The following is a 43,635-nucleotide window of genomic DNA, read 5'->3' on the forward strand; positions in this document are numbered from 1 at the left end:
CAGAATGCCCCTCGCCCGCCTGGCCGCCGCCCTGCGCCCCGGCACCTTCGCCGCCGCGCTGGCCGTCACCCCGCTGCTCTGCCCGCCGGCCTGGGCGGCCGAGGCGCAGCAGCAGTACGCCATTCCCGCCGGCGGCCTGGACCAGGCCCTGAACCGCTTCGCCAGCCAGGCCGGGGTGTTGCTCTCGGTGGACGCCAACCTCACCGCCGGCAAGCGCAGCCCGGGGCTGCAGGGCAGCTACCCGGTGGAAACCGCCCTGGGCCGCCTGCTCGAAGGCACCGGCTTGCAGGCCGAGCGCCAGGCCGACGGCAGCTACACCCTGGCTCCACGGCCTGATGCGGCGCTGAAGATGGACGATACCGTGGTCTCGGAGTTCGCCCCCGACGCGCCCAGCGAGGCCACCCGCGCCTACACCACAGGCGCCAGCAGCACCGCCACTGGCCTCGGCCTGTCCCTGCGCGAGACGCCGCAGACGGTGAGCGTGATGACCCGCCAGCGCATCGCCGACCAGGGCCTGCACAGCCTCACCGACGTGCTGGAGCAGACCCCCGGCGTCTCGGTGCAGCACTACGACAGCGAGCGCTTCAACATCTGGTCGCGCGGCTACACGGTGGACAGCTTCCAGTACGACGGCGTGCCCACCACCCTGATCCCCAGCACCACCGCCACGCCGCAGAGCCTGTCGGACATGGCCATCTACGACCGGGTGGAAGTGCTGCGCGGCGCCAGCGGGCTGATGACCGGCGCCGGCGACCCTTCCGGCACGGTCAACCTGGTGCGCAAGAAACCCACCGCCGAGTTCCAGGGCTACGTCAGCGCCGGCCTCGGCTCCTGGGACCTGTACCGCACCGAGGCGGACGTCTCCGGGCCGCTGACCGACAACGGCCGGCTGCGCGGGCGCAGTGTCATCGCCTACCAGCAGAACAACAGCTACGTCGACCACTACCAGCAGGAAAAGCAGGTCTACTACGGCATCCTCGAGGCCGACCTGAGCGACAGCACCCTGCTCACCTTCGGCGTCGACTACCAGAAGTACGCGCCGCGCGGCGTTTCCTACGGCAGCTTCCCGATCTTCTACAGCGACGGCAGCCAGACCGACTTCTCCCGCTCCTTCAACCCGGCCTCGCGCTGGAGCCACCGCGACCAGGACACCCTGAGCACCTTCTACACCCTGGAGCAGCGCCTGGCCGGCGACTGGTCGCTGAAACTCGCGCTCAACCAGCTCTACAGCACCCGCGACCTGTCCCTGGCCTCGGCCAGTTGGGGCTACCCGGACAAAGTGACCGGCGACGGCCTGCGCCTGTACGGCGGCGACGGCAGCGGCTGGCAGAAGCAGACCGGCGTCGACCTGATGGCCAAGGGGCCGTTCCAGTTGCTGGGCCGCGAGCACGAACTGGTGCTCGGCTACAGCTGGTCGAAGTACGAGGACCACAACGACCCCGACCTCGACGACCTCGAAGGCCGCGAAGTGAACATCTACACCTGGGACAACCGCACGCCGCGCCCGGTGTCCGAGGGCCCGCTGATGGACAACGACACCCTGATCTACCAGCAGGGCGTCTACCTGGCCACCCGCCTGCGCCCCACCGACGCCCTGTCGGTGATCCTCGGCGCCCGCGCCAGCGACTACAAGTACAGCTACTCGCTGGACTACGTGGTGCCCGCCTTCGCCGACTTCAGCAGCACCACGCGCATGCGCGAGAGCGGCCAGGTGACGCCCTACGCCGGCGTGGTCTACGACCTCAGCGAGCAGCATTCGGTGTACGCCAGCTACACCAGCATCTTCCGCCCGCAGAGCGAGCGCGACCGCAGCGGCCGGCCGCTGGACCCGCGCGAAGGCGACAACTACGAAGTGGGCCTGAAGAGCGAGTTCTTCGACGGCCGCCTGAACACCAGCATCGCCTACTACGAGATCAAGCAGGACAACCTGGCCGAGGCCGACCCCGGGCAGATCGTCGTGGGCACCCTCGACGAACCCGCCTACCGCGCCGTGCAGGGCGCCAGGACCAAGGGCTTCGACCTGGAGGCCGGCGGCGAGCTGGCGCCGGGCTGGAACCTCACCGCCAGCTACAGCCACAGCGTCACCAAGGACGCCGAGGGCGAGCGCATCAACACGGTGGCGCCGGCGGAGATGTTCAAGCTGTGGACCACCTACCGCCTGCCCGGCGCCTGGAACCGCCTGACCGTCGGCGGCGGCGCCAACTGGCAGAGCGGCATCCACTTCACCGACACGCCCTGGGACCTGGGCAAGACGGTCAAGGCCAGGCAGGAGCAGTACACGGTGGTCGACCTGATGGCGCGCTACCAGCTCAGCGAGCAGCTGTCGACGACGCTCAACGTCAACAACCTGTTCGACAAGAAGTACCTGAGCGCGCTGGATACCACCTTCTACGGCGGCTACTACGGCGAGCCGCGCAATCTGTTGGTCAGTGCGGAGTATCGGTTCTGATACCGCGGGCCTGGCCCGCGAAATCGCGCGCAGGGCGCGCTCCTACAGGGGGGCTCGGCTTTTCGTAGGAGCGAGCTTGCTCGCGAAGGGTGTTCCGTCGGCAGGAATTGGCAGGGGGCCAAAGAACGCCCTCTCCCTAACCCTCTCCCTGAAGGGAGAGGGGACCGTTGGGCAGACGCTGATGTTCTGGAGTCAGCCGGCTAGCACAGGGACTGCCGGCTGAAACCATTCCTTTTCTCGGCACGGACAAGCCCCCTCTCCCTTCAGGGCGGGGCGCGCAGCCGAGGGCTGGGGAGAGGGAGCGGAGCTGAGCCAACACACTGACATCACAGTTGAGCCCTGTTCGCGAGCAAGAGCTAGGCGCCCCCTCGCTCCTACAAAAACCACCCCATCAACTCGCCTCGTTCACCGCACTGAGGAAACACCGCGTCCGCTCGTGCTGCGGGTGCCCGAACAGCTGTTCCGGGGTGCCCTGCTCCAGGATGTTGCCCTGGTGGAAGAAGCACACCCGGTCGGCGAACTCGCGGGCGAAGCCCATCTGGTGGGTGACCATCAGCATGGTCAGGTTGTGCTCGGTGCCGAGCCGGCGCACCACGTTGAGCACCTCGCCGCACAGCTCCGGGTCCAGCGCCGAGGTCACCTCGTCGAACAGCATCACCTTCGGCCGCATGGCCAGGGCGCGGGCGATGGCCACGCGCTGCTGCTGGCCGCCGGAGAGCTGCGAGGGGTAGTGCTCCAGCTTGTTGCCCAGGCCGACCAGCTCCAGCAGCTCCACCGCGCGCTCGCGGGCCTCGTCGCGGCGCATGCCCAGCACCTGCACCGGCGCTTCCATCACGTTCTTCAGGGCGCTCATGTGGGGGAACAGGTTGAAGCTCTGGAACACCATGCCGATCTTGCCGCGCACGCGGCGCACGTGGGCCTCCGAGGCGCGCACCGGCTCGCCGTTGCGCAACTGGTGGGTGAGCGGGTCGCCGTCCACCTCGATCACCCCGCTGTCGATGCCCTCCAGGGTCATCAGGGCGCGCAGCAGGGTCGACTTGCCGGAGCCGCTGGGGCCGATGATGGCGACCTTCTCGTTGGCGCCCACCTCCAGGTCCAGGTGGTTCAGCACGGTGAAGCTGCCGTAGCTCTTGCACACGTCGCGGAAGCGTACCATCGGCTGGGCGGTCTGTGCCCGCGGGGCCTCGTCGGCCAGCGGCCGGGTGGTCATGGACAGGACGGTCATGGGGTTTCCTCCGGTGGGCGCTTTCATGGCAGTGCCGTGCGTTTTTCCACCTGGCGGACCACGCCCGCCAGGCTGATGCTGATGAGCAGGAAGAACACCCCGACCAGGGTGATCGGCTCCAGGTAGCGGAAGCTGTCGGAACCGATGTTCTTGGCCTGCTGCATGATTTCCACCACGGTGATCGCCGAGAGCACCGGGGTGTCCTTGAACATGGCGATCAGGTAGTTGCCCAGGGCCGGCAGCACCGGGCGGATGGCCTGGGGCAGGATCACCTGGCGGTAGGCCCGCCACGGCGAGAAGTTCAGCGCCGTGACCGCCTCCCACTGCCCGCGCGGCACCGACTCCAGGCCGGCGCGGTAGACCTCGGCGGTGTAGCAGGCGTAGTGCAGGGCGATGCCCAGGGTGCCGGCCACCAGCGAGGTCATGTTCAGCCCGTAGCTGGGCAGCACGTAGAACAGGAAGTACACCTGGATCAGCAGCGGCGTGCTGCGGATGAACTCGATCAGCCAGGCCGCCGGCCACGACAGCCAGAAGTGCCGGCTGCGCCGGGCCAGGGCGAAGAGCAGGCCGAAGACCACCGCCAGGGCGAAGCCGACCAGGGTGATGCCGATGGTCTTGAGCGAGGCGTGCAGCAGCTGTGGCAGGATCTGCCAGGCGAATTGCCAGTCGAACAGCTTCATCACAGGCCTCCCCGGATGCGCCCATGCCCCAGCCGGCGTTCCAGGCGGCGCATGAGGAAGACGATGGCCTGGGCCATGGCGAAGTACAGCACCAGGGTCAGGGTGAAGATCTTCAGCGTCTCGAAGGTCGCCTGGTCCAGCTGGCGGGCGCGGAAGGTCAGGTCCGAGAGGGTGATCAGCGACACCAGCGAGGTGTTCTTCAGCAGTTCGATCAGCAGGTTGGTGCCCGGCGGTATGGCGCACAGCAGCGCCTGCGGCAGGATGATCCGGCGAAAGCGCGTGAACGGCGTCATGTTCAGCGCCAGCGCCGCCTCGTACTGCCCCTTGGGCACCGAGCCGATGGCCCCGCGCATCACCTCCGCGCCATAGGCGCCGATGTGCAGGCCCAGGCCGAGGATGGCCACCGTGTAGGCGCCCAGTTCCAGGTTGAACGGCGGCAGCGGCAGTACGAAGAACAGCCAGAACAGCTGCACCAGCAGCGAGGTGCCGCGGAACAGCTCGATGTAGCCGATGGCCAGCCAGCGTACCGCCGGCCAGGGCGCCAGGCGGCCGAGCGCGGCGACTATGGCCAGGGCCACGGCCAGCAGCGAGCCGAAGAAGGTGACCTGGACGGTGACCCAGGCGCCCTCCAGCAGCAGCGGAAGCAATTCACCCATGTTGCGCATCCCGTATCGACAGGTTCGACGGAACGGCCGAGGGGGCGGGGCCCCCTGCGGTCACTGTTTGCAGAGCTCGGCGGCGCTCTTGTCGGTCAGGTTGGACTTGTCGAAGCCGAACGGCTTGACCGTCTGCAGGTGCTCGTCGCTGCCCAGCCACTTCTTCAGTTGCTGGTTCACCGCGTCGCGCAGGTCCTTGTCCTCCGGGCGGAAGGCCAGGGCGCCGTAGCCGATGTGGGCCGGGTCGTCCTTGAAGTCGGCGATGGCCTCGACGCCGTCGCCGCCCTTGGCCGCCAGGCCCTTCATGGTCAGCGCGGTGCCGACGCTGGCGTCGGCGCGGCCGGCGCGCACCGCCTGCAGCTGCGCGGTGGTGTCCGGGACCTGGACGATCTGCTCGTCGCTCACCCCCTCGGCGCGGGCGTAGCCCAGCTCGGCGGTGCCGGACATGATCGCCAGGCGCACGTCCGGGTTCTTCGCCACGTCGGCGTAGCTGTGCAGGTTCTTCGGGTTGCCCTTCTTCACCAGCAGGGTATCGGGGATCTGGTAGTGCGGGTCGGTGAAGATCACCTGCTGGCAGCGCGGCGGGGTGATGTACATGCCGGCGGCGATCACGTCGAAGCGCCCGGCGCGCAGCCCGGGGATCAGCGCGCCCCACTCGGTGAGCACCGGCTCGACCTTCTTCACGCCCATGGCGGCGAACACCTTGGTGGCGATCTCCGGCGACTCGCCGGTGACCTTGCCGGAGGTCTCGGTGTAGGCGAAGGGGGCCTCGTTGGCGTAGCCGATGCGCACCGTGCCGGTGCTCTGGATGCGTTCCAGGGTGGTCTCGGCCTGGCTGGCGAAACTGGCCGCAAGGCCCGCCAGCAGGGCGCAGGCCAGGTTCAGGCGACGCAGGGAAAGGGGGGCGGTACTCATCTTCGGATCTCCTGATCTTCTCGTGCCGGCCTTGTTGTGGTGTTGGGGCGCGGCGGTGGATGGCAGGTAGCGATGTCGTGCGACTGTTGTTGTTATGTGGGACCCGCCGGGCGGGCCTTCCGAAGTACTGCCCCGACGCAGGGCATTCGTTGCGTTGCAGACTAAGCCGTCCGGCCTTGCGGCTGTTCCCGATCGGCGCCGTCGCGGCGGAAAAAACGCCCTGTCGCGAGCGCCCCATCCGCGGCTTTTTTCTGCGCCGGCCTTGCGCCGCGGCGGACGGCGGCATGACCGGCTGGTCGGCCCGAGCATACAAAAGGCTTCCCAGCACCGGAATTGCACTAGGACAATCCATGGAAATGCCCTGATCCATCACCCTGTGCCGGAGACCGAAGGGGAATGCCCATCATGCAAAGCTGGCGCCAGGCGCTGGCCGGCCTGCGGGTCGGCGAATCCAAGTACAAGACACTGGTCCAGGCCATCGCCGCGGAAATCGAGCAGGGCCGCCTGCACGACGGCCAGCGCCTGCCGCCGCAACGCCAGGTGGCCGACGGCCTGGGCATCAGCGTGCAGACGGTGACCAACGCCTACAAGGAACTGGAGCGCCAGGGCCTGGTGCGCTGCGAGGTGGGCCGCGGCAGCTTCGTCTCGCGGCGCATGACCGAGGGCGTGTCGCGCTACATGCTCGACCACCCGGAGCGCGCCCTGGTGGACTTCTCCATCGCCAGCATCGTACACACCGACGACCACGATCGCCTGTGGCAGGACACCTGCCGCCAGTTGGCCCAGGAAGCGGACCAGCCGTGGATGCGCGCCTGCCGGCCGATCGCCGGCTTCGACAGCCACCGCGAGGCGGCGGCGCAATGGCTGGCGCAGCAGGGCCTGCGCTGCGAGCGCGACGACCTGCTGATCACCAACGGCGCCGCCCACGCCATCTTCCTCGCCCTCGCCTCCCTGGCCGGGCCCGACGACGTGGTGCTCTGCGAGCAGCTCACCGACCACGGCGTGATCGGCAATTCCCAGGTGCTCGGCTTCACCCTGAAGGGCGTGGAGATCGACCGCGAGGGTATCGACCCGGAGCACTTCGAGGACCTCTGCGCCAACGAGCGGGTCACCGCGCTGGTGTGCACGCCCAACCTGAACAACCCCACCTCCAGCCTGATGAGCGACGCGCGGCGCCGGGAGATCGCCGCCATCGCCCAGCGCTTCGGCGTCTACGTCATCGAGGACGACGTCTACGGCCCGCTGCTGGGCGAGCGCCGCGCGCCGCCCCTGAGCCACTACCTGCCGGACCTGTCGTTCTACTGCACCAGCTTCACCAAGAGCGTGCTCACCGGCCTGCGCATCGGCTACCTGGTGGTGCCGCGGCGCCTGGCCCTGCGCACCGAGAGCATCCTGCGGGTGAACAGCTGGATGGCCGCGCCGCTGCTGGCCGAAGTGGCCACCCGCTGGATCCACAACGGCAACGCCCAGGCCCTGGTGGAACGCCAGCGCCGCCTGTTGGCGGCGCGCCAGGCGCTGGTGGCCGAGCGCTTCGCCGAGCACCTGCTGGGCCATGCGCCGCAGGCCCTGAGCTGCTGGATCGGCATTCCCGAGCACTGGGAGCTGGACAGCCTGGTGCGCGAACTGCGCCACCGGCACATCGCCGTGACCTCGCCGGACCCCTTCATGGTCCGCGGCACCCCGCGCCCGCGCGCGGTGCGCCTGTGCATGGGCGCCGAGTGCAGCGACGAACGCATGGCCCAGGCCCTGGACGACATGCGCGAGCTGTTCGGCCAATACCCGAAGATCCACGATTTCTGAACGACCCACCGACGCCCCTTCCCCTTGTAGGAGCGCGCCCTGCGCGCGAATCGCGGGCAGGGCCCGCTCCTACAGGTGTGGGACAAACGCCGGCGCAGCGATACCCATCGTCCATTACCACGCCGAATGACAATCTCCACGACATCGTCCTAGTACATTCAACGCGACAATTTCCCGCTCATACACTCGGCCCGACTGCATTGTCGGGAGGCCGCCATGGCCAACGAGATCCCCCTGATCGAGCTGTACCGCGCCCGCCAGCGCATCCGCGGCCTGGTGCGGCAGACCCCGCTGGAGCACTCGTCCAGCCTGTCGGCCCTGCTCGGCGCGCCGGTGTACCTGAAGCTGGAGTCGCAGCAGGCCACCGGCAGCTTCAAGCTGCGCGGCGCCAGCAACGCCATCGCCCAGCTGGACGACGCGCAGAAGGCCCGCGGGGTGGTCGCCGCCTCCACCGGCAACCATGGCCGCGCCCTTGCCCATGCCGCCCGCGTGCTCGGCGTGCCAGCCAGCATCTGCCTGTCGCGCCTGGTGCCGGCGAACAAGGTCGAGGCCATCCGCGCCCTGGGCGCCGAGGTGCGCATCGTCGGCGACAGCCAGGACGACGCCCAGGCCGAGGCCGAGCGCATTTCCCGCGAGCAGGGCGTCGCCCTGCTGCCACCCTTCGATCATCCGCAGATCATCGCCGGCCAGGGCACCCTGGGCCTGGAAATCCTCGAACAGCTGCCGCAGGTGCGCCAGGTGCTGGTGCCGCTGTCCGGCGGCGGGCTGTTCGGCGGCGTGGCCCTGGCCTTGAAAACCGCCGACCCGTCGATCCGCCTGCACGGCATCAGCATGGCCCGCGGCGCCGCCATGGCCGCCAGCCTGGAAGCCGGCCACCCGGTCGAGGTGGAAGAGCTGCCGACCCTCGCCGACTCCCTCGGCGGCGGCATCGGCCTGGACAACCGCTACACCTTCGAACTCGCCCGCGCCTACTGCGACGAGCTGCACCTGCTCGGCGAGGAAGCCATCGCCGCCGGCATCCGCCATGCCTACCGCGAGGAGCGCCAGGTGGTGGAAGGCGCCGCGGCGGTGGGCATCGCAGCGCTGCTGGAAGGCCGCATCGCCGCCGAAGGGCCGGTGGTGGTGGTCGTCAGCGGCCGCAACATCGCCATCGAACAACACCAACGCATCATCGAGGACACCCCGCATGGCTGACGTCACCCTGCTCAGCGAAGCCGACCTGCGCGCCTGCGTGGCGCTGGACCCCGAAAGCCTCGACGCCGTCGAGCAGGCCTTCCGCCTGCTGGCCACGGCGGCGGTGGCGATGCCGCCGATCCTGCGCCTGGACATCCCCGAGCACAACGGCGAGGTGGACGTGAAGACCGCCTACCTGCCCGGCCTGCCGCGCTTCGCCATCAAGGTCAGCCCGGGCTTCTTCGACAACCCGAAGCTCGGCCTGCCCAGCCTCAACGGCATGATGATGCTGCTGTCGGCCCACACCGGCCTGCTCGATGCCCTGCTGCTGGACAACGGCTACCTCACCGCCGTGCGCACCGCCTGCGCCGGCGCCGTGGCGGCCAGATGGCTGGCCCGCGAGGACGCCCGCCAGGTGGCCATCCTCGGCGCCGGCGAGCAGGCGCGCCTGCAGCTCAAGGCGCTGTGCCTGGTGCGGCCGATCGAGCGTGCCAGCCTCTGGGCCCGCGATGCGGCCAAGGCGCGCCAGTGCGCCGCGGAACTGAGCAGCGCACTGGGCATTCCGGTCACCGCCTGCGCCAGCGTCGACGAGGCCCTGGAAGGCGCCGACATCGCCATCACCACCACGCCCAGCCGCGAGCCGCTGATCGAGAAGCGCCACCTGCGCCCGGGCCTGCACATCACCGCCATGGGCTCGGACGCCGAGCACAAGAACGAGATCGCCGCCGAGGCGCTGGCGGCGCTGGACTGCTACGTCGCCGACCGCCTGAGCCAGACCCGCGTGCTGGGCGAGCTGCACCACGCCATCGAGGCCGGCGCGGTGGCGGCGGGCGCCGACTTCGCCGAGCTCGGCCAGGTCATCGCCGGGCAGCGCCCGGGCCGCCGCGGCGCCCGGGACGTGACCCTCTGCGACCTCACCGGCACCGGCGCCCAGGACACCGCCATCGCCGGCCTGGCCTTCCAGCGCGCGCAGCGCATGGGCAAGGGGTTCAAGTTCCACAGCTGACCGCTTCATACCGGACAAACACCTGTAGGAGCGAGCTTGCTCGCGAACAGATTCTTCGGCCGCGCCGGCGCTGGGCGGATTCGCGAGCAAGCTCGCTCCTACAAGAGCCCCCGTGACACCACTCATCCAGAGGATTTCCGCATGCCCGAAATCGTCGTCAACCTCCCCTTCGCGAGGGAGGAATACGCCCAGCGCCTGGCCAAGGTCCGCGCCAGCATGCAGCAGCGCGGCATCGAGCTGCTGCTGGTCAGCGACCCGTCGAACATGGCCTGGCTCACCGGCTACGACGGCTGGTCCTTCTACGTGCACCAGTGCGTGCTGCTGGCGCTGGACGGCGACCCCGTGTGGTTCGGCCGCGGCCAGGACGCCAACGGCGCGCGCCGCACGGTGTTCATGGGCGCCGACGACATCGTCGGCTACCCGGACCACTACGTGCAGTCCAGCGAGCGCCACCCCATGGACTACCTGGCCCGCGAGGTGATCGCCGCGCGCGGCTGGCAGGCCCTGGCCATCGGCGTGGAGATGGACAACTACTACTTCAGCGCCGCCGCCTTCCGTTCGCTGCAGGCCAACCTGCCGCAGGCGCGCTTCGTCGACGCCACCGCGCTGGTCAACTGGCAGCGCGCGGTGAAATCGCCGCGGGAGATCGAGTACATGCGCATCGCCGCGCGCATCGTCGAGAAGATGCACGCGCACATCCTCGAGCGCATCGAACCGGGCATGCGCAAGAACGAACTGGTGGCGCAGATCTACAGCACCGGCATCCTCGGCGCCGACGGCCATGGCGGCGACTACCCGGCCATCGTCCCGCTGCTGCCCACCGGCGCCGACGCCAGCGCGCCACACCTGACCTGGGACGACACGCCCTTCCAGCGCGGCGCCGGCACCTTCTTCGAAATCGCCGGCTGCTACAAGCGCTACCACTGCCCGCTGTCGCGCACCCTCTACCTGGGCAAGCCGCCGCAGCATTTCCTCGACGCGGAAAAGGCCGTGGTCGAAGGCATCGCCGCCGGCCTGGAGGCGGCCAAACCGGGCAACACCACCGGCGACATCGCCCGCGCCTTCTTCGCCGTGCTGCAGAAGTTCGGCATCCACAAGGACAGCCGCTGCGGCTACCCCATCGGCATCAGCTACCCGCCGGACTGGGGCGAACGCACCATGAGCCTGCGCCCCAGCGACGAAAGCGTGCTGCAACCGGGCATGACCTTCCACTTCATGCCCGGCCTGTGGATGGACGACTGGGGCCTGGAGATCACCGAAAGCATCCTGATCACCGACACTGGCGTGCAGACCTTCTGCGACTACCCGCGCCAGCTGTTCGTGAAGGAGTGAAGCGATGACACTGCCACTCGATAAAGGGCTGCGCGACAACCCCATCGCCACCAGCGTCGACTTCGCGCGCGACGGCGTGCAGCACGGCCACCTCAAGCTGCCCTACTCGCGGGACGACTCGGCCTGGGGCGCGGTGATGATCCCCATTTGCGTGGTGAAGAACGGCGCGGGGCCCACCGCGCTGCTCACCGGCGGCAACCATGGCGACGAATACGAAGGCCCGGTGGCGCTCAGCCGCCTGGCCCAGGAACTGCGCGCCGAGGACATCCGCGGCCGGGTGATCATCGTGCCCTTCATGAACACCCCGGCCTTCCTCGCCGGCAAGCGCACTTCGCCGATCGACGCCGGCAACCTCAACCGCAGCTTCCCCGGCCGCCCGGACGGCACGGTGACGCAGAAGATCGCCGACTATTTCCAGCGCACCCTGCTGCCGCTGGCCGACCTGGTGCTGGACATCCACTCCGGCGGCCGCACCCTCGACTTCCTGCCCTTCGCCGCCTGCCACGTGCTGCCGGACAAGGCCCAGCAGGAAGCCAGCGAGGCGCTGATGCGCGCCTTCGCCGCGCCCTACGCCATGCGCATGCTGGAACTGGACGCGGTGGGCATGTACGACAGCGCCGCCGAGGAACAGGGCAAGCTGTTCGTCACCACCGAGCTGGGCGGCGGCGGCAGCAGCACCGCGCGCAGCGTGGCCATCGCCCGCCGTGGCGTGCGCAACGTGCTGGTGCAGGCCGGCATCCTGCGTGGCGAGGTCGAGCACGCGGACTCGGTGATGCTCGACATGCCCGACGGCGACTGCTTCGTCGCCAGCGAGCACCAGGGCCTGCTGGAGATGTGCCGCGACCTGGGCGAGCGCGTGGAGCGCGGCGAGGTGCTGGCGCGGGTGCACGACGTGCTGCGCACCGGCGCCGCGCCGGTGGAGTACCGGGCCAAGCGCGGCGGCATCCTCGCCGCCCGGCACTTCCCCGGCCTGGTGCAGAGCGGCGACACCCTGGCGGTGGTCGCCGAGGTCCTGGGCTGATGCGCGCGCCGCGGCGCCGGAGGTGGCGATGATCAAGCTCGACCGCTACGACCTGAAAATCCTGCGCATCCTCGCCGGCGACGGGCGCATCACCAAGTCGAGCCTGGCCGAGGCCATCAACCTCTCGGTCAGCCCGGCCTGGGAGCGCGTGCGCAAGCTGGAGGAGGCCGGCCTGATCAAGGGCTACCGCGCGCAGATCGACTGGCCGGCGCTGTTCCGCCAGCAGCAGGTGCTGGTGGAAATCACCCTGGGCCGCCACACCGCCCAGGACATGCGCCGCATCGAACAGCGCCTGCAGCAGGCGCCGGAGGTGGGCTTCTGCTACGCCACCGGCGGCGGGGTGGACTACATCGCCATGGTCCAGGCCCGCGACGTCGACCACTACCAGCGCTTCATCGACCAGCTGCTGCTGGAGGACCTGGGGATCGAGCGCTACTTCACCTACATCGTCACCAAGGTGATCAAGACGCTGGATGCGGCCGTGCCGGCGGAGGCGCTGGAGGGCGTTTGATGCCGCGCTGCGCTGTCTTTCTTTTCGTAGGAGCGAGCTTGCTCGCGAATGGTGTTCCACCGGAGGAGATTGGCAGGGTTCCAAAGAACGCCCTCTCCCTAACCCTCTCCCTGAAGGGAGAGGGGACCGTTGGGCAGACGTTGGTGTTCTGGAGTCAGCCGGCGACGCCGAAGGTTTCCGGCTGAAACCATTCCTTCTCTCGGCACGGACTAGCCCCCTCTCCCTTCAGGGAGAGGGCTGGGGAGAGGGAGCGGAGTCAAGCCATTACACCGAAGCCGCCAGTGGGCACCCTTCGCGAGCAACCTTGCCCCCACAATAACCCCACCCCACTGCACAAAAAACACCCAAAAAACCTGACTCCAGGTTCAATCTCCTATAGAATGCGCCCCGCTCGGCACAGGGCCGGGCATGGGTTCCCTCACCCCATCGACGAAAAAGGATCCAGCATGTCGGCGCTTTCCCCGGCGGCTCGGCGCGGCGCATTGGCCGGCCTGGTCGTCTTCCACCTCCTCGTGATCATCGCCAGCAACTACCTGGTGCAACTGCCCATGACCCTGTTCGGCTGGCAGACCACCTGGGGCGCGTTCAGCTTCCCGTTCATCTTCCTGGCCACCGACCTCACCGTGCGCCTGCTCGGCAAGAGCCCGGCGCGGCGCGTCATCGCCCGGGTGATGGGGCCGGCGCTGCTGGCCTCCTACGTGGTCTCGGTGCTGTTCCAGGACGGCGGCTACCGCGGCTTCGCCGCGCTGGGCGAGTTCAACACCTTCGTCGGGCGCATCGCCCTGGCCAGCTTCCTGGCCTACGCGCTCGGCCAGTTCCTCGACATCCAGGTGTTCGACCGCCTGCGCCGGCTGCGCCAGTGGTGGATCGCCCCGGTGGTGTCGACCCTGTTCGGCAACCTGCTGGACACCTTCACCTTCTTCTCCATCGCCTTCTGGCGCAGCGACAACCCCTTCATGGCGCAGCACTGGGTGGAAATCGCCACGGTGGACTACGGCGTCAAGCTGGCGGTCATGCTGATCCTCTTCGTGCCGCTCTACGGCGTGCTGCTGCGCGCCATCCTCCAGGGCCTGGGCCGGCGCTCCGCCAGCGCCTGCTGAGGCGGGCGAAAAACGTGAAGCCCGCGGCGCATCTGCGGAAAGAATTGCCGCCGCCGCCCCGGCCTTAGGAAAAAACCGCCACGGCGCTCCCCCTAGGATGGTCCCCATGCCACCTGCGAGGAGACGCCGTCATGTCCTACGCCCATCCCCTGCTCTTCAAGTCGCTGTGCTACGTCAACGGCCAGTGGCTGCACAGCGCCAGCGGCGCCAGCATCGCCGTGGAGAACCCGGCCAACCGCGAAGTCATCGGCCACGTGCCGCTGCTCGAGCGCGAGCAGATAGTCGCCGCGGTGGACGCCGCCGCCGCGGCCTTCCCGGCCTGGCGCAAGCTCTCCCTGGACCAGCGCGCCGCGCCCCTGCTGCGCTGGGCCGAGCTGATCCGCCAGCACCGCGAGGACCTCGCGCAGATCCTCTCCCTGGAACAGGGCAAGCCCCTGGCCGAGGCGCGTGGCGAGATCGACTACGCCGCCAGTTTCATCCCCTGGTTCGCCGAGCAGGCCCGGCGCCTGGACGGGCGCAACATCCCCAGCCACATCCCCGGCGCCCACCTGGGCACGGTGATGGAACCGGTGGGCGTGGCCGTGCTGCTCACCCCCTGGAACTTCCCCGCGGCGATGATCACCCGCAAGGCCGCCGCCGCCCTGGCCGCCGGCTGCAGCGTGGTGGTCAAGCCGGCCCACGAGACGCCCTACTCGGCCTTCGCCCTGGCCCAGCTGGCCGAGGAGGCCGGGCTGCCCGCCGGCACCTTCAACGTGGTGCTGGGCGAGCCGCAGATGGCCATGGAGACCCTGGTGCGCGACAGCCGCGTGCGCGCGGTCAGCTTCACCGGCTCCACCCGCGTCGGCAAGCTGGTGCTGCAGGCCGCCGCCCAGGACGTGAAGAAAGTGGCGCTGGAACTGGGCGGCAACGCGCCCTTCATCGTGCTGCCCGACGCCGACCTGGAGCAGGCGGTGAAATTCGCCGTCGACGCCAAGTTCCAGACCTCCGGCCAGGACTGCTGCGCGGCCAACCGCATCCTCGTCGCCCGCGAGCTCTACGAACCCTTCCTGCAGCGCTTCGCCAGCGCCGTACGCGCCCTACGCGTGGGCCCGGCCAGCGACGAGCGCAGCGACATAGGCCCGCTGATGCACCAGGCGGCCTTCGACGCCACCTGCGAGCGGGTGCGCGAGGCCATCGACAGCGGCGCGCGCCTGCTGGCCGGCGGCGAACCCCATGCCCTGGGCGGCTGGTTCCACCAGCCCACGTTGCTAGCCGACGTCACCCCGGCCATGCGCATCTGGCGCGAGGAAAACTTCGCCCCCATCGCCGGGGTGACGGCCTACGACGACCTGGAGCAGGCCGTCGAGCTGGCCAACGATAGCGAATACGGCCTGGCGGCCTACATTTGTGGGCAGCGCCTCGACCAGGTGTGGCCGCTGATGCGCCGCCTGGAATTCGCCATGGTCGCGGTGAACGGCGCCCGGTTCACCGGCCACCCCATCCCCTTCGGCGGCATGAAGGCCTCGGGCCTGGGCCGCGAGGGCGGCAGCGAGGGCTTCGAGCCCTTCGTCGAGACCAAGTACTTCTGCCTGCACCACGGCGCCATCTGAGGAGAACACCGCCATGACCGACTACGCCAAGCTGTTCGAACAGGACCGTGCGCACTTCATGCACCCCTCCACCCACGCCCACGACCACGCCAGCGGCGCCCTGCCCGGGCGCATCATCACCGGCGCCTCGGGCGTGCGCATCCGCGACCACCAGGGCCGCGAGCTGCTGGACGCCTTCGCCGGGCTGTACTGCGTGAACATCGGCTACGGCCGTACCGAAGTGGCCGACGCCATCCATGAGCAGGCCAGGCAGCTGGCCTACTACCACACCTACGTCGGCCATTCCTCGGAGGCGATCATCGAGCTGTCCGCGCGGATCATCCGCGACTGGGCGCCGGCGGGCATGAAGAAGGTCTACTACGGCCTCTCCGGCTCCGACGCCAACGAGACCCAGGTCAAGCTGGTGCGCTACTACAACAACGTGCTGGGCCGCCCGCAGAAGAAAAAGATCATCTCGCGCCAGCGCGGCTACCACGGCTCGGGCATCGTCACCGGCAGCCTCACCGGCCTGGCCAGCTTCCACCAGCACTTCGACCTGCCGGTGGAAGGCGTCAAGCACACCCTCTGCCCGCACTTCTACAAGGCCCCGGCGGGCATGGACGAAGCGGCCTTCGTGCGCCACTGCGCCGAGGAGCTGGAGAACCTGATCCTCGCCGAAGGCCCGGACACCGTGGCGGCCTTCATCGGCGAACCGCTGATGGGCACCGGCGGCATCATCGTCCCGCCCCAGGGCTACTGGGCGGCGATCCAGGTGGTGCTGGCGAAGTACGACGTGCTGCTGATCGCCGACGAGGTGGTCTGCGCCTTCGGCCGCCTGGGCGACAAGATGGGCAGCCAGCGCTACGGCATGCGCCCGGACCTGATCACCACCGCCAAGGGCCTGACCAGCGCCTACGCGCCGCTGTCGGCGGTGATCGTCGGCGAGAAAGTCTGGGACGTGATCGACAGCGCCTCCACCCGCGAAGGCGCCATGGGCCATGGCTGGACCTACTCCGGCCACCCCATCTGCGCGGCGGCGGCCCTGGCCAACCTGGACATCCTCGAGCGCGAGAACATCACCGCCAACGCGGCGGACGTCGGCAGCTACCTCAACCAGCAGCTGCGCCAGGCCTTCGAGGGCCACCCGCTGGTGGGCGAGGTGCGCGGCGACGGCATGCTGGCGGCGCTGGAGTTCATGGCCGACCGCGAGGCGCGCACGCCTTTCGACGCGGCGCTGAAGGTCGGCCCGAAGGTCTCGGCGGCGTGCCTGGAACGCGGCATGATCGCCCGCGCCATGCCCCACGGCGACATCCTCGGCTTCGCCCCGCCGCTGGTGCTGACCCGCGCCGAGGCGGACGAGGTGGTGGGCATCGCCAAGGCCGCGGTGGACGCGGTGGCGGCGGAGGTGCTCTGAAACTCCGGCACGTCCTTGTAGGAGCGAGCTTGCTCGCGAACAGACTCCGCAGCGGGGCCGTTCGCGAGCAAGCTCGCTCCTACGAAAAGCCGGTGTATCCGGTGGTTTGGTAGCTTGTCCGCGATAGCCGGACGTATCGGCGCGATTCGCGGATGAGATCCGCTCCTACGCTGCCCCACCACACCGTTCTCCTGTAGGAGCGCGCCCTGCGCGCGAATCGCGGGCAGGGCCCGCTCCTACAAGGGGCGGCGGGTTCAGCCGCCCCTGGCCTTGTCCAGCTTGCGCAGGAACACGGTCATTTCCTTCTCCGCCTGCTTGTCGCCGTGGGCCTGGGCCGCGGCCAGGCCGTCGGTCCAGGCGGCGCGGGCGCCGTCCAGGTCGCCCTGGGCCTGCAGGGCCTTGCCCAGCAGCTTCCAGGCGGCGGAGTACTTCGCGTCCTGCTCCACGCAGCGGCGCAGGTGTTCCGCCGCCTTGGCGGCATCGCCGGCATCCAGATAACCCTTGCCCAGGCCGAAGCGCAGCAGCGGGTTGTCCATGCCCTTGGCGAGCAGTTTTTCGAGGGATTGGGGATCGGTCATAGGGGCGGCTACAGGCTACAGGCTACAGGCGAACAGCATGCGGCCCACGCGCGCCATGTCAAGCTCTTGCCTGCAGCCTATGGCCTGCCGCCTGCAGCCTAGAAGAACGTCAGACCGGCCTGGAACAGCCGTTCGACGTCGCGGATTCGCTTCTTGTCGACCACGAAGAGGATCACGTGGTCGCCGGATTCCACCACCGTCTCGCCGTGGGCGATCAGCACTTCCTCGTCGCGGATCACCGCGCCTATGGTAGTGCCCGGCGGCAGGTGCACGTCGCTGATGCGCTTGCCGATCACCTTGCTCGACTTGGCGTCGCCGTGGGCCACCACCTCGATGGCCTCGGCCGCGCCGCGGCGCAGCGAGTGCACGCTCTCGATGTCGCCGCGGCGCACGTGGGTCAGCAGGGTGCCGATGGTGGCCAGTTGCGGGCTGATGGCGATGTCGATCTCGCCGCCCTGCACCAGGTCGACGTAGGCCGGGTTGTTGATGAGGGTCATCACCTTGCGCGCGCCCAGGCGCTTGGCCAGCAGCGAGGACATGATGTTGGCCTCGTCGTCGTTGGTCAGGGCCAGGAACAGGTCGGTCTCGTTGATGTTCTCTTCCAGCAGCAGGTCGCGGTCCGAGGCGCTGCCCTGGAGCACGATGGTGCTGTCGAGGTTGTCCGACAGGTGCCGGCAGCGCGCCGGGTTCATCTCGATGATCTTCACCTGGTAGCGGTTCTCGATGGCCTCGGCCAGGCGTTCGCCGATGTTGCCGCCACCGGCGATGATGATCCGCTTGTAGTTCTCCTCCAGCCGGCGCATCTCGCCCATCACCGCGCGGATGTGGGCCTTGGCGGCGATGAAGAACACCTCGTCGTCGGCCTCGATCACGGTGTCGCCCTGGGGGATGATCGGCCGGTTGCGCCGGTAGATCGCCGCCACCCGGGTGTCCGCGTTGGGCATGTGCTCGCGCAGCTGGCGCAGCTCCTGGCCCACCAGCGGGCCGCCGTAGTGGGCCTTGATGCCCACCAGCTGGGCCTTGCCCTCGGCGAAGTCGATCACCTGCAGGGAGCCGGGGTACTCGACCAGGCGCTTGATGTAGTTGGTCACCACCTGTTCCGGGCTGATCAGCACGTCCACCGGGATGGCCTCGTTGTCGAACAGGCCGGTGCGCGTCAGGTAGGCCGCCTCGCGCACCCGGGCGATGCGCGTCGGCGTGTTGAACAGGGTGTAGGCCACCTGGCAGGCGACCATGTTCACCTCGTCGCTGTTGGTCACCGCCACCAGCATGTCGGCGTCGTCGGCGCCGGCCTGGCGCAGCACCGTGGGGAACGAGGCCTTGCCGTGCACGGTGCGGATGTCCAGGCGGTCGTTGAGGTCGCGCAGGCGCTGGCCGTCGGTGTCGACCACGGTGATGTCGTTGGCTTCGCTGGCCAGGTGCTCGGCCAGGGTGCCGCCGACCTGGCCGGCACCGAGGATGATGATCTTCATGGGGTCGCGCTCGTCCGGGCTCTAGCGGGCGGATATCTTGATGAGCTTGGCATAGTAGAAGCCGTCGTGTCCGCCTTCTTGCGGCAGCAGCTGGCGCCCGTGGTCCTGCTTCAGGCCCCAGGGCCCGGCCAGGTCCAGTTCGCGGGCGCCGGGGGTGCGGGCGAGGAAGGCGGCGATCGACTCGCGGTTCTCCTGCGGCATCACCGAGCAGGTGGCGTAGAGCAGGATGCCGCCGACCTCCAGGGTCGGCCACAGCGCGTCGAGCAGCTCGCCCTGCAGCTGCGCCAGGGCCGGGATGTCTTCGGCGGCGCGGGTCAGCTTGATGTCCGGGTGGCGGCGGATCACCCCGGTGGCCGAGCAGGGCGCGTCCAGCAGGATGCGCTGGAACGGCTTGCCGTCCCACCAGGCGCCGGTGTCGCGGCCGTCGGCGGCGACCAGGCTGGCGTCCAGCTGCAGGCGCGCCAGGTTCTCGCGCACGCGCACCAGGCGCGATGCTTCCAGGTCCACGCCGAGCACGTCGGCCAGGCCGGGTTCGGCCTCCAGCAGGTGGCAGGTCTTGCCGCCGGGGGCGCAGCAGGCGTCGAGCACGCGCTGGCCGGGGGCCAGTTCGAGCAGGTCGGCGGCTAGTTGCGCGGCCTCGTCCTGCACGCTCACGCGGCCTTCGGCGAAGCCGGGCAGATCGCGCACGTCGCAGGGCTGGGTTAGCTGGATGCCGTCGCGGCTGTAGGTGCAGGGCACGGCCTCGATGCCGGCGGCCTGCAGTTCGGCCAGGTAGGCGTCACGGCTGCCCTGGCGGCGGTTCACCCGCAGGGTCATCGGCGGGTGGGCATTGTTCGCCGCGCAAATGGCTTCGAACTGCTCCGGCCAGGCCTGCTTCAGCGCCTTCTGCAGCCAGCGCGGGTGGGCCAGGCGCGCCGCCGGGTCGCGGTCGACGTCGGCCAGCAGCACTTCGCCCTCGCGCTGGGCGCGGCGCAGCACGGCGTTGAGCAGGCCCTTGGCCCAGGTCTTCTTCAGCTTGTCGGCGCAGCCAACGGTTTCGCCGATGGCCGCGTGCGGCGGAATACGGGTGTAGAGCAACTGGTACAGGCCGACCAGCAGCAGCGCCTCAACGTCGCGGTCGCCGGCCTTGAACGGCTTCTGCAGCAGGCGCGCGGCCAGGGCGGCGAGGCGTGGTTGCCAACGCGCGGTGCCGAAGGCCAGCTCCTGGGTCAGGCCGCGGTCGCGCGGGGCGACCAGTTCCAGTTGCGGCGGCAGCGAACTGCCCAGCGAGGCGCGGCCGGCGAGCACCGCGGCCAATGCACGGGCCGCGGCGAGGCGCGGGCTGGTGCTCATTGGCCGAGCACCAGGCCGGCGGCGAACTGCTCGCGGCGGCTGTTGAACAGGTCGGCGAAGGCCAGCGGCTTGCCGCCGGGCAGCTGCACGCGAGTCAGCAGCAGGCTGCCTTCGCCGCAGCCGACCAGCAGGCCGTCGCGGCTGGCGCCGAGGACCTTGCCCGGCTCGCCCCTGCCCTCGCCCAGGCGCGCGGCCCAGACCTTCAGCGGCTCGCCGCCCAGCGTGGTGTGGCACACCGGCCAGGGGTCGAAGGCGCGCACGGCGCGCTCCAGTTCCACGGCCGGGAAGCTCCAGTCCAGGCGCGCCTCATCCTTGCTCAGCTTGTGCGCGTAGGTGGCCAGGGCATCGTCCTGCACCTCGCCCTCGAGCGTGCCGGCGGCCAGGCCGGCGATGGCCTCGACCACCGCCGGCGGGCCCAGGCGCGCCAGGCGATCGTGCAGGCTGCCGCCGGTGTCTTCGGCGCTGATCGGCGTGCTGACCTTGAGCAGCATCGGCCCGGTGTCCAGGCCCGCCTCCATGCGCATCACGGTCACGCCGCTTTCCGCGTCGCCAGCCTGCACCGCGCGCTGGATGGGCGCGGCGCCGCGCCAGCGCGGCAGCAGCGAGGCGTGGCTGTTGATGCAGCCCAGGCGCGGGATGTCGAGCACCGCCTGGGGCAGGATCAGGCCGTAGGCGACCACCACCATCAGGTCCGGCCGCAGCGCCGCCAGTTCGGCCTGGGCCGCGGCGTCGCGCAGGGTCGGCGGCTGCAGCACCGGCAGGCCGTGCTGTACGGCGAGCTGCTTGACCGGGCTGGGCATCAGCTTCTGCCCGCGGCCGGCCGGGCGGTCCGGCTGGGTGTAGACGGCGACGATCTCATGCGGGGTGTCGAGCAGGGCCTTGAGGTGCTCGGCGGCGAATTCCGGGGTACCGGCGAAGACGATGCGCAATGCTTGGCTCATGCGTAGGCTCGCTAAAGAAAAAAGGCTTGCCGGGGCAAGCCTTTGGGGAGGAGGGGTCAGGCGCGCTGGCGGTGCTGCTTTTCCAGCTTCTTCTTGATCCGGTCGCGCTTGAGGTTCGACAGGTAGTCGACGAACAGCTTGCCGTTGAGGTGGTCGCACTCGTGCTGGATGCACACCGCCAGCAGGCCCTCGGCGATTTCCTCGAAGGCCTTGCCGTCGCGGTCCAGCGCCTTGACGCGCACGCGCAGCGGGCGGTCGACGTTCTCGTAGAAGCCGGGCACCGACAGGCAACCTTCCTGGTACTCGCCCATTTCGTCGGTGAGGGTTTCCAGTTCCGGGTTGATGAACACGCGCGGCTCGGACTTGTCCTCGGACAGGTCCATCACCACGATGCGCTGGTGCACGTTGATCTGGGTGGCGGCCAGGCCGATGCCGGGGGCCTCGTACATGGTTTCGAACATGTCGTCGACCAGTTGGCGCACGCTATCGTCGACCACCTCGACAGGCTTGGCGATCGTGCGCAGGCGCGGATCGGGGAATTCGAGGATGTTCAGAATGGCCATATGCGTTTGTGATGCACTTGTGGAATAAAGTAAAAATCGGCTGCTAATATGCTGAGCAGCATCGAAAAACGCTGGAAAGCCCGGTAGGGGCGGCTTTCCGGTGTTTCATGTGTATACATAATAAAGGGATTCACCGCATGAGGAAAACACTACTCGCCGTGCTGCTGCTGGCGGCAGGAAGCATGGCGCAGGGTGCCGTGGAACTCAGGGATGGCCACCCCGACCGCTATACGGTGGTCAAGGGCGACACCCTCTGGGACATCTCCGGCAAGTTCCTGAGCAAGCCCTGGAAGTGGCCGGAGATCTGGCAGGTGAATCCGCAGATCCGCAACCCGCACCTGATCTACCCCGGCGACGTCCTGAGCCTGGTGTACATCGACGGCCAGCCGCGCCTGGTGCTCAACCGCGGCGCCTCCCACGGCACCATCAAGCTGTCGCCCAAGGTGCGCAGCACGCCGATGGCCGAGGCGGTGCCGACCATCCCGCTGGACAAGATCAACGCCTTCCTGCTGTCCAACCGCATCGTCGACAGCGAGGGCGACTTCAGCAACGCCCCCTACATGGTCGCCGGCGATGCCGAGCGCGTGGTCAGCGGCGCCGGCGACCGCGCCTACGCCCGCGGCGACTCCCTGGCCGAGGAAGGCAGCTACGGCATCTTCCGCCAGGGCAAGATCTACACCGACCCGGACACCAAGGAAGTCCTCGGCGTCGACGCCATGGACGTCGGCAGCGCCCGGGTGACCGCCAAGGAAGACGACATCGCCACCCTCAACCTGACGCGGACCACCCAGGAAGTGCGGCCGGGCGACCGCCTGTTCCCCACCGAGGAACGCGCGGTGACCTCCCTCTTCATGCCCAGCGAGCCGAAGACGCCGATCAAGGGCAGCATCATCGACGTGCCGCGCGGCGTCACCCAGATCGGCAAGTACGACGTGGTGACCATCGACAAGGGCTCCCGCGACGGCCTCGAGGAAGGTAACGTGCTGGCCATCTACAAGCTCGGCGAGACGGTGCGCGACCGCGTCAGCGGCGACCTGGTGAAGATCCCCGACGAGCGCTCCGGCCTGGTGATGATCTTCCGCACCTACAACCGCCTCAGCTACGGCCTGGTGCTCACCGCCAACCGCTCGCTGGAAGTGCAGGACAAGGTGCGCAACCCCTGATCCCCACGCCTGTACGAAGAACCCCGCCGCGGCGGGGTTCTTCGTTTCTGCCGGCCGCATCTTCCGAAGCGTCCGGCAGGCGGCGGCCGGCGGACGCGGCATAGTCGGGCTTCCCGCCCACGCGCCAAGGACTGCCGCCATGCCCCGCCAAGCCTCCCCCGCCGAACTGGAAGCCCGCCTGCGCCTGCACGCCCTGCCCGAACTGGGGCCGCGGCGCTTCACGGCCCTGCTGGCGGCCTTCGGCAGCGCCTCCGCCGCCCTCAGCGCACCCGCCGCGGCCTGGCGTTCCCTCGGCCTGCCGGCGGCCAGCGCCGAGGCGCGGCGCAGCGAAGCCACCCGCCAGGCGGCGGCCGAGGCCCTGCGCTGGCTGGAAGGGCCCGAGCGGCACCTGCTGATGTGGGACAGCGAGGACTACCCCGCGCTGCTGGCGGAACTGGCCGATGCGCCGCCGCTGCTGTTCGTCGAGGGCGCCCACGGCGTGCTGGGGCAGCCGCAACTGGCGGTGGTAGGCAGCCGCCGCGCCAGCCGCCCGGGGCTGGACACCGCCCGCGCCTTCGCCCGCAGCCTGGCCGGCGGCGGCTTCGCCATCACCAGCGGGCTGGCCCTGGGCATCGACGGCGCCGCCCACGAAGGCGCCCTGGAGGCCGGCGGGCCGACCCTGGCGGTGCTCGGCACCGGGCTGTGCCGGCTCTACCCGCGCCGCCACCTGGGGCTGGCGCGGCGCATCGTCGAGGGCGGCGGCGCGCTGCTGTCCGAGCTGCCGCTGGACTGCCCGCCGCGGCCGGACAACTTCCCGCGGCGCAACCGCATCATCAGCGGCCTGTCCCTGGGCGTGCTGGTGGTCGAGGCCAGCCCGGCCAGCGGCTCGCTGATCACCGCGCGGCTGGCCGCCGAGCAGGGCCGCGAGGTCTACGCCATCCCCGGCTCCATCCACCATCCCGGCGCGCGGGGCTGCCACGAGCTGATCCGCCAGGGCGCCACCCTGGTGGAGCGCATCGACGACATCCTCGACGGCCTGAGCGGCTGGACCGCCGGGGCTCCGGCCGGTGAGCCGGCCCCGCAGTCGCCAGCGCACCCGCTGCTGGAATTGCTGCGCGCCGCGCCGCTGGGCAGCGAGGCGCTGGCCGCAGGCTCCGGCTGGGCGCTGCCGCAGGTGCTGGCGGCGCTGACCGAGCTGGAACTGGAGGGCAAGGTGGCCTGCGAGGCCGGCGTCTGGGTGCATCGCGGCGGTTGAACCCGTAAACTGCCGCGCAATCGTGATTTCCCTGGAGTTCCCCGATGATCAGCAGCTGGCGTGTGCAGCGTGTGGCCAAGATAGTGCGTGACGGTGGCGTCATCGCCTACCCGACCGAAGCGGTCTGGGGCCTGGGCTGCGACCCCTGGAACGAGGACGCCGTCTACCGCCTGCTGGCGATCAAGGAGCGGCCGGTGGAGAAGGGCCTGATCCTGGTGGCCGACAACATCCGCCAGTTCGACTTCCTGCTGGCCGACCTGCCGCAGGAATGGCAGGACCGCCTGGGCGCCACCTGGCCGGGCCCGAACACCTGGCTGGTGCCGCACCAGGACCGCCTGCCGGAATGGATCACCGGCCAGCACGACAGCGTGGCCCTGCGCGTCAGCGAACACCCGCTGGTGCGCGAGCTGTGCGCGCTCACCGGCCCGCTGGTGTCCACCTCGGCCAACCCCGCCGGACGCCCGGCGGCGCGCTCGCGGCTGCGGGTGGAGCAGTACTTCCGCGGCGAGCTGGACGGCGTGCTCGACGGCAAGCTCGGCGGCCGGCGCAACCCCAGCGTGATCCGCGACCTGGTCACCGGCCGGACCGTGCGCCCGGCCTGAGGGGGCTCTTCGTAGGAGCGAGCTTGCTCGCGAACCGAATTTGCCGGGGACAGTGGATGTTGGCGTTCAGAGCGCCCTCTCCCTAACCCTCTCCCGCAAGCGGGAGAGGGTTAGGGAGAGGGGACGGAGCCAAACTAAAACACCGAAGTCACAGCTGAGCACTGTTCGCGAGCAAGCTCGCTCCTACGAGAAGCCGTGCCGTTTCCCTCAAGGCAGCAGAATGGTCGACCCGGTAGTCCGCCGCGCCGCCAGCTCGGTCTGGGCCTTGGCCGCGTCGGCCAGGGCGTAGCGCTGGTTGATCTCCACCTTGACCTTGCCCGAGACGAGCATGCCGAACAGGTCCTCGGCCATCGCCTGCAGGCGCTCGGGGGTGTTGGCGTAGCCGAACAGCGTCGGCCGGGTGACGAACAGCGAGCCCTTCTGCGCCAGGATGCCCAGGTTCACCCCGTCCACCGGCCCCGAGGCGTTGCCGAAGCTGACGATCAGCCCGCGCGGGGCGGCGCAGTCGAGGGAGATCGGCCAGGTGTCCTTGCCCACCGAGTCGTAGACCACCGGGCACTTCTTGCCGTCGGTGAGCTGCAGCACGCGCTCCGCCACGTTCTCGTGGCTGTAGTCGATGGTCGCCCAGGCGCCGTGGGCCTTGGCCAGCTCGGCCTTGGCCGCCGAGCCGACGGTGCCGATCAGCCTCACCCCCAGGGCCTTGGCCCACTGGCAGGCGATCAGCCCGACGCCGCCGGCGGCCGCGTGCCAGAGCACGGTCTGGCCGGGCTGGGCGTTGTAGGTCTGGCGCAGCAGGTACTGCACGGTCAGGCCCTTGAGCATGACCGCGGCGGCGGTCTCGAAGTCGATGGCGTCGGGCAGCTTCACCACGTTCGCCGCCGGCAGCACGTGCAGCTCGCTGTAGGCGCCCAGCGGGCCGGTGGCGTAACCCACGCGGTCACCGACCTTGACGCTGGTGACCTCGCTGCCCACCGCCTCCACTTCGCCGGCGCCCTCGGTGCCCAGCCCGGAGGGCAGCGCCGGGGCCGGGTAGAGGCCGCTGCGGAAGTAGGTGTCGATGAAGTTCAGGCCGATGGCGCGGTTGCGTACGCGGACTTCCTTCGGGCCCGGCTCGGCCGGGGTGTAGTCGGTGTACTCGAGGACTTCGGGGCCGCCGGTGCGGGCGAACTGGATGCGCTTGGCCATGTGGATCTCCTGCTGCATGCGCCGCCGGGCTGGCCGGCAACGCTTTGGGAAAAGTCTTTCATCCAAGCCGGCCTGTTGATCGCCGTCAAGCATTGGTTGTCCATCGGCAATGCTATGCTTGGCGCCCTCTCTCCGACCTGCGGCCCAAGCGCCGCGCGGCTTTCCGCTCCAAGGGGTGTCCCGTGACCGACCGTATCCAGGCCGTGAAGGCCTACCTGCTCGACCTCCAAGACCGCATCTGCGCCGCACTCGAAGCCGAGGACGGCGCCACCCGCTTCGCCGAAGACGCCTGGGAGCGCCCGGCCGGTGGTGGTGGCCGCACCCGGGTGATCGGCGATGGCGCGGTGATCGAGAAGGGCGGGGTGAACTTCTCCCACGTGTTCGGCGCCGGCCTGCCGCCGTCCGCCAGCGCGCACCGCCCGGAACTGGCCGGGCGCGGCTTCCAGGCCCTGGGCGTGTCGCTGGTGATCCACCCGCGCAACCCCCACGTGCCCACCTCCCACGCCAACGTGCGCTTCTTCATCGCCGAGAAGGAAGGCGAGGAGCCGGTATGGTGGTTCGGTGGCGGCTTCGACCTGACGCCCTACTACGCCCACGAGGAAGACTGCGTGCTCTGGCACCGGGTCGCCCGCGAGGCCTGCGCGCCCTTCGGCGAGGACGTCTACCCGCGCTACAAGGAATGGTGCGACCGCTACTTCCACCTCAAGCACCGCAACGAGCCGCGCGGCATCGGCGGCCTGTTCTTCGACGACCTGAACCAGTGGGACTTCGACACCTGCTTCGCTTTCCTGCGGGCCATCGGCGACGCCTACATCCAGGCCTACCTGCCCATCGTGCGCAAGCGCAAGGACACCCCCTGGACCGAGCAGCAGCGCCAGTTCCAGGAGTTCCGCCGCGGCCGCTACGTGGAGTTCAACCTGGTCTACGACCGCGGCACCCTGTTCGGCCTGCAGTCCGGCGGGCGCACCGAGTCCATCCTCATGTCGCTGCCGCCGCAGGTGCGCTGGGGCTACGACTGGAAGCCCGAGCCGGGCAGCGAAGAGGCGCGGCTGACCGAGTATTTCCTGCAGGACCGCGATTGGCTGGGCCTGAAGCCTGAAGCCTGAAGCCTGAAGCCTGAAGCCTGAAGCTGGAAGCCGCAGGCAAAAAGCTTCAAGCTTGCGGCTTTCAGCTTGCAGCTCAGGAAACCCATGGACCGCTATTGCGTCTTCGGCAACCCCATCGGCCACAGCAAGTCGCCGCTGATCCACCGCCTGTTCGCCGAGCAGACCGGCCAGGCGCTCACCTATGACGCCCGGCTGGCGCCCCTGGACGACTTCGCCGGGGCGGCCCGCGCATTCTTCGCCGAGGGCCTGGGCGCCAACGTCACCGTGCCCTTCAAGGAAGACGCCTACCGCCTGTGCAGCGAGCTTACCGGGCGCGCGCGCCGCGCCGGGGCGGTGAACACCCTGAAGCGGCTCGACGGCGGCGGCCTGCTGGGCGACAACACCGACGGCGCCGGGCTGACCCGCGACCTGGTGGTGAACAACGGCGTGGCGCTCAAGGGCCGCCGCGTGCTGGTGCTGGGCGCCGGCGGCGCGGTGCGCGGCATCCTCGAACCCTTCCTGGCCGAAGGCCCGGCGGCGCTGGTGGTGCTCAACCGCACCGCGGCCAAGGCCGAGCAATTGGCCCGCGAGTTCGCCGACCTGGGCCAGGTGCGCGCCGGCGGCTTTGACCTGCGCGACGAGCCCTTCGACCTGATCGTCAACGGCACCTCGGCCAGCCTGGCCGGCGAGCTGCCGCCCATCGACCCGGCGCTGATCCGCCCGGGGCACACCGTCTGCTACGACATGATGTACGGCAAGGAAACCACCGCCTTCAACCGCTGGGCCGCCGAGCAGGGCGCGGCGCGCTGTATCGACGGCCTGGGCATGCTGGTTGAACAGGCGGCGGAAGCCTTCGTGCTGTGGCGCGGCGTGCGGCCGGATTCGCGGCCGGTGCTGGATGAGTTGCGGCGGCAGTTGGCGGGTTAGGCCCTTCGTAGGAGCGAGCTTGCTCGCGAACGGTGCTCACCGGGGCTTTGGCGTTCAGGTTGACTCCGCTCCCTCTCCCCAACCCTCTCCCTGAAGGGAGAGGGGGCTGTTCGGAGCGCGCCGATAGCTCGGAGCTCGCCGGTAACGTAGGGCGTATAACCGTTCGCGGTTATACGCCGCTTGACCGATCTCATCGCTCACTCCGAGGCTGAACCTTGCGCGCTCTGGGGCCATGGCCAATCGGCGGATAACGCCTTGGGCGTTATGCGCCCTACTCCACCTGCAAAACCGCGCCTTCGCCGATCTGCTTCGCCAGCTCCTCGCGCACCCGCGGGCGGGCGTGGCGCAGCACCAGGTGGCGGCCCTCCCCGGCCAGCCTTCGGGCCTCCTGCTGGAGCATGTGCGCGCCGGCGAAGTCGATGAAGTTCACGTGCCTGGCGTCCAGCACCAGGCGCCGGCCCTGGCTGGCCTGGATCAGGCGCTGCAGGTAGTCGCAGGCGCCGAAGAAGATCGAGCCCTCCACCCGCAGCACTTCCTCCTCGCTGGCCTGCCAGCGTTCCACCCGCGGCTGCGAGGTGCGCCGCAGGTAGAGCAGCAGCGAGGCCAGCACGCCCAGGTAGATGGCGTTCTGCAGCGGCAGCAGCAGGGTCGCCGCGGCGGTCAGGGCCATCACCGCGAACTCGCTGCGGCTGCCGCGCCACAGGGCGCGCAGCGCCGGGCGGTCGACCAGGCCCCAGGCGATCAGCAGAATGCCGCCGGCCATGGCCGGCAGCGGGATGTGGGTGATCAGCCCGGCGCCGGCCACCGCCAGCACCGCGACCCAGGCGGCGGAGAACATCCCGGCCAGCGGCGTGCGCGCGCCGGCTTCGAGGTTCAGCCCGGAGCGGGTGAAGGAGCCCGCCGAGAGGCTGGCGGAGAACCAGGGGCCGAGCAGGTTGGACAGGCCCTGGGCGCGGATTTCCCGGTTGGCGTCCAGCACCTGCTGGCTGCGCGCGGCCAGGGCGCGGGCGATGGACAGGCTGGTGACCAGGCCCAGCAGGCCGCAGGCCAGGGCGCCGGGCAGCAGCGCGGCGATGCTCGCCGCGTCGGCCTGCAGCGGGCTGAATGGCGGCAGCGCGCTGGCGAAGGCCTGCACCCGCGCCACGCCGCCGAACCAGGCGGGCAGCGCCCAGACCGCCAGGCTGGCCAGCAGCAGGCCGAGCATCAGCGCCGGCCAGCGCGGCCGCAGCCAGCGGCACAGCAGGCTCGCCGCCAGGCTCAGCAGGCCGATGGCCAGGGACGCCGGGTCGCACTCGCCCAGGCGCGCCAGCAGCAGGCGCGTGCCGTCCAGGGCGCTGCCGCGGCTGTGCACTTCCACGCCCAGCAGGTAGGGCAACTGGCCCAGGGCGATGACCAGCGCCGCGCCCAGGGTGAAGCCGAGCATTACCGAGTGCGAGACGAAGTTCAGCAGCACCCCGGCGCGCATCGCGCCCAGGGCCCATTGCAGGAGGCCGGCGAGGAAGGTCAGCAGCAGCACGTAGTGGATGAACAGCTCGCTGCCCGGCGGCGCCAGGGGCGCCACCGTGGCGTAGAGCACCACCGAGATGGCCGCGGTGGGCCCGCCCACCATGTGCCTCGACGAGCCCCACAGGCAGGCCACCGCCACCGGCAGCATGGCCGCGTAGAGCCCGTACTGCGGCGGCAGCCCGGCGATCAGCGCGTAGGCGATGGACTGCGGCAGGGCCAGCACCGCGCCGGCCAGGCCGACCCAGGCCTCGCGCGCCACCCCGCGCGGGCCTAAGCCTGGCAGCCAGGCAAGAAACGGCAGCAGGCGCGTCATCGGCGGTTCAGAGCCTAGCCTGCACGGCGGCCAGGGCGTCGCCGCCATCGCGGGTCTTCACGCCGTCCAACCATTTGCCCAGGACCTGCGGGTTGGCCTTGATCCAGGCTTTCACCGCCTGCTGGTTGGCGACGTTCTTCTCCAGCACCTCGGCCATGATGGCATTCTCCATCTTCAGGTCGAAGCTCAGGTTGGCCAGCAGCCTGGCGCTGTTCGGGCACTGTTTGGCGTAGCCGTTGCGGGTGACGGTGTAGACGCTGCCGGTGCTGCCGAAGTACTTGTCGCCGCCGGCGAGATACTTCATGTCGTACTTCACGTTCATCGGGTGCGGCGTCCAGCCGAGGAAGACGATCCAGCGGTCGCGCTTCACCGCCCGGCTCACCTCGGCGAGCATGGCCTGCTCGCTGGACTCCACCAGCTTCCAGTCGCCCAGGCCGAACTCGTTGCCGCCGATCATCTTCTGGATCGACTGGTTGGCCGGCGCGCCCGAGCCGATGCCGTAGACCTTGTGGTTGAACTGGTCGGCGTGCTTCTGCAGGTCGGCGAAGTTCTTCACCCCGGCGTCGTAGACGTAGGTCGGCACGGCCAGGGTGAACTCGGTGCCTTCCAGGTTCTTCGCCAGTTGCGTGACCTGGCCGCTGGCGATGAACTGGTCGTGGAAGCCCTGCTGCGCCGGCATCCAGTTGCCGAGGAAGGCGTCCACCTGGCCGTCGCGCAGACCGCCGTAGGTGATCGGCACCGAGAGGGTGTCGACCTTGGCCTGGTAGCCCAGAGCGTCGAGCAGGAAGCTGGCGACGCCGTTGGTCACGGCGATGTCGGTCCAGCCCGGATCGGCCAGTTTCACCGTGGCGCAGGCTTCGTCCTCGGCCCGCGCGGCCTGGCCGGCCAGCGCCATGGTGGTGGCCAGCAGCAATGCACTTAACTTGGTCATGCTCATCTCCCCTCGGCTTCTTCTGGTTTTGGTTATCAGGGTTTGGGATAGCGGGCGCGGCGCTCCAGGTCGTCCAGGTCGATGTGGTTGCGCATGTACTGCTGGCTGGCATCGACGAAGGGCTGGTGGTCCCAGCTGGTCAGCTTGCCGCGCTGCAAGGCGTCGGCGACGAAGCGCCGGCGGCGCTGGCTGGCCAGCACGCGGGCGGTGATCGCCGGGATGTCCCAACGCTGCCGGGCTTCGGCCAGGAAGGCGTCGAACAGCTCGCGGTGCGCCGCCGAGCCGGCCAGGTTCTCCAGCTCGCGCGGGTCGTTCTTCAGGTCGTAGAGCAGGCAAGGGTCCTGTTCGGAGTAGACGAACTTGTAGTCGCCGCGGCGGATCATCATCAGCGGGCTGAGGGTGCCTTCGGCGGTGTACTCGCCGATCACCTCGTCGTGCCCGCCCTGGCCCTGCAGGTGCGGCAGCAGCGAACGGCCGTCCAGCTCCAGGTCCTGCGGCAGCTCGCCGCCGGCCAGTTCCACCAGGGTCGGCAGCAGGTCGAGGGTGGACACCGACTCGGCCACGTGGCGCGCCGCGAAGCGGCCCGGGGCGTGGATCAGCATGGGCACGCGGGCGGCCATCTCGAACCAGTGCATCTTGTACCAGAGGCCGCGCTCGCCAAGCATGTCGCCGTGGTCGCCGGAGAACACCACCAGGGTGTTCTCGGCCAGGTCGCATTCCTCCAGGGTCCTGAGCAGCGCGCCGATCTGCGCGTCGACGTAGCTGCAGGCGCCGAAGTAGGCGCGGCGGGCGTCGCGGATCTTCTCCGGCGGCAGCGGCTTGCCCCACAGGTCGATGACCTTGAGCAGGCGCTGGGAGTGCGGGTCCTGCTCGTGCTGCGCCAGCTCCACGGCGGGCATGGGGATGTCCTCGTCGCGGTACAGGTCCCAGTACTCGCGGGGGATGGTGTAGGGGTCGTGGGGGTGGGTCATGGAGACGGTCAGGCAGAACGGCTGCTCGGCGTGCTCGCGGACGTGGTCGTAGAGGTACTGGCGCGCCTTGAACACCACCTCGTCGTCGAAGTCCAGCTGGTTGGTGCGCACGCAGGGCCCGGCCTGCAGCACCGAGGACATGTTGTGGTACCAACTGGGGCGCACCTCCGGCTCGTCCCAGTTCACCGCCCAGCCGTAGTCGGCGGGGTAGATGTCGCAGGTCAAGCGTTCCTCGTAGCCGTGCAGCTGGTCCGGGCCGCAGAAGTGCATCTTGCCCGACAGCGCCGTGCGGTAGCCCAGGCGGCGCAGGTGGTGGGCGTAGGTGGGGACGTCGGCGGCGAAGTCGGCGGCGTTGTCCCAGGCGCCGATCTTCGTCGGTAGCTGGCCGCTCACCAGGGTGAAGCGCGAGGGCGCGCACAGCGGGCTGTTGCAGTAGGCCGAGTCGAACACCACGGCCCGCTCGGCCAGGCGCATCAGGTTGGGCATGCGGATGGGCGAGGCGGCATCGTGGAGGGGCAGCAGCGGCGCGGCCATCTGGTCGGCCATGATGAAGAGAATGTTCGGGCGTGGCATGGCGGGACTTATCCTATGCACGGTTGTTATGGAATAGTGCGTGACAGCAGTGTCACGCCGCGCCGGCAGGGGGTAAACCGCATGGCCATACATGCTTCGGATAACACCAGCTTATGGGTGGCGCAACCATGAGCCTGCCCCTGGAACTGCTCCGCGTATTCGAGTGCGCCGCCCGCGAGCAGGGCTTCACCGCGGCGGCCGCCGAACTGGGCAGCAGCCAGCCGGCGGTGAGCCAGCAGATCAAGCGCCTGGAGAAGCTACTGGGCGTGCGTCTGTTCGACCGCGTGCACCGCGGCATCGTTCTGACGGAAAGCGGCCAGTTGCTGCTGCGCCACGTGCAGACCGGGCTGGCGGAGCTGGAGGCGGGCGTCGCCGCGGTCAGCGCCCGGCGCACCCAGGAGGTGCTGCAGGTGGCCACCGACTTCGCCTTCGCCGCCTACTGGCTGATGCCGCGCCTGCCGCGCTTCCGCCAGCGGCACCCGGAACTGGACGTCAGCCTGCTGAGCAGCGAGCGCAGCCCCAGCAGCTTGCGCAGCGACGTGGACGTGGCCATAACCTTCGGCGACGGGCGTTTCAAGCATGGCGAGCCGTTGCTGCTGTTCGGCGAGGAAGTCTTCCCGGTGTGCAGCCCGCGCCTGCTCGGCGAGCGCCAGGCGCCGCTGCCCCTGGAGGAGCTGCAGCGCCTGCCATTGCTGCACCTGAAGCCCGAGGCCCACAGCCGCTGGTTCGACTGGCCGGGCCTGTTCCGCGCCCTGGAGCTGCCGCGCCCGCCGGAGGCTTCCGGGCTACGCTTCGACAACTACACGCTGCTGGTGCAGGCGGCCATCGCCGGCCAGGGCGTGGCCATCGGCTGGCGCCACCTGGTCGACGAACTGCTGGAGCAGGGGTTACTGTGCCGGCCCATCCGCGAGAGCGCGGCGTCGCGCTACGGCTATTACGCCGTGCTGCCCGAGCGCAAGCGCCGCGCCCGCCTGCTGCAGCCCTTCGTCGACTGGCTGCGCGCCGAACTGGAACAGGACGAATGAACGAGATCCACGGCTACCACGCCCACGTCTACTACGATGCCGACAGCCTGGAGCAGGCCCGCGAACTCTGCGAGGAGGCGGTGCGCCTGTTCGGCGTAAAGATGGGCCGCATGCACCAGCGCCCGGTCGGCCCGCACCCGGACTGGAGCTGCCAGCTGGCCTTCGGCAACGAAGCCTTCGCCGCCGTGGTGCCTTGGCTGGCGCTGCACCGCGGCGGCCTGGTGGTGTTCATCCACCCGGACACCGGCGACGACCTGCGCGACCACCGCGACCACGCCATCTGGATGGGCGCCGTGCGGCCGCTGGACCTGTCGCAGTTCGGCTGAATTCGATAATGATTCTCGATTCGTTGTATGCTTGCCCGCTTTACCGGCGGCCCGCCCGCGGCGGGCCGGTATTCCAGGGTATCGCGGTCATCATGCGGCGTTTCGCCTCCTCCAGCCTCCTGCAGAGCTTCCAGGCGCACTATGCGGACCTGCTGCGCTTCCTCGCCCGCCGCCTGGGCGACAACCAGCGCGCCGCCGACGTGGCCCAGGACACCTGGCTGCGCCTGGCCGACCAGAACCCCGACACCGAGGTGCAGGACCCCCGCGCCTACCTGTTCCGCGTCGCCGGCAACCTGGCCATCGACAACCTGCGCCGCGAGGGCCGGCTGGCCGAGTTGCACGTCGAGGAGACGGCGGCCAACGAAGTCAGCGACCCCGGCGCCGGCCTGGAATCGCGCCTGCTCGCCCGCGAGGCCCTGGAACAGCTCGACGCCGCCCTCGACCAGCTGCCGCCCAAGGCCCGCCAGGCGCTGCTGATGAACCGCCTGGACGGCCTGACCCACGCGCAGATCGCCCGCCGCCTCGGGGTCTCCGAGAGCATGGTGGGCAAGTACATCGTCCAGGCCATGCGCCATTGCCGCGACCACCTGCTACAGCAGGAGGCGCAGCCATGAGCCGCATCGACCTGGAGAACCAGGCCCTCGACTGGCTGGTGGAACTGCACTCCGGCCGCGTCGAGGCCGGCCGCCGCCGCGAGTTCATCCAATGGCGCGCGCAGAGCCCGGAACACGAAAGTGCCGCGCGCAGCGCCGAAGCCCTGTGGGGAGCCCTGCCGGCCACCCGCGTGGCCCGCCGCCACCGCCTGCTGCGCCCGCGCCGCCTGGCTGTCGTGGCGGCGGCCGCTTGCGTTGCCGCATTGGCCGTGGCGGCGGCCCTGCCCACGCCCGTGGCCGGGATTTACGCCGACTACGCCACCCGCACCGGCGAACGCCGGCTGGTCGAGCTGGCCGACGGCAGCCGCGTCTGGCTGAACAGTGCCAGCGCGCTTTCGGTGGACTTTTCCGCCAGCCGCCGGAGCCTGCGCCTGTACGGCGGCGAGGCGCTGTTCGAGGTGGCCAAGGACGCCCAGCGGCCCTTCGTGGTGCACGCGGGCGATGGCGAGGTGACCGCCGTGGGCACCCGCTTCGACGTCGACAGCCGCGGGCCGGGCGTGCAGGTGGCGGTGACCGAGGGGGTGGTGCGGGTGGAGGCCGGCGGCAAGCCGGCGGTGCGCCTGGCCGCCGGCGAGCGCCTGGCCTACCAGGCCGCCCCCGGCCCGGTGCAGCCGCTGGACCTGGACAGCGCCAGCGCCTGGCAGCGCGGCAAGCTGATCTTCAACCAGCGCCCGCTGGGCGAGGTGCTGGCGGAACTGGAGCGCTACCTGCCGGGGCGCATCCTGCTGACCGACGAGGCGCTGCGCCGGCACAAGGTCAGCGGGGTGTTCGATTTGGATGATCCTGATGCGTTGCTGCAGACGTTGCAGCGGTTGCAGCCGGTGCGGGTGACGCGATTGCCTTGGTTGGTGGTGGTCAGGCCGGTTTCTTCGTAGGGGTTGGAGAGCGCCCTCTCCCTAACCCTCTCCCTGAAGGGAGAGGGGACCGTTCGGAGCGTTTGGATATTACTGAGTCAGCCGGCAGCGCCGTTGGTGTCCGGCTGAAACCATTCCTCCTCTCGGCACGGACTAGCCCCCTCTCCCTTCAGGGAGAGGGCTGGGGAGAGGGTGCGGCGCCAAACCAACACACCGAAGCTGCCGGTAAGCGCTGTTCGCGAGCAAGCTCGCTCCTACAGCCGTCCCCTGCAAATGAAAATTTTTTCGATCCCCCACTGCAAGGTCAGCCCCCCCGTTTCGTCGTAGGCATGAACGCGAAGAATTCCCAACAAACGCGCCCACGCCCACAAGAACGGAAACCACCGCATGCATCACCGCTTCTCCCCGCTGTACCGCGCCCTGGCCCTGGCCACCCTGCTCGGCGGCGCCAGCCCCCTGGCCCTGGCCGTCGGGGACCTCGAGCTGCACATCGCGCCGCGCAGCCTGGACAGCGCCCTGACGCAGTTCGCCGACCAGGCCGGCCTGCACCTGCTGTTCAACTCCGAGGACGTCCAGGGCCTGGAGAGCCCCGGCCTGGATGGCCGCTACAGCCGCGAGGAAGCGCTGGACAAGCTGCTTTCCGGCAGCGGCATGCGCTGGAGCTTCAGCGACGAGCGCACCGTCGTGCTGCAGCGCGAGAAGGCCGCCGGCGGCGAGCCGCTGAGCATGGCGCCGACGCAGATCAGCGTGGCCGCGCGCACCCCCACCGACATCAGCTCCATCCCCGGCACCGTCTGGGTGGTCGACCAGGCCCAGCTGCGCGAACAGCTGGACACCGGCGTCAGCCTCAAGGAGGCCGTGGGCAAGCTGGTGCCCGGCCTCGACCTGGCCCCGGAGGGGCGCACCAACTACGGCCAGAACATGCGCGGGCGCAACGTGCTGGTGATGATCGACGGCGTCAGCCAGAACAGCTCCCGCGGCCTGTCGCGGCAGTTCGACAGCATCTCGCCGTTCAACGTCGAGCGCATCGAGGTGCTCTCCGGCGCCAGCGCCATCTACGGCGGCGGCGCCACCGGCGGCATCATCAACATCATCACCAGGAAGGGCGCGCCCGGCGACGCTCGCTTCGAAAGCCAGCTCGGCGCCAGCAGCGGCTTCAACAACAGCGACGACCTCTCCACCCGCCTGGCCCAGTCGGTCAGCGGCGGCACCGATCGCCTGAGCGGCCGCCTGGGCGTTTCGGCGGAGAAGAACGAGGCCTTCTACGACGGCGCCGGCAACCAGATCTTCATCGACAACACCCAGACCGACCTGCAGTACAACCGCACCGTCGACGTCATGGGCAACCTCACCGCGCAGTTCACCGACGAGCAGAGCCTGGACCTGCTGGCCCAGTACTACGACTCGGGCAACGACGGCAGCACCGGCATCTACTTTCCGCACCTGAACTACAAGGCCCCGTCGGACCTGGACGACGCGCAGATCCGCAGCGGCATGGACACCGACCTGGAGCCGCAGACCCGCCGCCTGCTGCTCAACGCCAACTACCACCACGCCAACCTGCTGGACCAGGACTTCTACCTGCAGGCCTACTACCGCAAGGAAGACGACAACTTCTACCCCTTCCCCTACTACAACGCCGGCAAGCCGGCCGGGGTGAACGGGGTGTACTTCGCCGCCTCGCAGCAGAACTTCGAGGTCAGCGGCCTCAAGGGCCTGTTCAGCAAGCAGTGGGACGCCTTCAAGTTCACCTACGGCGTGGACCTGGACCACGAGCGCTTCAACGCCGAGCAGAAGACCTTCGACCAACTGGTCTCCTCGGAAAGCGGCGGCCTCGACCTGAGCACCGCCAGCAGCGCGCCGCGCTACCCCAGCTACGTGGTCGACGGCCTGTCGTTCTACGGCCAGCTGGACTGGAAGCTGACCGACGACCTGACCCTCTCCGGCGGCGCGCGGCACCAGAAGATGGACGTCGAGGTCGACGACTTCAAGGGCGTGCCCGGCGGCAGCAACGACTACCAGGTCAACCTGTTCAACCTCGGCGCCATCTACGACTTCCACAACGGCCACCAGCTGTGGGGCAACTACAGCGAGGGCTTCGACCTGCCCGACCCGGCCAAGTACTACGGCAAGCCCGGGCTGTCGGTGGACGACAACCCGCTGGCCGGCATCAAGAGCCGCCAGGTCGAGCTGGGCTGGCGCTACGCGGACATGAACTGGCAGGCGCAGACCGCGCTGTACTACATCTGGTCGGACAAGGTCATCACCACCGACCAGGCTACCCTGACCATCGACGTGGTCGACCAGAAGAGCCGCGACTTCGGCTTCGAGGGCGCGCTGACGCGCTACTTCGAGAACGGCTGGCAGGGCGGCACCACCCTGCACCTGGTGCGTTCCGAGGAAGAGGACGCCGACGGCGACTGGATCAAGCGCGACGCGCGCTACGCCTCGCTGTCCAAGGCCACCGCCTTCGTTGGCTGGAACGACGAGGTCAACAGCGCGCGGCTGCAGGCCAACCACGCCATGAGCCTGAAGGACGACGCCGACCACGAGATCGACGGCTACACCACCTTCGACCTGATGGGGGAACGCAAGACGGGGTTCGGCACCTTCAGCGCGGGCATCCAGAACCTGCTGGACCGCGAGTACAGCACCGTGTGGGGGCAGCGGGCGACGCTGTTCTATTCGCCGACCTACGGGCCGGCCTACCTCTATGACTACCAGGGCCGCGGGCGCACCTTCACCCTGGGCTGGCGCATGGAGTACTGAGGGGGCTCAGGCCGCGCGGGAATCCTCGCGCGGCGTGTCCAGGTGGGTGTGCAGGCTCAGGGCGTGGTGCTGGAGGATTTCCCCCAGCAGCTGTTGCAGCGGCAGTTCCAGGTAGGCCTGCAGGCTTTCGGCGTCGGCCCAGCGGCCGCGCAGGCGCCAGAAGTCGCTGGTGGTGGCCGGCAGCAGCACCTCGTAGGACTGGCAGCCGGGCACCTGGTGCGCGGCGCTGATCAGGCGGTCCAGCAGTTGCGCCAGCTCGGCCTCGTGGCCGGGGCGGGACTGGATCAGCAGGTGGTGTTCGAGCGGTTGGCGAATGGCCATGGGCGATTTCCTCCTGTCCCGGGCACTGGAATGGGGGCTCGGCCCGGTTGTGCCAGAGTAGGGGCGGGGCCCTGGCCAGCGGTAGACGGATGCTGCCGGCTTCTTGCCCGATCCTGCGCCATCGCCGGCGCCTTGCCCGAAACGGCGGATTCCCCGGCCTGGCTGGCATGATGGGGGCTTCCCGTGGCGGCCAGCTTGTACGATCCTGCCGATTGCTTGCCCGATCCTCCAGCGTCCGTCGCCCTGTCACACTTCCCGCCCGGGCCCGGGCGTAAGCTGGACGCCGCCACTTTCGGAGGCCCCCGTATGTCGCAGCCCCACGACCCCGTCGCCGCCAGCCGCCAGGAGCTGGCCGATATCATCGAGCGCCACTGCAACAGCCTCTCCGGCGTCCACGACACCGCCATCGAGGCGCTGTCGCTGGCGCGCATGGAGCAGCCCAGCGAAGGCCGCATGCCCACCCTGTACCGCCCGGCGCTGTGCGTCATCGCCCAGGGCAGCAAGGAAATCCGCGTCGGCCCGGAAATCTACCGCTACGACGAACTCAACCTGCTGGTGGTCTCGGTGACCCTGCCGGTGTGCGGCCAGGTGGTCGACGCCTCGCCGGAAAAACCCTACCTGTCGCTGCGCCTGGACATCGATCCGGGCGAGCTGACGCGGCTGATCGCCGACGCCGGCCTGGCCGGCAGCACCCCGCGCCCGGCCAGCCGCGGCATCTACCTGCAGCGCCTGGACACCTCGGTGCTCGACGCCCTGCTGCGGCTGATGCGCCTGCTCGACAGCCCGCGCGACATCGCCATGCTGGCGCCGCTGTATACCCGCGAGATCCTCTACCGCCTGCTGCGCGGGCCCCAGGGCCACCTGCTGCACGACCTGGCGATGACCGACAGCCAGACGCACCGGGTGACCCGCGCCATCGAATGGCTCAACCGCAACTTCGACAAGGCCCTGCGCATCGAGGACCTGGCCCGCGAGGTCAACCTCAGCGCCTCCACCCTGCACCACCGCTTCAAGGAAGTCACCGCGCTCAGCCCGCTGCAGTACCAGAAGCAGCTGCGCCTGCAGGAGGCGCGCCGGCTGATGCTCTCCGAGGGCCTGGAAGTGGCGGTGGCCGGCCACCGCGTGGGCTACGAGAGCCCCTCGCAGTTCAGCCGCGAATACAGCCGCCTGTTCGGCGCCCCGCCGCTGCGCGACCTGGCCAGCCTGCGCAACGCGCTGGGCGATACGGCGATGCCGGCCTGAACGGCGGAAAGCTCTTCGTAGGCGTGAGCTTGCTCGCGAACCGCAGAAACGTAGGGCGTATAACCGTTCGCGGTTATACGCCGCCTGACCTCGATCTACCCTCGCTCCATGGCGACCCGTTCGCGGCTTTCCGCCATGGCGATGGGTATCGCTCCGCTCGTCCCATCCTACGACGCTTCTCGTAGGCGCGAGCTTGCTCGCGAACCCGGCCTGTCAGCGCGCCTTGCGCACGCCCTCGGCCAGCTCGCGGCACAGGCCCAGCACGCCTTCGACGGCGTCGGCGGAGCTTTGCGCGCTGGCGATCTTGTCCACCAGCGCCGAGCCCACCACCACGCCGTCGGCCAGGCGGGCGACGCTGGCGGCGTGTTCCGGGGTGCGGATGCCGAAGCCGATGGCCACCGGCAGCTCGGTGTGGCGGCGCAGGCGCGCCACGGCCTGCTCGACGTGCTCCAGGGTCGCAGCTCCGGCGCCGGTCACGCCGGCCACCGAGACGTAGTAGACGAAGCCCGAGCTGCCTTCCAGCACGGTGGGCAGGCGCTTGTCGTCGGTGGTCGGGGTGGTCAGGCGGATGAAGTCCAGCCCCGCGGCCTGGGCCGGCTGGCACAGGTCCTCGTTATGCTCCGGCGGCAGGTCGACGATGATCAGGCCGTCGACGCCGGCTTCCTTGGCATCGGCGATGAAACGCTCGACGCCGTAGTAGTGGATGGGGTTGAAGTAGCCCATCAGCACCAGCGGGGTGCTGTCGTTGCCGGCGCGGAACTCGCGGACCATCTTCAGCGTCTTGGCCAGGTTCTGGCCGTTGCCCAGGGCGCGGATGTTGGCCAGCTGGATCGCCGGGCCGTCGGCCATGGGGTCGGTGAACGGCATGCCCAGCTCGATCACGTCGGCGCCGGCCTCGGGCAGGCCCTTGAGGATGTCCAGCGAGGTGGAGTAGCCCGGGTCGCCGGCGGTGATGAAGGTCACCAGGGCGGCGCGGTTCTGCTGTTTCAGTTCGGCGAAGCGGGTCTGCAGGCGGCTCATGCTTTCTGCTCCTGTTGCATGTGGTGCATGACGGTCTGCATGTCCTTGTCGCCACGACCGGACAGGTTCACCACCATGATGTGGTCCTTGGGCAGGTTCGGCGCGCGCTTGAACACCTCGGCCAGGGCGTGGGAGGACTCCAGCGCCGGGATGATGCCTTCCAGGCGGCAGCAGGTATGGAAGGCCTGCAGCGCCTCGTGGTCGGTGATCGAGGTGTACTCGACGCGGCCGATGTCGTGCAGCCAGGCGTGTTCAGGGCCGATGCCGGGGTAGTCCAGGCCGGCGGAGATGGAGTGGGCGTCGATGATCTGGCCGTCCTCGTCCTGCAGCAGGAAGGTGCGGTTGCCGTGCAGCACGCCGGGCACGCCGCCGTTCAGGCTGGCCGCGTGCTTGCCGGTCTCGATGCCGTGGCCGGCGGCTTCCACGCCGATGATCTTGACGCCGGCGTCATCCAGGAACGGGTGGAACAGGCCCATGGCGTTGGAGCCGCCGCCGATGCAGGCGACCAGGGAGTCGGGCAGGCGGCCCTCCTTCTCGGCCAGTTGCTCGCGGGTTTCCTTGCCGATCACCGCCTGGAAGTCGCGGACCATCGCCGGGTAGGGGTGCGGGCCGGCCACGGTGCCGATCAGGTAGAAGGTGTCGTGGACGTTGGTCACCCAGTCGCGCAGGGCTTCGTTCATGGCGTCCTTGAGGGTGCCGGTGCCGGCGGTGACCGGGATCACCTCGGCGCCCAGCAGGCGCATGCGGAAGACGTTGGCCTGCTGGCGGTCGATGTCGGTGGTGCCCATGTAGACCACGCACTTCATGCCGAAGCGCGCCGCCACGGTGGCGGTGGCCACGCCGTGCATGCCGGCGCCGGTCTCGGCGATGATGCGCTGCTTGCCCATGCGCCTGGCCAGGAGAATCTGGCCGATGCAGTTGTTGATCTTGTGCGCGCCGGTGTGGTTCAGCTCTTCGCGCTTGAGGTAGATCTTCGCCCCGCCGCAGTGCTCGGTCAGGCGCTCGGCGAAGTACAGCGGGCTCGGGCGGCCGACGTAGTCGCGCTGGAAGTAGGCCAGTTCCTTGTGGAACTCCGGATCCTCCTTGGCCTTGTCGTACTCGCGGGCCAGGTCGTGGATCAGCGGCATCAGGGTCTCGGCGACATACTGGCCGCCGAAGCTGCCGAACAGGCCCTTGGCGTCGGGACCGGTGCGCAATGTGGACATGGGAAGGTTCCTCTTGTGTCGGTAGGTAGGAGCGCCCCCTGGGCGCGATCGCGGGCAGGGCCCGCTCCTACACCTCCAGGGAAGCACGGCTTTTCGTAGGATGGCGTTGAGCGAAGCGATACCCATCAGCGCAACCGCATGGGTTTCGCAAGCTCAACCCATCCTACGAAGAGCACCTCGGCGCAAGACCGTTGCTCCTACGGAATGTGCCGAGGATACGACTGCCGAGCGGGCGGGAAAAGCGATAAGATCGCCCAGACATGTCAGGAAAACTCACAGGTTGAACGCCATGAGCCGCGACCTTCCCCCGCTCAACGCCCTGCGCGCCTTCGACGCCGTGGCCCGCCTTGGCGGCGTAAGCCAGGCGGCAGCCGAGCTGCACGTCACCCACGGCGCGGTGAGCCGGCAGCTGCGGCAACTGGAGGAAGACCTCGGCGTGGCCCTGCTGGCCAAGGACGGGCGCGGCGTAAAACTCACCGATGCCGGCCGCCGCCTGGGCGAGGCCAGCAGCGATGCCTTCGAGCGCTTGCGCCGCGTCTGCACCGAACTGCGCCAGGCCGGCGGCGAGGCGCCCTTCGTGCTCGGTTGCCCGGGCAGCCTGCTGGCCCGCTGGTTCATCCCGCGCCTGGACCGCCTCAACCGCGAGCTGCCGGAGCTGCGCCTGCAACTGTCGGCCAGCGAGGGCGAGCAGGACCCGCGGCGCGGCGGCGTCGACGCCACCCTGCTGTTCGCCGAGCCGCCGTGGCCCGCGGACATGCAGGTGTTCGAGCTGGCCGCCGAGCGCATCGGCCCGGTGCTCAGCCCACGCCACCCGCGCTTCGCCGAGTTGCAACGGGCCGCGCCCCGGGCGCTGTTGGGCGAGGCACTGCTGCACACCACCTCGCGGCCCCAGGCCTGGCCGCAGTGGGCGCTCGCCCAGGGCCTGGACACCGGCGCGCTGCGCCTGGGCCAGGGCTTCGAGCACCTGTACTACCTGCTGGAGGCGGCGGTGGCCGGCCTGGGCGTGGCCATCGCCCCCCAGGCGCTGGTGGCCGACGACCTCGCCGCCGGCCGCCTGGCCGCGCCCTGGGGCTTCGTCGAAACCGCCGCGCGCCTGGCGCTGTGGGCCCCGGCGCGGCGCACCGACGCCCGAGCCGAACGCCTGGCCCGCTGGCTGCGGGGCGAGCTGGGCTGACCTGGCCGCGCCCTGGCGCGTGGCCATTGGCCGCTGGCGGCAATTTGCTGCACTTCCAGGGCTCGGCTAGTGTCCTACGAGGACATTCAGCACTGTGCGCCGCCAGGCGCGCCAAGGAGCACCCGATGTCGAACCATCACACCTACAAGAAGATCGAGCTGGTCGGTTCCTCGCGCACCAGCATCGAGGACGCCATCAACAACGCCCTGGCCGAGGCCTCGAAGTCGTTGCGGGACCTGGAATGGTTCGAGGTGGTGGACACCCGCGGGCATATCGAGAACGGTGCGGTGGGGCATTACCAGGTGACGCTGAAGGTCGGCTTCAAGATCGCCGACAGCTGACCGGCATTCGCCGCCGCGCGCCCGCGGGCCGGGGCGCCGGGGGCTTGCATGGCCGCCGTGGCGCGGCCGTTCACACGGGCCCAGCGGGCCCTTCGTCCATTCGTTCAGCGAAGGAGCATCAGCCATGAAGAAAGTGTTGTTGGCCGCCGGCCTGCTGGCCCTGGCGGGAAGCGCCCTGGCCGCCGGCAAGCCGTGCGAGGAGCTCAAGGCCGAGATCGACGCCAAGCTCCAGGCCAAGGGCGTCTCGGGCTACACCCTGGAGGTCGTCGACAAGGGCGCGGGCGGCGGGCGCCAGGTGGTCGGCACCTGCGAGGGCGGCAGCAAGGAGATCGTCTACTCGCGGCACTGAAGCTGCCGCGGAACCGCGAAAGGGGCGCCAGTGCAGGCTGTGTGAAAACCTCAGGATCGGTCCCACTGGTTAAAAAACAACCTGGATTTCGCGTTTCTACGTGGATTCTGGATTGGCTGAATAGCCAAGC

At 69.5% G+C, this 43,635-nt stretch carries 40 protein-coding genes; 24 read left to right on the top strand and 16 right to left on the bottom strand.

Annotated features, from left to right (window positions below; all coding sequences use genetic code 11):
* Positions 1-4 precede the first annotated feature (4 nt).
* Positions 5-2,449, top strand: a complete 2,445-nt coding sequence (locus tag DK254_RS05225; RefSeq protein ID WP_218281402.1) for a TonB-dependent siderophore receptor — start codon at positions 5-7, stop codon at positions 2,447-2,449.
* 391 nt (positions 2,450-2,840) lie between these two features.
* Here the strand turns inward: DK254_RS05225 and ehuA are convergent, their stop codons facing one another.
* The 4 genes from ehuA to ehuB are packed head-to-tail and all read right to left on the bottom strand — an operon-like array spanning position 2,841 to position 5,925.
* Positions 2,841-3,674: an ectoine/hydroxyectoine ABC transporter ATP-binding protein EhuA gene (ehuA, locus tag DK254_RS05230; protein WP_109932762.1), complete on the bottom strand. Its 834-nt coding sequence runs from the start codon at positions 3,672-3,674 to the stop codon at positions 2,841-2,843.
* A 23-nt stretch (positions 3,675-3,697) separates the two neighbouring features.
* A complete protein-coding gene (gene ehuD, locus DK254_RS05235) occupies positions 3,698-4,354 on the bottom strand; it encodes an ectoine/hydroxyectoine ABC transporter permease subunit EhuD (protein ID WP_009614464.1) in 657 nt (218 codons plus the stop codon).
* Positions 4,354-5,010, bottom strand: a complete 657-nt coding sequence (gene ehuC, locus DK254_RS05240; RefSeq protein ID WP_009614465.1) for an ectoine/hydroxyectoine ABC transporter permease subunit EhuC — start codon at positions 5,008-5,010, stop codon at positions 4,354-4,356. The genes ehuD and ehuC overlap by 1 nt, the downstream gene beginning before the upstream one ends.
* A 60-nt stretch (positions 5,011-5,070) precedes the next feature.
* A complete protein-coding gene (gene ehuB, locus DK254_RS05245; protein ID WP_089392584.1) occupies positions 5,071-5,925 on the bottom strand; it encodes an ectoine/hydroxyectoine ABC transporter substrate-binding protein EhuB in 855 nt (284 codons plus the stop codon).
* 405 nt (positions 5,926-6,330) lie between these two features.
* On the opposite strand from ehuB, the gene DK254_RS05250 reads away from it, so the two are divergent.
* The 9 genes from DK254_RS05250 (at position 6,331) to DK254_RS05295 (ending at position 16,850) form a co-directional block, all read left to right on the top strand.
* Complete coding sequence (locus DK254_RS05250; RefSeq protein ID WP_109933010.1) at positions 6,331-7,725, top strand: PLP-dependent aminotransferase family protein; 1,395 nt, start codon at positions 6,331-6,333, stop codon at positions 7,723-7,725.
* 216 nt (positions 7,726-7,941) lie between these two features.
* A complete protein-coding gene (gene eutB, locus DK254_RS05255; RefSeq protein WP_109932764.1) occupies positions 7,942-8,919 on the top strand; it encodes a hydroxyectoine utilization dehydratase EutB in 978 nt (325 codons plus the stop codon).
* On the top strand, positions 8,912-9,904 hold the full coding sequence (locus tag DK254_RS05260; protein ID WP_109932766.1) for a cyclodeaminase: 993 nt from the start codon (positions 8,912-8,914) through the stop codon (positions 9,902-9,904). The genes eutB and DK254_RS05260 overlap by 8 nt, the downstream gene beginning before the upstream one ends.
* A 141-nt stretch (positions 9,905-10,045) precedes the next feature.
* Positions 10,046-11,236 (top strand): ectoine hydrolase DoeA, encoded by a 1,191-nt coding sequence (gene doeA, locus DK254_RS05265; RefSeq protein ID WP_109932768.1) that lies wholly within the window; start codon positions 10,046-10,048, stop codon positions 11,234-11,236.
* A 4-nt stretch (positions 11,237-11,240) separates the two neighbouring features.
* Positions 11,241-12,257, top strand: a complete 1,017-nt coding sequence (gene doeB, locus DK254_RS05270) for a N(2)-acetyl-L-2,4-diaminobutanoate deacetylase DoeB (protein ID WP_109932770.1) — start codon at positions 11,241-11,243, stop codon at positions 12,255-12,257.
* A gap of 28 nt (positions 12,258-12,285) precedes the next feature.
* Entirely contained in the window at positions 12,286-12,768 is a 483-nt protein-coding gene (locus DK254_RS05275; RefSeq protein WP_109932772.1) for an Lrp/AsnC family transcriptional regulator, read from the top strand.
* A 446-nt stretch (positions 12,769-13,214) separates the two neighbouring features.
* Complete coding sequence (locus DK254_RS05285) at positions 13,215-13,868, top strand: 7-cyano-7-deazaguanine/7-aminomethyl-7-deazaguanine transporter (protein WP_089392591.1); 654 nt, start codon at positions 13,215-13,217, stop codon at positions 13,866-13,868.
* A gap of 131 nt (positions 13,869-13,999) precedes the next feature.
* Entirely contained in the window at positions 14,000-15,457 is a 1,458-nt protein-coding gene (locus DK254_RS05290) for an NAD-dependent succinate-semialdehyde dehydrogenase (protein WP_109932776.1), read from the top strand.
* 13 nt (positions 15,458-15,470) lie between these two features.
* Positions 15,471-16,850 (top strand): aspartate aminotransferase family protein, encoded by a 1,380-nt coding sequence (locus tag DK254_RS05295; protein WP_109932778.1) that lies wholly within the window; start codon positions 15,471-15,473, stop codon positions 16,848-16,850.
* Between the two features lie 254 nt (positions 16,851-17,104).
* Here DK254_RS05295 and DK254_RS05300 read toward each other — a convergent pair whose 3' ends face one another.
* From DK254_RS05300 to def, 5 genes are all read right to left on the bottom strand, one after another.
* Positions 17,105-17,428: a tetratricopeptide repeat protein gene (locus tag DK254_RS05300; protein ID WP_109932780.1), complete on the bottom strand. Its 324-nt coding sequence runs from the start codon at positions 17,426-17,428 to the stop codon at positions 17,105-17,107.
* Positions 17,429-17,526: 98 nt separating this feature from the next.
* Positions 17,527-18,900 (bottom strand): Trk system potassium transporter TrkA, encoded by a 1,374-nt coding sequence (trkA, locus tag DK254_RS05305; protein WP_089392733.1) that lies wholly within the window; start codon positions 18,898-18,900, stop codon positions 17,527-17,529.
* A 21-nt stretch (positions 18,901-18,921) separates the two neighbouring features.
* Positions 18,922-20,232 (bottom strand): 16S rRNA (cytosine(967)-C(5))-methyltransferase RsmB, encoded by a 1,311-nt coding sequence (gene rsmB, locus DK254_RS05310; protein ID WP_109932782.1) that lies wholly within the window; start codon positions 20,230-20,232, stop codon positions 18,922-18,924.
* The gene (gene fmt, locus DK254_RS05315; RefSeq protein WP_109932784.1) at positions 20,229-21,173 is read right to left on the bottom strand and encodes a methionyl-tRNA formyltransferase; all 945 of its coding nucleotides are present in this window, start codon (positions 21,171-21,173) and stop codon (positions 20,229-20,231) included. The genes rsmB and fmt overlap by 4 nt, the downstream gene beginning before the upstream one ends.
* 56 nt (positions 21,174-21,229) lie before the next feature.
* Positions 21,230-21,736, bottom strand: a complete 507-nt coding sequence (def, locus tag DK254_RS05320; RefSeq protein ID WP_089392736.1) for a peptide deformylase — start codon at positions 21,734-21,736, stop codon at positions 21,230-21,232.
* Positions 21,737-21,873: 137 nt separating this feature from the next.
* On the opposite strand from def, the gene DK254_RS05325 reads away from it, so the two are divergent.
* The 3 genes from DK254_RS05325 to DK254_RS05335 all read left to right on the top strand — a co-directional run bounded on the left by DK254_RS05325 (position 21,874) and on the right by DK254_RS05335 (position 24,735).
* Positions 21,874-22,899 carry a LysM peptidoglycan-binding domain-containing protein gene (locus DK254_RS05325; protein WP_109932786.1) on the top strand — a complete coding sequence of 342 codons (1,026 nt, stop codon included), beginning with the start codon at positions 21,874-21,876 and terminating at the stop codon, positions 22,897-22,899.
* Between the two features lie 139 nt (positions 22,900-23,038).
* Positions 23,039-24,133, top strand: coding sequence for a DNA-processing protein DprA (gene dprA, locus DK254_RS05330; RefSeq protein ID WP_109932788.1), 1,095 nt, complete (start codon positions 23,039-23,041; stop codon positions 24,131-24,133).
* 44 nt (positions 24,134-24,177) lie between these two features.
* Positions 24,178-24,735: an L-threonylcarbamoyladenylate synthase gene (locus DK254_RS05335; RefSeq protein WP_109932790.1), complete on the top strand. Its 558-nt coding sequence runs from the start codon at positions 24,178-24,180 to the stop codon at positions 24,733-24,735.
* A 207-nt stretch (positions 24,736-24,942) separates the two neighbouring features.
* On the opposite strand, the gene DK254_RS05340 is transcribed toward DK254_RS05335, so the two are convergent.
* Positions 24,943-25,920, bottom strand: coding sequence for a quinone oxidoreductase (locus DK254_RS05340; RefSeq protein WP_109932792.1), 978 nt, complete (start codon positions 25,918-25,920; stop codon positions 24,943-24,945).
* Positions 25,921-26,102: 182 nt separating this feature from the next.
* Between DK254_RS05340 and hemF the strand changes: the two genes are divergently transcribed.
* Positions 26,103-27,026: an oxygen-dependent coproporphyrinogen oxidase gene (gene hemF, locus DK254_RS05345; RefSeq protein WP_109932794.1), complete on the top strand. Its 924-nt coding sequence runs from the start codon at positions 26,103-26,105 to the stop codon at positions 27,024-27,026.
* 84 nt (positions 27,027-27,110) lie between these two features.
* Entirely contained in the window at positions 27,111-27,932 is an 822-nt protein-coding gene (gene aroE, locus DK254_RS05350; RefSeq protein ID WP_109932796.1) for a shikimate dehydrogenase, read from the top strand.
* A 271-nt stretch (positions 27,933-28,203) separates the two neighbouring features.
* On the opposite strand, the gene DK254_RS05355 is transcribed toward aroE, so the two are convergent.
* The 3 genes from DK254_RS05355 to betC are packed head-to-tail and all read right to left on the bottom strand — an operon-like array spanning position 28,204 to position 32,226.
* Positions 28,204-29,751, bottom strand: a complete 1,548-nt coding sequence (locus DK254_RS05355) for a SulP family inorganic anion transporter (protein WP_109932798.1) — start codon at positions 29,749-29,751, stop codon at positions 28,204-28,206.
* A gap of 7 nt (positions 29,752-29,758) precedes the next feature.
* Positions 29,759-30,682 (bottom strand): choline ABC transporter substrate-binding protein, encoded by a 924-nt coding sequence (locus DK254_RS05360; RefSeq protein WP_109933011.1) that lies wholly within the window; start codon positions 30,680-30,682, stop codon positions 29,759-29,761.
* A 35-nt stretch (positions 30,683-30,717) separates the two neighbouring features.
* Positions 30,718-32,226, bottom strand: coding sequence for a choline-sulfatase (gene betC / locus DK254_RS05365; RefSeq protein WP_109932800.1), 1,509 nt, complete (start codon positions 32,224-32,226; stop codon positions 30,718-30,720).
* Positions 32,227-32,354: 128 nt separating this feature from the next.
* Here betC and DK254_RS05370 point away from each other — a divergent pair, with 128 nt between their 5' ends.
* The 5 genes from DK254_RS05370 to DK254_RS05390 all read left to right on the top strand — a co-directional run bounded on the left by DK254_RS05370 (position 32,355) and on the right by DK254_RS05390 (position 37,853).
* Positions 32,355-33,251, top strand: coding sequence for a LysR family transcriptional regulator (locus DK254_RS05370; protein WP_109932801.1), 897 nt, complete (start codon positions 32,355-32,357; stop codon positions 33,249-33,251).
* A complete protein-coding gene (locus DK254_RS05375) occupies positions 33,248-33,577 on the top strand; it encodes a DOPA 4,5-dioxygenase family protein (protein ID WP_109932803.1) in 330 nt (109 codons plus the stop codon). The genes DK254_RS05370 and DK254_RS05375 overlap by 4 nt, the downstream gene beginning before the upstream one ends.
* 92 nt (positions 33,578-33,669) lie before the next feature.
* Positions 33,670-34,191 (top strand): sigma-70 family RNA polymerase sigma factor, encoded by a 522-nt coding sequence (locus DK254_RS05380; protein ID WP_109932805.1) that lies wholly within the window; start codon positions 33,670-33,672, stop codon positions 34,189-34,191.
* A complete protein-coding gene (locus DK254_RS05385; RefSeq protein ID WP_109932807.1) occupies positions 34,188-35,105 on the top strand; it encodes a FecR family protein in 918 nt (305 codons plus the stop codon). The genes DK254_RS05380 and DK254_RS05385 overlap by 4 nt, the downstream gene beginning before the upstream one ends.
* A gap of 366 nt (positions 35,106-35,471) precedes the next feature.
* Positions 35,472-37,853 (top strand): TonB-dependent receptor, encoded by a 2,382-nt coding sequence (locus DK254_RS05390; RefSeq protein WP_109932809.1) that lies wholly within the window; start codon positions 35,472-35,474, stop codon positions 37,851-37,853.
* A gap of 6 nt (positions 37,854-37,859) precedes the next feature.
* Here DK254_RS05390 and DK254_RS05395 read toward each other — a convergent pair whose 3' ends face one another.
* On the bottom strand, positions 37,860-38,174 hold the full coding sequence (locus DK254_RS05395) for an antibiotic biosynthesis monooxygenase family protein (protein WP_109932811.1): 315 nt from the start codon (positions 38,172-38,174) through the stop codon (positions 37,860-37,862).
* A 306-nt stretch (positions 38,175-38,480) separates the two neighbouring features.
* Here DK254_RS05395 and DK254_RS05400 point away from each other — a divergent pair, with 306 nt between their 5' ends.
* The gene (locus tag DK254_RS05400; protein ID WP_109932813.1) at positions 38,481-39,416 is read left to right on the top strand and encodes an AraC family transcriptional regulator; all 936 of its coding nucleotides are present in this window, start codon (positions 38,481-38,483) and stop codon (positions 39,414-39,416) included.
* Between the two features lie 213 nt (positions 39,417-39,629).
* Here the strand turns inward: DK254_RS05400 and trpA are convergent, their stop codons facing one another.
* Both trpA and trpB read right to left on the bottom strand, forming a co-directional pair.
* Positions 39,630-40,436, bottom strand: a complete 807-nt coding sequence (gene trpA, locus DK254_RS05405; RefSeq protein ID WP_109932815.1) for a tryptophan synthase subunit alpha — start codon at positions 40,434-40,436, stop codon at positions 39,630-39,632.
* A complete protein-coding gene (trpB, locus tag DK254_RS05410) occupies positions 40,433-41,641 on the bottom strand; it encodes a tryptophan synthase subunit beta (protein ID WP_109932817.1) in 1,209 nt (402 codons plus the stop codon). Before trpB ends, trpA begins: the two co-directional genes overlap by 4 nt.
* A 289-nt stretch (positions 41,642-41,930) precedes the next feature.
* On the opposite strand from trpB, the gene DK254_RS05415 reads away from it, so the two are divergent.
* The 3 genes from DK254_RS05415 (at position 41,931) to DK254_RS05425 (ending at position 43,505) form a co-directional block, all read left to right on the top strand.
* Positions 41,931-42,815, top strand: coding sequence for a LysR family transcriptional regulator (locus DK254_RS05415; RefSeq protein ID WP_109932819.1), 885 nt, complete (start codon positions 41,931-41,933; stop codon positions 42,813-42,815).
* Positions 42,816-42,940: 125 nt separating this feature from the next.
* Positions 42,941-43,156: a dodecin gene (locus DK254_RS05420; protein ID WP_089392755.1), complete on the top strand. Its 216-nt coding sequence runs from the start codon at positions 42,941-42,943 to the stop codon at positions 43,154-43,156.
* A gap of 124 nt (positions 43,157-43,280) precedes the next feature.
* Positions 43,281-43,505 carry a DUF1161 domain-containing protein gene (locus tag DK254_RS05425; RefSeq protein WP_109932821.1) on the top strand — a complete coding sequence of 75 codons (225 nt, stop codon included), beginning with the start codon at positions 43,281-43,283 and terminating at the stop codon, positions 43,503-43,505.
* Positions 43,506-43,635: the final 130 nt, after the last annotated feature.

Source organism: Pseudomonas sp. RW407 (assembly GCF_003176655.1).
Lineage (GTDB): Bacteria > Pseudomonadota > Gammaproteobacteria > Pseudomonadales > Pseudomonadaceae > Pseudomonas > Pseudomonas delhiensis.

What these genes read in the sequence shown, in the direction of transcription:
- ehuA (WP_109932762.1), bottom strand. Translation starts at nt 3,674, where the DNA reads ATGACCGTCCTGTCCATGACCACCCGGCCGCTGGCCGACGAGGCCCCG.
- doeA (WP_109932768.1), top strand. Translation starts at nt 10,046, where the DNA reads ATGCCCGAAATCGTCGTCAACCTCCCCTTCGCGAGGGAGGAATACGCC.
- DK254_RS05355 (WP_109932798.1), bottom strand. Translation starts at nt 29,751, where the DNA reads ATGACGCGCCTGCTGCCGTTTCTTGCCTGGCTGCCAGGCTTAGGCCCG.
- DK254_RS05295 (WP_109932778.1), top strand. Translation starts at nt 15,471, where the DNA reads ATGACCGACTACGCCAAGCTGTTCGAACAGGACCGTGCGCACTTCATG.
- trpA (WP_109932815.1), bottom strand. Translation starts at nt 40,436, where the DNA reads ATGAGCCGCCTGCAGACCCGCTTCGCCGAACTGAAACAGCAGAACCGC.
- DK254_RS05290 (WP_109932776.1), top strand. Translation starts at nt 14,000, where the DNA reads ATGTCCTACGCCCATCCCCTGCTCTTCAAGTCGCTGTGCTACGTCAAC.
- DK254_RS05380 (WP_109932805.1), top strand. Translation starts at nt 33,670, where the DNA reads ATGCGGCGTTTCGCCTCCTCCAGCCTCCTGCAGAGCTTCCAGGCGCAC.
- doeB (WP_109932770.1), top strand. Translation starts at nt 11,241, where the DNA reads ATGACACTGCCACTCGATAAAGGGCTGCGCGACAACCCCATCGCCACC.
- DK254_RS05360 (WP_109933011.1), bottom strand. Translation starts at nt 30,682, where the DNA reads ATGACCAAGTTAAGTGCATTGCTGCTGGCCACCACCATGGCGCTGGCC.
- trpB (WP_109932817.1), bottom strand. Translation starts at nt 41,641, where the DNA reads ATGTCCACATTGCGCACCGGTCCCGACGCCAAGGGCCTGTTCGGCAGC.
- fmt (WP_109932784.1), bottom strand. Translation starts at nt 21,173, where the DNA reads ATGAGCCAAGCATTGCGCATCGTCTTCGCCGGTACCCCGGAATTCGCC.
- DK254_RS05340 (WP_109932792.1), bottom strand. Translation starts at nt 25,920, where the DNA reads ATGGCCAAGCGCATCCAGTTCGCCCGCACCGGCGGCCCCGAAGTCCTC.
- DK254_RS05275 (WP_109932772.1), top strand. Translation starts at nt 12,286, where the DNA reads ATGATCAAGCTCGACCGCTACGACCTGAAAATCCTGCGCATCCTCGCC.
- DK254_RS05325 (WP_109932786.1), top strand. Translation starts at nt 21,874, where the DNA reads ATGAGGAAAACACTACTCGCCGTGCTGCTGCTGGCGGCAGGAAGCATG.
- DK254_RS05285 (WP_089392591.1), top strand. Translation starts at nt 13,215, where the DNA reads ATGTCGGCGCTTTCCCCGGCGGCTCGGCGCGGCGCATTGGCCGGCCTG.
- ehuD (WP_009614464.1), bottom strand. Translation starts at nt 4,354, where the DNA reads ATGAAGCTGTTCGACTGGCAATTCGCCTGGCAGATCCTGCCACAGCTG.
- eutB (WP_109932764.1), top strand. Translation starts at nt 7,942, where the DNA reads ATGGCCAACGAGATCCCCCTGATCGAGCTGTACCGCGCCCGCCAGCGC.
- betC (WP_109932800.1), bottom strand. Translation starts at nt 32,226, where the DNA reads ATGCCACGCCCGAACATTCTCTTCATCATGGCCGACCAGATGGCCGCG.
- DK254_RS05400 (WP_109932813.1), top strand. Translation starts at nt 38,481, where the DNA reads ATGTCGCAGCCCCACGACCCCGTCGCCGCCAGCCGCCAGGAGCTGGCC.
- DK254_RS05260 (WP_109932766.1), top strand. Translation starts at nt 8,912, where the DNA reads ATGGCTGACGTCACCCTGCTCAGCGAAGCCGACCTGCGCGCCTGCGTG.
- DK254_RS05370 (WP_109932801.1), top strand. Translation starts at nt 32,355, where the DNA reads ATGAGCCTGCCCCTGGAACTGCTCCGCGTATTCGAGTGCGCCGCCCGC.
- ehuC (WP_009614465.1), bottom strand. Translation starts at nt 5,010, where the DNA reads ATGGGTGAATTGCTTCCGCTGCTGCTGGAGGGCGCCTGGGTCACCGTC.
- DK254_RS05385 (WP_109932807.1), top strand. Translation starts at nt 34,188, where the DNA reads ATGAGCCGCATCGACCTGGAGAACCAGGCCCTCGACTGGCTGGTGGAA.
- ehuB (WP_089392584.1), bottom strand. Translation starts at nt 5,925, where the DNA reads ATGAGTACCGCCCCCCTTTCCCTGCGTCGCCTGAACCTGGCCTGCGCC.
- rsmB (WP_109932782.1), bottom strand. Translation starts at nt 20,232, where the DNA reads ATGAGCACCAGCCCGCGCCTCGCCGCGGCCCGTGCATTGGCCGCGGTG.
- DK254_RS05420 (WP_089392755.1), top strand. Translation starts at nt 42,941, where the DNA reads ATGTCGAACCATCACACCTACAAGAAGATCGAGCTGGTCGGTTCCTCG.
- DK254_RS05425 (WP_109932821.1), top strand. Translation starts at nt 43,281, where the DNA reads ATGAAGAAAGTGTTGTTGGCCGCCGGCCTGCTGGCCCTGGCGGGAAGC.
- DK254_RS05415 (WP_109932819.1), top strand. Translation starts at nt 41,931, where the DNA reads ATGAGCCGCGACCTTCCCCCGCTCAACGCCCTGCGCGCCTTCGACGCC.
- DK254_RS05390 (WP_109932809.1), top strand. Translation starts at nt 35,472, where the DNA reads ATGCATCACCGCTTCTCCCCGCTGTACCGCGCCCTGGCCCTGGCCACC.
- trkA (WP_089392733.1), bottom strand. Translation starts at nt 18,900, where the DNA reads ATGAAGATCATCATCCTCGGTGCCGGCCAGGTCGGCGGCACCCTGGCC.
- dprA (WP_109932788.1), top strand. Translation starts at nt 23,039, where the DNA reads ATGCCCCGCCAAGCCTCCCCCGCCGAACTGGAAGCCCGCCTGCGCCTG.
- def (WP_089392736.1), bottom strand. Translation starts at nt 21,736, where the DNA reads ATGGCCATTCTGAACATCCTCGAATTCCCCGATCCGCGCCTGCGCACG.
- DK254_RS05395 (WP_109932811.1), bottom strand. Translation starts at nt 38,174, where the DNA reads ATGGCCATTCGCCAACCGCTCGAACACCACCTGCTGATCCAGTCCCGC.
- DK254_RS05300 (WP_109932780.1), bottom strand. Translation starts at nt 17,428, where the DNA reads ATGACCGATCCCCAATCCCTCGAAAAACTGCTCGCCAAGGGCATGGAC.
- DK254_RS05335 (WP_109932790.1), top strand. Translation starts at nt 24,178, where the DNA reads ATGATCAGCAGCTGGCGTGTGCAGCGTGTGGCCAAGATAGTGCGTGAC.
- DK254_RS05250 (WP_109933010.1), top strand. Translation starts at nt 6,331, where the DNA reads ATGCAAAGCTGGCGCCAGGCGCTGGCCGGCCTGCGGGTCGGCGAATCC.
- aroE (WP_109932796.1), top strand. Translation starts at nt 27,111, where the DNA reads ATGGACCGCTATTGCGTCTTCGGCAACCCCATCGGCCACAGCAAGTCG.
- DK254_RS05225 (WP_218281402.1), top strand. Translation starts at nt 5, where the DNA reads ATGCCCCTCGCCCGCCTGGCCGCCGCCCTGCGCCCCGGCACCTTCGCC.
- DK254_RS05375 (WP_109932803.1), top strand. Translation starts at nt 33,248, where the DNA reads ATGAACGAGATCCACGGCTACCACGCCCACGTCTACTACGATGCCGAC.